Origin of the sequence: Actinocrinis sp. (assembly GCF_035605935.1) — a bacterium.
Classification (GTDB): domain Bacteria; phylum Actinomycetota; class Actinomycetes; order Streptomycetales; family Catenulisporaceae; genus Actinocrinis.
In genome coordinates this window covers 1-57671 of the sequence record NZ_DATNGK010000257.1, presented here as the reverse complement: position 1 = coordinate 57671, position 57671 = coordinate 1, and the positions used below count along the sequence as shown (strand labels likewise).

Below are 57671 nucleotides of genomic sequence, written 5' to 3'. Positions count from 1 at the left end.
TGTCGACTTGACCGGCGTCGCGATCTCGACCGTCCGGCTGACCGTGCACAACCGGTCATGCGAGAGCTTCACCGCACGCGGCAGGATCGCGCGGGCCGCGTCGCCTTCCGCGCCCTCCGGGAAGGAGACGCGGAAGGTGACTTCCAGGTCGGTCATCCGGCTGCCCAGATCGTCCTGGATCTTGTGGCCGGTCACGGTGACCGAGAACCCGGCCGGTTCGGCATGGCGGCTGGTCGCGACGTCGGCGTCGATGGCGGTGCAGCCGCCGATCGCCGCCAGCAGCAGTTCGACCGGAGAGAAGGCCTCGTCGCCCGAACCGAGGCTGATCGTCACGCCCTTCGGATTGGTCGCGGTGTATTGGCCGGCCGCGACGCGGTCGACGCGGACGCTGCGGAGGGTTTCGTCGTTTGCGCTCATGCGCCGACCATATGTGCAGGAAGCAGTCGGCGGCGGATCGGCCACCCGACCCTGCGGCCACTCAACCTTTCGGGCAGCCGCCGGCATTAAAGAGTCGGATATCCACTGAGCCGAGACTGGGAGGCGGCGTGGCTGTGAGCGATCGGGACGCCCACTTCACCGATTACGCGACTGCCAAGACACCGTGGCTGCGCAAGGTCGCCTTTCTGCTGTGCCAAGACTGGCACCGGGCGGACGACCTGGTTCAGACCACACTGACGCGCTTATACGTGCACTGGCACCGGGTCACCCGGGTGGAAAGTATCGACGGCTACGCGCGAACCATCCTGGTGAACGCATTTCTGGCGGAGCAGCGCACGGTCTGGTGGAAGCGGGTCTCGCTAAAAGGGGAGAGCGCGGACGCCGCCATGCCAGACCTGGATGTCGCCGCGTCGGTCGATCTGCGCGCGGCCCTCGCCGCGTTGCCACCGCGGCAGCGCGCATCGATCGTGCTGCGCTACTACTGCGATCTGTCTGTGGACGAGACCGCCGCGGCGCTGCATTGCGCCCCCGGAACCGTCAAGAGCCAGACTTCGCGCGGCTTGGAGACCATGCGCCGAGCGCTCGATCCGCACTCCGTCAACTCGTAGAAGGGACAAAGTCATGCAGTTCGATGCAGACTCGCTTTCGAGCGCGCTTGGCGCGATCGCGGAGCAGGACGCCCCGCCGAGCGGGGTCGACGCGGACCGCGCCCGGGTGGACGGACGAAGGACGTTGCGCCGCCGGCGGACCGCGGCCGGGCTGGGCGGGACCGGGGCCGTGGCGCTGGTCGCCGCGCTGGCCCTGAGTGCCGGGCACGTGTTCGGCGGCGCTCCAGGCACCGGAGCCGCCGCGACGCGGCAGGTGGTGCGCACCGCGGACTGGGATCCGCTCGTCGCTCCCGGCACGTTCGGGTGGTTGCCGGCGAACGCGCCGAATGTCAACTATCTGATCGCGCCCGGACCGGGACAGGGCTCACAGGCGCTGGGCAAGGGCAGCGAGGTCAGCGATGGCACAGTGGGTCACGATCCCGCGATGATCTGGCTTTCCGTACTCGACGCCGGACAGTCGCCGGCGCCGCAGTCGGGCGACACCCTCATCGCAGCCCCCAAGGTGAACAACCGTCCGGCCTTCTGGGAGGTCGATCCGGCGCAGCGCAACCCCGACCGCGGCAGGGCCGGCGTGCTGTACTTCCAGAGTCCGAGCGGCCGCTGGGCGGAGATCAACGCGTACTACCTCGGTACGGATCCGGTGGCGCAGACGTTGCTGCACGTGGCCAAGTCCGCGCACATCGGCGACACCGCGGTGCCGCTGCCCGTGCGTATCAGCGGGCTGCCGGCCGACGTGATCGCGCCGGTCGCCCAACTGACCCGGCCGACGACCATAAAAGGGGCGGCCTGGGAGGTGGACCTCAGCTTCAGCATGGGCGCCGAGAACGACTCGGTTCAGGTGCAAGTGCTGCCGGCCACCGCGACTCCCGGCGCCAACTCCGAAATCGACCAGCATTGCAAGATCAGCAACGGCCTGCTGATCTGCGTGTCCACGATGAACGGTCGCGCTCCGTGGTACGTGGCGGGCGGCTTCGATGGGCTGCTGCGCGACATCACATCGCTGGGCATGGACCCGGCGCACTGGACGACTGACGTGGTCACCGTGCGGTAGCGAGCGGCAAAGCAGAGCGCGGGCGGTCGTTTCAGACCGCCCGCGCCTGCGCTCACGTAGCGATTACCGCAGCATCAGGAGTGTTGAATCAATGCGGCATCAGTACGTGAACGAGTAGGCAGCCAGGGACGATACGCCGCACGAGGACACGTACAGCGAGTACGTACCGTGCGCCAGGCCCGAGGGCAGCGCGAAGTCAGTGGTCTGCGCTTCGCCGGGCTTGCTCGGCACTTCCGAACTCCAGTTGTAGGAGCGGGCGTAGTACACGTGTCCGGAGGAGTCCTTCAGGTACACGATCGGGTAGTTCTCCGGTGCCTGGAAGTCGTCCTCACCAGTGGCGACCATGCCGGACAGCTGCGTGCCGGCCAGGTGGTAGGAGCCGTCCGAGTTGGCGGTGACCGTACTGACGGTCGGACGCCAGGAGTTCTGCGGGCCGCCGACCGGGGTCCAGATCCAGTTGCGGTTGCCGGCCGCGGCCATCACCTGTCCGTTGGGCAGGTCGATGAAGTTGACCACCTGGCCGGAGGAGTCCGGCGGCTCGGGGACGGTGCTGATGGTGTTGGTGGCCGGGTCGAACTCGTCGACCATCGGGCCGGAGGCCGAGCCGCACTGGTTGGTCAGCCAGCTGCACTTGACCGAGTCGAACATGACCTTGCCGTTCGGCTCAGGGGTCGTGTACACGTCGTCGGTGTACGTGCCCTGAGGCGTCGGGGGGCCCACGACCCAGCTGCCCGCGCTGCTGGTGCTCGAGCCGGGGGTGTAGATCGCGGTGGTGTTGCTGCCCATCACGAAGATCCGGCCGTCGTACAGCTCGGTGACCATGGAGGAGTCCACGTTGCCGTTGGCGTACCCGGAGGGCGGGGAGGCCAGGGTGTGCCAGGTGTTGTTGGTCGGGTCGAATCGGTACGCGCCGTAGTTGCCCACCGAGACCACCGAACCGTCGGAGAGCGGCACCCAGCCGTCCTCGCCGGAGCTGGTCGGCCGGGAGCCGACGCCGCTCCAGGTGTTGCTGGACGGGTTGAAGATCTGCGTCTTCGGGTTCTGCTGGTCGCTGGAGACGATGGAGCCGTTGCGCAGGCTGGCGCTGCCGGTGTCCTGCAGGTTGCCGTAGAGGCCGGACTGTCCCAGGCTCCAGGTGTTGGTGACCGGGTTGTAGAGCTGTACGCCGTTGTGGTCGTTGGCGGAGCTGCCCGACGGCCAGAAGTACACGTACTCGCCGCCAGCCTGGTAGAAGCGGCCGTCCGGCAGGATGTGCTCCTGCGCCGCGCCGAGGCCGTAGGGGCTGGTGGCCAGGGAGACCCAGTGGCCGTTGGCATAGCTGCCGAACGCGTCGGGCACCAGCTTGACCCACTGGTGCAGGTCAGCGCCGTTGGACAGGATGCTGCCATCGGACATCAGCCACATGAACGTGGCCGGGCCGCCGCTGAACTGGTTGACCGGCGCCGCGACCCACGTGCCGGCGCCGGGGTTCGACGAGGGCGAGGAGGAGGGCGTCGGGCTGGCGCTGGCGCTTGGGGTCGGGCTCTTACTCGGGCTGGTGCTCGGTGACGGCGTCGGCGAGGCCGAGGTGGGACTCGGCGTCGCAGAGGACGAACTCACCGAGCCGTTGCACACGGTGCCGTTCAGGGTGAGCTGCGCGGGCGCCGCGTTCGTGCCCGAATACGAGCCGTTGAAGCCGAACGAGAGCGCCGCGTTCGTGCCCACCGAGCCGTTGTAGGAGGCGTTGGCGACGGAGACGTTCGCGCCGCTCTGGGTGTAGCTGCCGTTCCACAGCTGGGTGATCTGCTGGTTGCCTGGGAAGGTCCAGCCGACCGTCCACGAGCTGATCGGCGCGCCCAGGTTGGTGACCGAGACGCTGACGCCGAAGCCGGTGTTCCACTGGCTGGTGATCGAATACGTGGCCTGACAGCCGGACGCGGCGCTGGCTCCGCCCGCCGCCACCGCCACGACCGCGCTCGAACCGAGGGCGGCGACGCCGCAGGCGACGGCCGCGCGACGCAGGCCGGGGCGGGACCCGGGCGTTCGCCCGCGTCCTGTTAGCGCTAACAAGGTGGTTCGCTCCTCACTGATGGACAGACAGGTCCGTCGAAACTGGAGACGCCGGAATGGAGCTGCGGCGCGCTGGTGTTCCGGGGTGCCCGCGCGCCGGCCGATGCCGCGCGCCCAAACCATCAGCGTGTTGAGATTTTTGGTCTCGTCAACGTGCCCGGGACCGTAAGAGCCGCCGCCTGCGCGTGTCAACCGAGCGGTCCCGCGACGCGGCGGCGGCCGCTGCCGCCGAGGTCGGAACCGGTAACCAGTCGAGCCGCGGATGAGACTTTCAGTCTTGCCCGCTGGGCCGAGCGCGGATGCGGCGCCGGCCACGCTCATCCGCTTGACGAACCGAACCCTTGTTGAACGCCCGCTGGATCGAACCAAGCTCTTGTTGGACCGAGGCCGGACGAGTAGTGTGACCGCCATCCCTGAGACAACGTTGTCTCGGTCTTGCGGCTAGCTGAGACAACGTTGTCTCACCGGGAACTCAGCGGCTGCCGCAGGTCCGCCAGGGCTGACCGAGGAGGAACCGCGTGCGTTCGCATCCTTATCCGATTGAGGCGTCAAGGCCGATCCGCCGAAGGCGCCGCCGCCTTGCCGCCGCGGCGCTCGCGTTGTGCGCGCTGCTGCTGCCGGCGACCGCCTCGGCCGCCGGAGCTGACACTGCCGCGGCCGGCACCGCCGGCAGCGCCGCCTATCAGGAGCTCTACCGGCCGCAGTATCACTTCACTCCCGCGCAGAACTGGATGAATGATCCCAATGGCCTGATCTACTACCACGGCCAGTACAACCTGTTCTTCCAGTACAACCCCTCCGGCTCGACCTGGGGCAACATCGAGTGGGGTCACGCGGTCAGCACGGACCTGGTGCACTGGACCGAGAAGCCGGTGGCCATCCCGCAGGACTCCAGCGAGTACGTCTTCTCCGGCAGCGTCGTCTACGACAAGACCAACTCCAGCGGCCTGGGCACTGCGCAGAACCCGCCCCTGGTCGCCGTCTACACCAGCGCCCAGAAGGCGACCGGCGTTCAGCAGCAGGCGCTGGCCTACAGCCTCGACGGCGGCACGACCTGGACCAAGTACTCCGGCAATCCGGTCCTCGACCTCGGCTCGCAGAACTTCCGCGACCCGAAGGTGTTCTGGTACGCGCCTGGCAACGAGTGGCTGATGGTGGTCGCCCGCTCGGACTTGCACGAGGTCTACTTCTACTCCTCGACGAACCTCAAGCAGTGGACGTATTTGAGCGAGTTCGGCCCGGCGGGCGCCACCGGCGGCGTATGGGAATGCCCTGACCTGTATCCGCTCGCGGTCGACGGGAATCCGCAGAACATCAAGTGGGTCCTGGTCGTCAACATCAATCCGGGCTCATACGCGGGAGGCTCCGGCGCGCAGTACTTCGTCGGGACGTTCAACGGAACAACCTTCACCTCCGACGACCCGGCCGGCTACACCCCGCCCCCTGGAAACGTCTTCGCGGATTTCGAAGGATCCGGCTACGGCGACGGCTGGACGACTACCGGCGCCGCGTTCGGCAACGGGCCCGCGCAGGGAACACTGCCCGGCCAGCAGACGGTCACCGGCTACCTCGGCCACGGCCTGGTGAACAGCTTCATCAACGGCGACTCGACCACCGGCACCCTGACCTCCCCGAGCTTCACCATCAGCCAGCCCTATATCAACTTCCTGGTCGGCGGCGGCGATCACGCGTATGTGCCCGGCGGTGTGCTTTACGGCACCGCTCCTGCCGGGCCGGTGTTCGACGACTTCAGCTCCGGCTGGGGCGCCGGCTGGAGCGCGACCGGTGACTTCGCGAACGCGGGCCCGACCGCCGAGAGCCTGCCGGGGCAGATCGATCCCCGGGCGCTGGACACCTGCGTGGTGAGCTGCGACGGGGCTGAGGGCACGATCACCTCTCCCACCTTCACGGTCAACTCGAACTACATCGACTTCCTGATCGCGGGCGGCGACCACCCGATGGACCAGCCGAACCCGACCGCAATCAACCTACTGATCAACGGCAGCGTGGTGGCCACCGCGACCGGCAAGAACAGCGGCGACATGGACTGGACCTCGTGGAACGTCGCACAGTACAAGGGCCAACAGGCCACCATCCAGGTGGTCGACCAGAACAACGGCTCCACCGGCTGGGGCCACCTGATGGTCGACCACCTAGTCTTCTCCTCGGCCGCCGCCGCGCCATACAACCCCGAGACCGGCGTCAATCTGGTGGTTGACGGCAAGGTGGTGGACAGCGCCACCGGACAGAACGCCGAGGCGCTGGACTGGACCTCGTGGAACGTCAGCTCCCTGATCGGCAAGACGGCGCAGATCCAGGTCGTGGACGACAACGTCGGCAGTTGGGGTCACGTCAACGCCGACCAGCTCACCTTCGCCGACACGCCCGCGCTCAGCAGCGTCCAGCGCGCGCACTGGATCGACTACGGCGAGGATTTCTACGCCACCGCCAGCTATAACGACGCACCCGGCGGCAAGCGGATCGAGATCGCGTGGATGAACAACTGGGACTACGGCGGGAACATCCCCACCTCGCCGTGGCGCAGTGCGGACACGTTCCCGCGCGAGGTGTCGCTGCGCACGATCGACGGCGCGGTGCGGCTCGTGCAGCAGCCGGTCAACCAACTCAATACGCTGCGTCAGCCTGGCGCCTACAACGCTCCCGCTCTGTCGGTGACGAATGGCACGCGGCCGCTTGCCGTGAACGGACAGACACTTGAAATCAACGCCGATCTCAACGCGGGCAACGCAGCCCGATTCGGTCTCGACGTGCGCGTCGGATCGGGTCAGTACACGCAGATCGGCTACGACACCGCGACGCAGCAGCTTTACCTCGATCGATCGCACTCCGGGAACACGGGCTTCGATCCGACGTTCTACGGCGTGCAGAGTGCTCCCTTGCCGCTTGGCGGCGGCGATCTGAAGCTGCATGTCCTGGTGGACGCCTCATCGGTCGAGGTCTTCGGCGATCAGGGCGAGGTCGTTCTCACCGACCAGATCTTCCCGGACTCGACTGCGATTGGAGTCGATGCGTTCGCTGCTGGCGGCTCAGCCACCGTGCAGCACCTGACCGCCTGGCAGCTCTCGTCGATCTGGCCGTAGCGGATCCCGGTCCGCCGTCAGCGGGACGAGGGATCGAGCCGGTTGCCGCATAGCGCGGTGGCCGGCTCGATCCGCTTTTCCGGCAGCACTGTCAGGCCAGCGCGGCCGCGAACGGCGGATCGGCGCCCACCCGCTCGCAGGTGAGCGCGGAGACCAGCACTGCTTCGTCGACAGTCTCGGCCAGCAGTTCGGCAGGGCACTGACTGAGCAGCTGCGGCGTGTGCAGTCCGCGCCGCACCAGGCCGCCGAGCAGTCCGGAGGTGAACGCGTCACCCGCGCCGATCGTGTCTACCAGCTGGATCTTGCGGCCCGGCCGGTGTACCGGCGCCGCGTCGGGACGCAGCAGGTGCGCTCCGTTCGGGCCGTCCGTGATCACCACGGCCAGCGCGCCCAGCTTCAGCCAGCGGTCGCCGACCTCTGCGATAGCGGTCTGCGGATATAGCCATTCCACGTCCTCACGGCTGGCCTTCACCAGGTGCGCCACGGACACGAAGTCTTCGACCAGGGGTCGCGCCTGCTCGGGTTTCCCTAACAGTAAAGGCCGGATATTCGGGTCATAACTGATTAGGGTGCTGCCTTGCTCGCGCGATCGCGCCACCGCGGCCTGGATATGCCGATTGCCCGGCTGCGTCCATGACGCGAGCGAACCGACGTGCAGGATCGTGGTGTCCGGCGGAATGCGCGCCAGCTCCGTATCAGTCCACTGCCAGTCGGCCGTGCCGTCGAGATAGAAGTCGTACCCGGCCTGGCCCTGCGCGTCCAGGGATACGACCGCGAGCGTCGTCGGCTCGGTGGCGAGCGGCGCGCTGGTCAGATCGACATTCTCCGCGGCGGCGTGCTCGCGCAACAGCCTGCCGAAGGCGTTGTCCGCGAGCCTGGCCATCAGCACCGTGCGATGGTCCAGACGCGCCAGCCCGATCGCCACGTTGAACGGACTGCCGCCAGGCCTGGCCTGGTAGTCGCCGGGGCTGGAGCCGGGCACTAGATCAATGAGGGCTTCCCCGATCACCGTCAGCAGCGGCTCGGCGGCTGAGAAGGGCCGCGTCACGAGGCCGCCCGCCTGTCTCGACTGTTCAGGCCGCGCGCCGCCGGGGCCGCGATCTCGCCCGAGCCACGCGTGATCAGACGCGTCGGGATGATGCGCGTGCTCGTCGGCGAGGTGTCACCGTCCAGCCTGCGAAACAGCGTTTCCGCGGCGAGCCTGCCGAGCGCCTCGATGTCCTGCGCGACAACCGTGATCCCCGGCCGCAGCATGTCCGCGAGCGGGAAATCGTCGAACCCGACCATCGCGACCTCGTCCTGCAAGCCCAGCGCGCGCAGCGCCCGGCTCGCGCCTATCGTGATCAAGTTCTGTCCGGTGAACAGCGCGGTGGGCGGATCGGGCAGCCGCAGCATCCGCTCGGTCGCCTCGATCGCGGCCCGCTCCGAACTCGCCTCGTGCCAGATGAGCTGCTCGTCCGCCTTCAGCCGCGCGAGCTCCAGCGCGTGCCGGAAGCCGTCGAAGCGCTGCGCGGCCGTGGAGATGGAGAGCCGGTCACCGAGGTACGCGATGCGCCGGTGACCGCCCGCGAGCAGGTGGTCAACCGCGTTTATGGCGCCGGTCCGGTTGTCCGAGAGCACCGCGTCGGCATCGAGCAGCTTCGGCTCGCGGTCGACGAACACCAGGCAGGTCCCGGCGGCGCGTTCCTTGATCAGGTAGCTGTGGTCCTGGCCGGCCGGCACGATCAGCAGCCCGTCCACCCGCCGGTCGATGAACGCACCGGCCAGTTCGCGCTCCCGCGTCGCGTCCTCGTCCAGGCTGCCGAACAGCGCCAGCACGTCGCGCTCCCGCGCGGTGTCCTCGACCGCCCGCATCAGCGCCGCGGAGAAGGGGTTCGCCGCGTCCTCGACCAGCATCCCGATGGTGGCGGTCCGCCCGTCGCTGCGGCGCAGATTGCTCGCCGTCAGGTTCGGCCGGTAGCCCAGCTTGTCGGCTGCCTCCCGGACCCGGGCCGCGAGCACTGGATCAACCGTGCTGACCCCGTTGACCACGCGGGAGACGGTCTTGATCGCCACCCCGGCCAGCGCCGCGACGTCCCGCATGGTGGGCCGTCCGGCCGGCCGCACTGGACCGGGTTCCGCGTGAGGCATCGTTGTCTCCCCTGGGGGTTGCGTTACCGACTCGTTGCACACGGGTCTCTGCCTGTGGCTTGACGCATTCTCGCATAAGAGAGAGTATCGCGGCGAGACAACGTTGTCCCGAGGTTCTTCGAAAGTGCGGAACGAGCCTCAGCGGGACACGCTAGATCAGGACCTCCGGATCCACCCTCACCCAGCGAACGTCCCAGAGAGGCTTGAACCATGGACAGCTCGACGACGAGCACCCCGGCGCCGCGCCTGAGCCGACGCGCCCGCGCGGCCGCCGCTGGAACCGCGCTGTGCGCTGTCGCCGCACTCGCGGCCTGTAGCTCCTCCTCCAGCGGCACGGCCAGCGGTTCCGGCGGCTCCGGTTCCGGCGGCGGCTCAAAGGTCGGCGTCTCGCTGATCCTCAAGACTTTGACGAACCCGTACTTCGTGAGCATGGAGAACGACGCCAAGACGGCCGCGGCCAAGGACAACGTGAACCTGACCGTCGCGGCCGGCAACAAGGACGGCGACACGCAGAGCCAGATCAGCGCGATCGACAACGCGATCTCCCGCGGCGACAAGGGAATCCTGATCACCACGAACGGCGACGCGGTCAACGCGGCGCTCAACCAGGCCAAGCAGGCCGGCCTGTTCGTCATCGCGCTGGACACCGCGCCGAACCCGCCGAGCGTCGCGGACATCACCTACGCCACGGACAACACCCAGGCCGGAAAGCTCGACGGCCAGTACGCGGCCGCCGCGCTCGGCGGCAAGCCGGCCGTGATCGCCATGCTCGACCTCTTCAACAACCAGGTCGTCTCCGTCGACATCGACCGCGATCACGGCTTCCTCGAAGGCATGGGCATCAACCCGGGCAGCACCACGCAGAACGCGCAGGAAGCCAAGACCGGCACGTACACCGGCGGCGGCTCGTACACCATCGCCTGCCACCAGCCGACGCAGGGCGCCATCGACGGTGGCCGTACCGCGATGGAAAACTGCCTGTCCGCGAACCCGAACATCAACGTGGTCTACGCGATCAACGAGCCGGCCGCGGAAGGCGCGTACAACGCGCTGAAGGCCGCGGGCAAGCAGAGCCAGGTCGCGGTTTACGCGATCGACGGCAGCTGCTCCGGCCTCAAGCTGGTGGGCACCGGCGAATTCACCGCCGACGCGGTGCAGTACCCCGGCAAGATGGCCGCTCTCGGCGTGGACTCGATCGCGAAGCTGGCCCGCGGCGGCTCGAAGCCGAGCGTGACGCAGGGCAAGTCCTTCTTCGACACCGGCACCGCGCTCGTCGCGACCAAGAGCTACCCCGGCGTGACCATCCAGTCGCCGACGGACGCGGCGTCCGCCTGCTGGGGCAGCTGACCCGGGGCTGACTTGGCCTTGATGAACATGCCCTTAGTGAACACTGCGCCCAGGCCCTGTCTTCAAAGGGGCGCCGCGGCCCAGGCGAACCTTTGAAGACAGGGCCGAACGGGGCCAGAGCCGGGTGTGCCGACGCGTCCGCACTACGTGCCGGCGCACCCGTCCAACCCCCTCCGCTCGCCCGCCTTTTTCCGCAGATCACCCGTTCCGCTGGTCACCATCGAAGGGGATTGCCGTGACCATTTCGCTAGACGGCCCGGCCGCACCGGCCACGGCCGAGGAGTTCCTCAACCGGCCGCCGACCGTGGGCCAGCGCGTCCACTCGGTGTTGCACAAGCAGCCCGCGCTCAGCCCCGCCATCGTGCTGGTGCTGGCCGCGGTGGCCTTCGGACTGCTCAACAGCCGCTTCTACCACCTGCAGAACCTCTCCCTGGTGGCGCAGCAGGTCGCCGTGGTCGGCGCGCTGGCGGCCGGGCAGACCCTGGTCATCCTCACCGCGGGCATCGATCTGTCGATCGGCGCGGTGATGGTGCTCGCCTCGCTGGTCATGTCGAAGCTCGCCTTCGACCAGCACGTGCCCGGTGTCTTCGCGCTTCTCATCGGCGTGGTCATCGCGGTGGTCGCGCAGGCAGTCAACGGCTTGCTGGTCACCAGGATCAAGCTGCCACCGTTCATCGTCACCCTCGGCACCCTGAGCATCTTCACCGCGATCACGCTCATCTACGCCAAGGGCCAGACGATCGCACTGCAGCCCGGCGCTTTCCTCCTGTGGAGCGGCAACACAGTCTCGATCGGCTCGCTGCACTTGACCACCGGCGTACTGATGATGATCGGGCTGTACATCGTCATCGGGTTCGCACTGCGCTACACCGCGTGGGGCCGGCACCTGTACGCGGTCGGTGACGACGCGGAAGCCTCACGTCTGGCCGGTATTTCGGTCAACCGGGTGTTGTTGAGCGCTTACATGGTCGCCGGCGTCGCGATCGCGGTGGCGGCCTGGATCCTGGTCGGCCGGGTCGGCGGCGGTGACCCGAACAGCGGCCTGAACGCCAACCTCGAGTCGATCACCGCCGTGGTCATCGGCGGCACCAGCCTGTTCGGCGGCCGCGGCGTCGTGGTCGGCTCGCTGATCGGCGCGCTGATCGTGCAGGTTTTCGACAACGGACTGGCGCTGGCCGGGCTCGACCCCAACTACCAGGTGCTCGCGGTCGGCCTGCTGGTCATCGCCGCGGTTTCGGTCGACCAGTGGATCAGGAGCGTGAAGGCATGAACGCGGCAGGCAACCTTCCGGTCCTCGAAGCCAAGGGCCTGGTGAAGCTGTTCGGCCGCGTCGTCGGGCTCGACGACGTGGACCTGACGCTGTACCCCGGCGAAGTGCTGGCGGTCATCGGCGACAACGGCGCCGGCAAGTCCACGCTGATCAAGTGCCTCTCTGGAGCGCTGACGCCGGACCGCGGCACCATCCGCGTGAACGGCGCCGAGGTCAACTTCCGGCGACCGCAGGATGCCCGCGAGGCCGGGATCGAGACGGTGTATCAGACCCTTGCGGTCGCGCCGGCGCTCGACATCGCGAGCAATCTCTTTCTGGCGCGCGAGGTGCGCCGCAAGGGCCCGCTCGGTTCGGTGCTGCGGATGCTGGACACCGGCGAGATGAAGCGGCAGTCCGCCGAGCACATCAAGCACCTCGGTATCAGCACCCTGCAGAACATCGGCCAGGCGGTGGAGACGCTGTCCGGCGGCCAGCGCCAGGCGGTCGCGGTCGCCCGCGCCGGTGCGTTCGGCAGCAAGGTGGTCATCCTCGACGAGCCGACCGCCGCGCTCGGCGTGCGGGAGACCGGTCAGGTGCTCAAGCTGATCCGCGAGCTGCGCGACAACGGGCTCGCGATCATCCTGATCAGTCACAACATGCCGAACGTGTTCGAGGTCGCCGATCGGATCCACATCCAGCGGCTCGGCGCCTGCGCGGGTGTCATCTCGCCGAAGACACACTCGATGGAGGACGCGGTCGCGATCATGACCGGCGCGAAGAAGCTCACCGCGGCCGCCGACTGATCGCTGACATGACACACCTGACGACCGGCTCAGCTGACGGATATCCGCCGAAGAGCTACCTGATCGACCACGGCCACCTCGGCTCTGAGCCGGTCGTTATCGTGTCCGCGCCCGGCGGCGCCCGGGTGATCCTGGCGCGGCGCGGGGCGACCCTGCTGCGGTGGGAGGTGAATCGGCTCGGCGCGCCGTTCGACCTGACTGACGGCTACCGCGACGAGGCCGAACTGCTTGCGCAGAACGGCGTGCGCAACGGTGTGCTCGCGCCGTTCCCGAACCGCATCGCCGATGCCCGCTACACGTTCGCAGGCGTCGAACACGACCTGCTACCCGGCAAGACAGCACGGTTGATCTACCACGGCTTCGCGCGAGAGCACCCCTTCGATCTCGCCGAAGCCGTGGTTTCCGACCTCGCCGCCCGGCTGACCTTCACCGGCCGCATCGATGCCGCGGGGCACCCCGGCTATCCATTCGCGCTGGATCTCGCCGTCACCTACCTCATCACGGCGAAGGAAGTCACGGTCACGACCTATGCGACGAACACGGGCGCATCCGCCGCCCCGTACGCCGCAGGTTGGCACCCATACTTCCGCCTGCCGGGCACAGTCGACGACTGGACGCTAGAAATCCCCGCGCGCACCATCGTCCACACCGATGAAGCGTTGATCCCGCTCGACGGCGACGCCGCGTATCAGCCGCTCGACGAGAACCCCGCGATGGATTTCCGCCGCCCACGCAAGTTGAGCGGCCTCGTCATCGATGCCTGTTTCACTGACCTTGCCGCCGGCGATAAGCGCTGCGAGACGGTCCTGCGCCACAGTCGGACCTCTGATGAACTGCGCGTCTGGCAGTTCGGCGGATCAATGCACGTCTTCACCGGGGACACCCTGGCTCGCGATCGGCGCCGCAGTATCGCGCTCGAACCGGTCGAGGCCATCACCAATGCGTTCAACCGCGCGGAATGCGCAGGCGCGCTGCTCCTCGGCCCCGGCGAGACTCGCTCGTTCCGCTTCGGCGCCCGCTACCTGCGCAATCGCTGAGCCGCGCTACTTGATCTCAATCACTCCCAGGTGATCGTCTGAAGCCGCCTTATCCGGCGCGGCGCCGTCGAGCGCGGTGGCGTGCGCGGTGCCCGGTGCCATGCCGGCCAGCAGTTGCCGGGCCAGTCCGAGCCCGGTGCCGCCCATCGTGAGCGCCTTGGCCAGCAACTCGTTGACACCGTCGGCGCCGTTGAGCACGACCATGTGATCCACGCCCGCGAAGGCCTCGGCCCCGGCGTGCACGATCGCCGGCCAGTTCTCGGCCAGCTGCTGGGCGATGACAGCCTCCTGGTTCTCCGCCAGCGCCGCGGCGCGGGCCTTGATCCCCTCGGCTTCCGCCAGGCCCTTCGCCTTGACGGCTTCCGCCTCGGCGAGCCCCTTCGCCTTAGCGGCCTCAGCCTCCGCCAAGCCTCTGGCCTGAGCGGCGGCGGCCTCGGCGGCGCCGGTGGCGCGGGTGAACTCGGCGCTGGCCAGGCCGCGGGCGCGGGTGGCTGCGGCGTCCGCCTCGGCGGCGGCCCTGACGCGGGTGGCGTCGGCGCCGGCGCGCAGTTCGGTCTCCTTTGCCTCGGCCTCCGCCTCGTGCACCTTGGCCTCGCGCTGCGCCTGGGCGATGGTGACCGTCTCATACGCTCGAGCGTCGGCGGGCTTTCGCACGTCGGCCTGCAGTTGCTGTTCCCGCTTCTGCGCCTCGAGTTCGGCGACCCGGGTCTCCTGCACGACGACCTCCTGGCGGGCGGCGGCCTCGGAGAGCGGGCCGGCCATCTTCGCCGTCGCCTGGGCCTTGTCGACCTCGGCCTGGTAGCCGGCCTGCTGGATGTTCGAGTTGCGGATCGCCTCGGCCTTGCGCGCGTTCGCCTCGGCCTCCGCCTCGGTGGCGGTGCGTTCGGCGGCGGCCTGGGCGATGCGGGCGTCACGCTGCACGGCCGCGGTGTGCGGCGCGGCCAAAGCCTTGATATACCCGGTGGGGTCCTCGATCTCCTGGATCTGCAGCGAGTCGATGGTCAGCCCGAGCTTCTCCATCTCGTGGCCGGAGGTGGCGCGGGTCTGCTCGGTCAGCCGCTCGCGGTCGCGGATCATCTCCTCGATGGTCAGGCTGCCCACGATCGAGCGAAGATGACCGGCCAGGATGTTGTGCACCCGCACTGCCATGTTGCTCTGCTGGTCGAGGAACCGGCGGGCGGCGTTGGCGATGGACACCCGGTCGTCGCCGACCTTGAAGATCACCACGCCTTGGACGTGGACCGGGATGCCCTGGCTGGTAACGCAGTCCACGGACAGGTCCGCCTCGTTCAGGTCGAGCGCGAGCTTGCGAACCGCCTGCACCCCGGGCACCACGAGGGTGCCGCGGCCGGTGATGATCCGGAAGCCCATGCCCTCGTCGACGCCCTCGATGCGGTGGCGGGCGCCGGAGATCAGCAGAGCCTCGTTCGGCTCGGCCACCCGCCACATCAGCTTGAATATGAGCACTGCCACGACGACGCAGGCAGCGATGATCCCCGCGAGAATGAGTGCCGTCGGCACTGTGAAGTCACTTCCCCGAACGTAGTGAGGGGAACAGTTGGCACCGTCCCCTGTACGAATGGAGCCGCAGCCCCATGCCGCGGGTCTCCGTCTACTGGTGTACACCCGCCGAACCTTGGCCGCACACCCGGGTCACGTAAGAAGGCTGTCAGAGCGCCGAAACGTACACTGTGCGCGGCGGATGGTATTCGAGCACGACAACGATCGTGCCGACCGCGATCTGCTCGCCGGTATCCGCGGCGTAAGCCATGAACGCCTCGGCGCCGCCGCGTACCTGCACCATCACTTCGCCGACCAGGCCGGGAGCGATCCGCCCGGTCACCCGCCCCTGCAATCCGATCAACGCCGGCCTCCCTCGAAGCAGCGATCAAACAGCGATCAGCGCCATTACACACCTCGCACGTAGTCGGCGCTGGCACGGCGCCGCGGCCGCATCTGCCGCCCTCGCTGCGACCTTGCGAGCAGCATGCGGGATGAGACGCCGGGATCGCGCCGAGTGGAGCGTAGATGATCAAACTTCAGCGTCGTCCCAGGTTGAAGCGGACGCTCCGGGCAGCCTGTGAGAGGCTGAGTTTATGAACCGGCTCGGCACCGCGACCTCTCCTTACCTGCTCCAGCACGCGGATAACCCGGTCGATTGGTGGCCGTGGTGCGAGGAGGCGTTTGCCGAAGCGAGACGGCGTGACGTGCCGCTGCTGATCTCGATCGGATACGCGGCATGCCACTGGTGTCACGTCATGGCGCATGAGTCGTTCGAGGACCCGGAGACCGCGGCGGCGATGAACGCCGGGTTCGTGTGCGTGAAGGTCGACCGCGAGGAGCGGCCCGACGTCGACGCCGTGTACATGACCGCGACGCAGGCGATGACCGGGCAGGGCGGCTGGCCGATGACGGTGTTCGCCACGGCGGAGGGCAAGCCGTTCTACTGCGGCACCTACTTTCCGCGCGAGTCGCGCGGCGCGATGCCCTCGTTCCGGACGCTGCTCGACGCCGTGGGCACGACCTGGCGGGAGCGCCGGTCCGAGGTCGAGCGGGTGGGGGAGGACATCGCCGGCAAGCTCGCACAGACTGCCGCACCTGTGGACGGCGGCGCGCCGGGGGAGACGCAGCTAGCCGCGGCCGTGTCCGTGTTGGTGCACGAATTCGATGATGCGCATGCCGGATTCGGTGGCGCGCCGAAGTTCCCGCCGTCGATGACGCTGCTGCACCTGCTGCGGCATCACGCGCGTACCGGGTCGTTTCATGCGCTGGACATGGTGCGGCGCACGTGCGAGGCGATGGCGCGCGGCGGGATCTACGACCAGCTTGCCGGCGGATTCGCGCGATACGCCGTCGACGCCACGTGGACAGTGCCGCACTTCGAGAAGATGCTCTACGACAATGCATTGCTTCTGCGCGTGTATACCTTGATGCACAAGGCAGTTGCGTCCGACGATCCGGGTTCCGCTCCCGCTCCCGCTCCCGGCTCCAGTGCCGGAGCAGGCTTCTTCGCGCGCATCGCGGCGCAGACGGCTAAGTTCCTGCTCGCCTCGCTGCGTACTGCGGAAGGCGGTTTCGCCTCGGCGCTCGATGCAGACACCGAGGGCGTCGAAGGTCTGACCTACGTCTGGACGCCGGCACAGTTGCGCGAGGTCCTCGGCGAGGAGGACGGGGCGTGGGCTGCGGACTTCTTCCACGTCACCGACAAAGGCACGTTCGAGCACGGCACGTCAGTACTCGAAATGCTCGCCGACCCGGCCCTGGAGGACGAGCCGCGCTACCACCGCGCGCGGATCACCCTGCTCGAAGCGCGCGGGGAGCGCCCGCAGCCGCACCAGGATGACAAGATCGTCGCCGCCTGGAACGGCCTCGCCATCACCGCGCTGGTCGAGGCGTCGCTGGCCTTTGACATGCCGCACCTGCTCGACGCCGCGCTCGACGCGGCTCGGCTGCTGGCAGAGGTACACCTGCGTGACGGTCGGCTGGTGCGCACCTCCCGCAATGGAATCGCTTCGACGAATCCCGGTGTGTTGGAGGACTACGGCTGCGTAGCTGAGGGCTTCTGCGTGCTGTACTCGGCGACCGGTGACAAGCAGTGGCTCGACCGCGCCGCGCAGCTGCTGGAAACAGTGCGCGAGCAGTTCGTCTCGGACGCGGGTTTCCACGACACCGCGGGTGACGCGGACGCGCTGTACTTCCGGCCGAGTGATCCGACCGACAACGCGACTCCGTCCGGCACGTCCGCCGCGGCGGCCGGGTTCGTCGCGTACGCCGTGACCGCCGGTTCCCTCGACCACCTCGACGACGCACATCGCGCTCTCGCGGCCGCGTCCCGTCTGGCCGACCGCGCGCCACGCTTCGCCGGCTACGGGCTCGCGGTCGCTGAAGCGCTGCTCTCGGACGTCCCGGCGGCCTTCGTCTGCCCGGGGCCGTTCTGCGCTTGAGCCGGCCGCGGGCGGTCAGTGCTTGAGCTGGTTAGGGCCAAGTGCGATGCTGGCAATGTGATGTGCGTCACACTTCTGGCGCGCTGACAACCTAACTGCCCCCACCTGCGGTCTGGTCCGTCAACGCTCGTGGTTCAGGGGGGTTGATGTGGACGCGAGAGCCCGCACCGAGTTCGAGGAGTTCGTCACCGCGCGATCCGCGGCGCTGTTCCGCACCGCCGTCCTGTTGACCGGCAACCGTCAGGATGCTCAGGATCTGGTGCAGTCCGCGCTGGAGCGCGCCTGCCGCCACTGGGACAAGGTCGCCGCTGCCGAGCAGCCGGAGGCATACGTGCGCCGCATCCTCGTCAACTCCCTGAAAGACCGGTGGCGGATACGCAAGCGGATCGTCGAAGTACCGTTCGACGACGCGCGGCCGTCCGCGTCCATCGGCCAGTCCCCAAACCGGCAGGTCGAGCAGGTGGAGCTGCGGCGGTCGATGATCGCCGAACTGCTGCGGCTGCCGATCGGAATCCGCGCCGTGCTGGTCCTGCGCTACTTCGAGGACCTGTCCGAGGCCGACATCGCGCACACGCTGGGCTGCTCGACCGGGACAGTCAAGTCCCAGGCGGCTCGCGGCCTGGCGAAACTCAGGGCGGCCCTGGGCACGGAACCGGACTTCGCGACCTCCGGGTCGCCGCCTGCGAACCAGGATACGAATTCGGTGAATCGACTACTGCCGAACCGTCTCGCGGATCGGGGAGACTCATGAAGCGTCCATTGTCACCCTTCGAGCAGGAACTGGTGAACGCCATGGACGAGTACGCGCACCGCGCCGTGCCGCCTCCCTTCAACGCCACTCGCATCGTCGCCCGCGAGCGGCAGCGGGTGCGGGTGCGCCTTTCGATCGCCGCCGTCTGCGTCGCCACCGCGGCCGGCATCGCCTCGTGCGTGGCGACCAGCGTGCCCGGCAACGGGAACAAGGGCCTCCCAGTGGTCGGCAACACCAACACGCCGGTCTCGGTGACCGCAAGCCCGACGCCGGGATCAAGCACCGCGTCGGCGAGCCCGGCCTCCAGCGGCGGCGGCGCCGTCGGTGGCAAGGTTTCCGCTGGTCCGGCGGGTACGGTGCCGATTTGGCCGACGGGAGCCACCAGCAGTCCGTTCGCCGGCTCGGTCCCCCCGGTGCCCGAGGTCACCTCGATCCGCGTCGGTGCCCACCCCGAGGGGGGCTATGACCGGATCTCGCTCGAGTTCACCGGCCAGGCGCCCGGCTTCCGCGCCGGGTACGTCGCCCAGGTGATTCGCCAGGGTTCCGGCGCACCAGTTTCCCTGCCCGGAGCGGCTTTTCTGCAGCTGACCTTCAGTTCGGCGCAGGCTCACGACGACAACGGCAACCCGACGTTGAACCCCTCGCCGACGAACCCGGTCTCGGTCAGTTTCCCCGAGTTGCGTTCGTACGTGCTCAACGGCGACTTCGAGGGCACCGTCTCAGTCGCGCTCGGGCTGGCCGCTCAGGACGGCTTCCATGTTAGCGAGCTGACGAAGTCGCCGACGGATCACGTCATCTACGTAGACATCGCGCGGGCGCACTAAGCACACGGCCCGCCTATGTCCGCGCGTACACCACGATCGAGATCGCGATGTAGTGGCAGGCGAAGGCCGCGATCGTGAACACGTGGAAGATCTCATGGAAGCCGAACCACCTCGGCGAGGGGTTCGGCTTCTTGAGCGCGTACACCACCGCTCCGGCCGAATACATCAGCCCGCCCGCGACGATGAGCCCGAGCACGGCCCCGCCTCCGTGATGCAGGAACTGCGGCAGGTAGAAGACCGCGGCCCAGCCGAGGGCCAGGTAGCAGGGCACGTATACCCAGCGCGGCGCGCCGAGCCAGAAGACCCGCATCCCGATGCCGATCAGCGCGCCCGCCCACACCAGGGTGAGCAGCACCTCGGCCGAGCGGTGCGACAGCAGGACGAGCGCGAGCGGCGTGTAGGTCCCCGCGATGATCAGGAAGATGTTGGTGTGGTCGAGCCGGCGCAGCACCGCCTGCGTCTTCGGCCCCCAGGTGCCGCGGTGGTAGACGCCGCTCACGCCGAACAGCAGCCAGGAGCTGACCGCGAAGATCGCGCACGCCGCCGCGGTCCCGGCCGTCGGCGCCAGCGCGATCAGCACGATCCCGGCGGCCAGCGCGAGCGGAAAGGTCCCGGCGTGGAACCAGCCGCGTAGCTTCGGCTTTGCGTGTTGCAGCGCCTGCGCGGCCGCTTCTGTGGCGGACGCCACAGCCTGCGCCGGGGAGACTTGCCTCACAGCGGACGTGCGAGGATCCACCGCCTCACCGCCCGGACCCATGAGATTGGTCACACCGCGCTCACTTCCTGGCCGCCGTTACGGCCTGCTGTTTCATTCCTTTTCCGGACATTGCACCACGCCGCGCCGGTGCGGCTGTTGCCCTCTCAAGGGTAACCTACGCATCCGTAAGTTACTGATAAGTAGGATTTAGGTATCCACGATGCGGACACTCGTGGCTATAGTCCAAAACACCCCTCATCACGCCCGGGAGGTGCGGACCCCCGGCGTCCTCTAGGAGTGCGTGCGATGTCGTTCGCCCTTGCAGAATCCGTTTTGTCCGAGAATCCTCCTACCCGTCATCCGGGCTTGCTCTCCTGGGTGCAGGAGATCGCCGAACTGACCAAGCCGGAGCAGGTCGTCTGGTGCGACGGCTCCGATGAAGAGTGGACCCGGCTGACCGGCGAGCTGGTCCAGAAGGGCACCCTGCGGCGGCTGAACCCCGCAAAGCGGCCCAACTCCTTCTACGCGGCCTCAGACCCCTCAGACGTGGCCCGGGTCGAGGATCGCACTTTCATCTGCTCGCGGCGGGAGCAGGATGCCGGGCCGACCAACCACTGGGTCGCCCCTGCCGAAATGCGCGAAAAGCTGCACGGCCTGTTCGACGGTTCGATGCGCGGACGCACGCTCTATGTCGTGCCGTTCTCCATGGGGCCGCTGGGCTCTGAGCTCTCCGCGCTCGGCGTCGAGATCACTGATTCCGCGTATGTCGCGCTGTCCATGCGGATCATGACGCGCATGGGCGCGGCGGTCCTGCGCGAACTCGGTGAGGACGGCGAATTCGTCAAGGCCGTGCACTCGGTCGGCGCCCCGCTGGAGCCCGGCCAGGCCGATGTTCCGTGGCCGTGCAATCCGACCAAGTACATCACCCACTTCCCTGAGGACCGCGAGATCTGGTCGTACGGGTCCGGATACGGCGGCAACGCGCTGCTCGGCAAGAAGTGCTACGCGCTGCGTATCGCCTCGGTGATGGCTCGCGACGAGGGCTGGCTCGCCGAGCACATGCTCATCCTGAAGCTGACCCCGCCCACCGGCCAGACGCGGTACATCGCCGCCGGCTTCCCGTCCGCGTGCGGTAAGACGAACCTGGCCATGCTCTCGCCGACCCTGCCTGGCTGGAAGGTCGAGACGGTGGGGGACGACATCGCGTGGATGCGTTTCGGCAAGGATGGACGCCTTTACGCGATCAACCCGGAGGCCGGATTCTTCGGCGTCGCGCCCGGGACCAGCGACACCACCAACGCCAACGCGATCGCCACTTTGACTGAAAACACCATCTTCACCAACGTGGCGCTCACCGACGACGGCGACGTGTGGTGGGAGGGCCTGACCGAGCAACCCCCGGCGCACCTGACCGACTGGAAGGGCCGGGACTGGACCCCGGACTCGACCGAGCCGGCCGCGCACCCGAACTCCCGCTTCTGCGTCCCGGCGGCGCAGTGCCCGACCATCGCCTCGGAGTGGGAGGACCCGAAGGGCGTGCCGATCTCGGCGATCCTGTTCGGCGGCCGCCGCGCCACCTCCGTGCCGCTGGTCACCGAGTCGCTGTCCTGGCAGCACGGCGTCTTCCTGGGCGCGAATGTCGCCTCGGAGAAGACCGCGGCCGCCGAGGGCACCGTCGGCGAACTGCGCTACGACCCCTTCGCGATGCTCCCGTTCTGCGGCTACAACATGGGCGACTATTTCGCACACTGGCTCGAGGTCGGCGCCAACGCGGACCCGGCGAAGCTGCCGCGGATCTACTACGTGAACTGGTTCCGCAAGGCCACCGACGGCCACTTCCTGTGGCCGGGCTTTGGCGAGAACAGCCGCGTGCTCAAGTGGATTATGGACCGCTTGGACGGCCGCGCAGACGGCGTCGAGACGCCGATCGGCGTCGTCCCGACGCACGATGCGCTGGACCTAGAGGGCCTTGAGATCGACGACAAGGACCTCGATCAGCTGCTGTCCGTGGACACCGAGGCCTGGCGGCACGAGGCCGAACTGATCCCGCCGCACTTCGAACGGTTCGGCGACCACTTGCCCGAAGCGCTGTGGGACGAGCACCGCGCACTAAGGGCCCGGCTCGGCTGAGCGGTGTTCGATCGCCTCCGACGGATATCCGTCATCTGAGCGGATCTTCACCAGATCCTCACAGCCGCCTCGCTTCTTCGGGGGTTGGGGCGGCTGTGATGGTTATAGGGTTCCGCAGGAGAACCGCAGGCCGAGGAGAGGCGTCGGAGATGAGTGTGCGAGACCTCGTCTACGGCGTGTACGAAAAACGGCTGACCGCGAAGCTGGACCGGCGCCGCATGCCGCGGCATGTCGGCGTGGTCATGGACGGCAACCGGCGGTGGGCGAAGTCGGTCGGCGAACAGATCGCCACCGGACACCAGCGCGGCGCCGACAAGATCCACGATCTGCTCGGCTGGTGTGAAGAGGCCGGGGTCGAGGTGGTGACCCTGTGGCTGTTCTCGACCGACAACTTCAACCGGCCCGCCGACGAACTCGCCGATCTCCTACGCATCATCGAAGGTTCCGTACGCAGCCTCGCTGACACTGGTCGCTGGCGCGTACGTCCCCTCGGCGCCCTTGACATGCTGCCCGGCGATTTCGCCCGCACCCTCAAGGAAATCGGCGCACGAACCGCAGACAACCCCGGTCTGGTCGTTAACGCAGCCATCGGATACGGCGGCCGTCAGGAAATTGCCGACGCGGTACGTTCTCTGCTTCAGGAACACGCGGAACGCGGTTCTTCGATCGAGGACCTGGCACAGGTCATTGACGTCGAACACATCGCGCAGCACCTTTACACTCGTGGCCTGCCTGATCCGGATCTGCTGATCCGTACCTCCGGGGAGCAGCGACTTTCCGGGTTCATGCTCTGGCAATCCGCGCATTCCGAGTTCTATTTCTGCGAAGCGTTCTGGCCCGCGTTCCGCAAGATCGACTTTCTTCGGGCGCTGCGTGACTACAGTCTGCGCCAGCGCCGCTATGGAGCGTAACGCGCTCACACGTCCGAGGACTGCGCTGCAGGCCAGGCCGGAGACCGTTTTCACATAGGCCGCAAGGGGTAATGCCCTGGTATGACGTGTGACACCGGCCCCGCTGGCAGACCTCGTGAGGCTGCCGCGCACGGTCCGGTGATCAGCCGAAAACTCCTCGCCTGGAGCCGCCCCCCTTCCTTACCGTTGTGACCGGTGTGCAATTCCCACCCTCGTTCAGGGCGCGCCGGGCACGGCGCGCCACAGGGAGTCGTGCTAAGTGGCCGTTACACCCAAGCGCCGTTCCGCCCGTCCCGAACGGCGCACTTTCGTGCTGGACACCAGCGTCCTCCTCGCGGACCCGGCCGCGCTCACCCGCTTTGACGAACACGAAGTGGTCATCCCGCTCGTGGTCGTCAGCGAACTCGAAGGCAAGCGCCACCACCCCGAACTCGGATACTTCGCGCGCTCCGCGCTGCGGATGCTCGACGAGTTGCGCGTGAAGCACGGGCGCCTCGACGCGCCCATTCCGATCGGGACCGCGGACGGCACCTTGCGTGTCGAGCTCAACCACACCGACCCGACCGTGCTGCCGCCGGGATTCCGTCCCGCGGCCGCATCCCCGGACAACGACACCCGCATCCTCTCGGTGGCCAAGAACTTGGAGGCCGAGGGCAAGCAGGTGACCTTGGTCTCCAAGGACCTGCCGCTGCGGGTGAAGGCCGCCGCGGTAGGTCTGCCGGCCGAGGAGTACCAGGCGGAACTGGCGATCACCTCGGGCTACACCGGCATGGCCGAGCTCGAGATCGGCGGCAATGTGGTGGACCGGCTCTTCGAGGACGGGCGGGCGGAGATCGCCGAAGCCGCCGACCTGCCGTGCCACACCGGCCTGGTGCTGGTCTCCGAGCGGGGCAAGGCGCTGGGGCGGGTGACCGCGGACAAGCAGGTGCGGCTGGTGCGCGGCGATCGTGAGGCCTTCGGGCTGCACGGCCGCTCCGCGGAGCAGCGGATCGCGCTCGACCTGCTGCTCGACCCGGAGGTCGGCATCGTCTCGCTCGGCGGCCGGGCCGGCACCGGCAAGTCGGCGCTGGCGCTGTGCGCGGGCCTTGAGGCGGTCATGGAGCGCCGCCAGCACCGCAAGGTCGTCGTCTTCCGGCCGTTGTACGCGGTCGGCGGTCAGGACCTCGGCTACCTGCCCGGCACCGAGGGGGAGAAGATGAACCCCTGGGGCCAGGCGGTCTTCGACACCCTCGGCGCGTTGACCACGAGCGACGTGATCGACGAGGTGGTGGATCGCGGCATGCTCGAAGTCCTGCCGCTCACCCACATCCGCGGCCGATCGCTGCACGACTCCTTCGTGATCGTGGACGAGGCGCAGTCCCTGGAACGCAACGTGCTGCTCACCGTGCTCTCCCGGATTGGCTCCGGCTCGCGGATCGTGCTGACCCACGATGTGGCGCAGCGCGACAACCTGCGCGTCGGCCGCTACGACGGTGTGGTGGCGGTCGTGGAGAAGCTGAAGGGTCACCCGCTGTTCGCGCACGTGACCCTGACGCGCTCTGAGCGCTCGCCTATCGCCGCTCTGGTGACCGAAATGTTGGAGGATTTGTCGGTCTGATCGTGGTTTGATCGCGTCCGCGCGCGGGCTCGCAGATCCGAGGGACACCTCGTTATGTGACCCACGCCACAAAATCACGGCCCCGGGAAGCGATTCCCGGGGCTTTTTGCGCAGTTTTTGATCATCCAGCTGACCTGGTCCGGCTCGACGAAGCGTTAACGGACGTCCACAGACGGTGTAATTGGTGTGATTTAACCCACATCTGAAAGATTTGGGGTTTGCGCCAACAATCAGGCAGTGTCTTGGTTCGTCAGGCCCCCCGCACCGGGTTCTCCCAGCAATGAAGCGAACCGACCCGGCGCGCCACCCGAAGGTGTGTACTTCCGCCGCGGGCACGAGTCAAAAGGGGCGAGGCGCCGAGCGCGCATGGCAGAGCAGAGTCACAGCGCGGCCTGAGCGGCCGCGGCTTCGCCATGCCCGCCGGCAGACGGAAGGCTTTTTGTGCCCAGGCTCCGCCTGTCCATACCCGAGTCCATATCAGCGCACAAGCACAAAATCGCGGTAACCGCCGCGTCGTGCACCGCAGTGACCGGCGCCATCATCGGCGGCATCGCTGCCACTGCGTCGAATGCGAATGCGTCTACTGCGCCGGTGGCACATGTTGCCCGTATCGCAGTGCAGGCGCCCACGCTCCCGGCATCACCAAGTGCCAGCGCCAGCGTGACGCCGTCCGCGTCGCCCTCGAGCGCGAAGCCGACGCCGCCCGCGACCACCAAGGCCGCGGCCCCGGCTCCGGCGACCACCAAGCCGGCCCCGGTGGTCACGCATGTCGACCCCTACGCGGGTCTGAGCGCGTACCAGATCGCCGAGCGCATCGTGCCGTCCGGCCAGTTCGGCTGCTTCGACTGGATCGTCACCCGCGAGTCGGGTTGGGACGTCCACGCGACGAACCCGTCCAGCGGTGCGTACGGCCTCGGCCAGGCGCTACCCGGCTACAAGATGGCATCCGCGGGCTCCGACTGGCGCGACAACCCGGTCACCCAGATCAAGTGGACGCTGAACTACATGGACGAGCGTTATGGCTCGCCGTGTTCGGCGCAGTCCTTCTGGGAAGCGCACAACTGGTACTAAGCCGATCAGGCTTTGGCCGTGCGGTAACGTTTAACGCAGCAGCTTGACACAGGTCGGGCCGGTACGCTTCGTGCGTCCCGGCCCGGCCTGCTTCCACTACGGCTGTTGGCCGATCGCGCTTTCCAGAGCCTGTGCGTAAGGTCCCGCTGATTGTCGACCGATGCGCAGGCGCAGGCAGGCCGCGATAACGACAATCAGCGTGCCGCCGAGCGCCAACCAGAATCCTGCCAGCAGGGTGGTCGTGACCACATAGTTCGAATACAGCTGCGCCACATTCCAGCCGAGTAGGGACTGGCTGGGGAAGATCGCGCGGATGCCGATGTCGGGGAGTTCCGCCGCCTTAAACAAGAACGGGCCGAGCAGCCACGCCGCGGACAGGGCGCGCGACCGGACAAACCCGGCCGCGACCGCGAACCCGGCGGCCACGACGAAACTAGCGAGTACGCCCGCCTTGCCGAAGTTGGTGTGGGCGGTCCAGTCGCAGCAGTAGTAAGTGTGCAGCTGGCCGAGTTCTGCCAGGCCGTAGTGGTCCACGCGCCAGCTCATAAGGCCGGAAATCAGCCACAGCCCACCGCCGAGAACAGCTCCCCAGCCGAGGCACAGGACCCTGATCGCGCGCTTTTGCGCGCGCTCGGTGATTGCGGCGGGCGGCTCGCGCCGCAGCAGGTCGCGCAGCGCGAACCCGGCAAAGCCAGCGGCTGCCATCGTGGCCAATTCGAACGAGATGAAGACGATCATGGCCGTGCGCTCGTCTGCCGATCTCGTGAAGAGGGACGGCCGGAAATTGCTCGGATCGGTTGCCAACCAGGTCAGCGGCAGCGCGATGGCGAGTCCAAGCCCGAACACTCGGCTGCGTCGTATCAGAACGAGCGTGCCGACCGCCGCGAAGAGCAGTAGCACGTAACCCTTGTTCGCGTCCTCATTCGGAAAGGCGAACATGTACCGGTCGATGAGACTGTTGGTTGGAGCGATGGCCAGCCAGACCGGATGCATTGCCGCCGCCACGAAAAAGAGCACCGCGACCACGACGTACAACTGGTTCGGCCTGCTGTGCGGCGCCGCAGGCTGCGCCCAGCTGGACGGCGCCTCCTCGGACGGGCTCTGCGGCCCGGCGACCGCCCACGGATCACTTTGCGCCACGACGCGCCCCCCGCCTGATTCGGTATTGAATTCACCAGCCGCTCGGCTGCTGTTTTATCAGGGTCGCTGCCCGATCCGCAGCAACGGCTTGTCGTCGCCCGGGTTGGTGAAGAAGTCGTTGCCCTTGTCATCGACCACGATGAAGGCCGGGAAGTCCTCGACCTCGATCCGCCAGACCGCCTCCATGCCGAGCTCCGCGTAGTCGAGCACTTCGACGTGCTTGATGCAGTCCTGGGCCAGCCGAGCCGCCGGGCCGCCGATCGAACCGAGGTAGAAACCGCCGTGCTCCTTGCACGCCTCGGTGACCTGCTTGCTGCGGTTGCCCTTGGCCAGCATCACGTATGAGCCGCCCGCGGCCTGGAACTGATCAACGTACGAATCCATCCGTCCGGCCGTCGTCGGACCGAAGGAGCCCGAGGCGTAGCCCTCCGGAGTCTTAGCCGGTCCGGCGTAATAAACCGGATGATCCTTGATGTATTGCGGCAGCGGCTTGCCCGCGTCCAGCAACTCCTTGAGCTTCGCGTGCGCGATGTCTCGCGCAACTACGAGCGTCCCCGACAGTGACAGGCGCGTCTTGACCGGGTACTTCGCCAACTCCGCGCGTACCTCGCTCATCGGTCGGTTCAGGTCGACGCGTACTACGTCATCGTCTAGGTGTTCATCGGTCGTCTCGGGCAGATAGCGCGCCGGGTCGGTCTCCAGCTGCTCCAGGAACACGCCTTCAGCGGTGATCTTTCCCAGCGCCTGTCGGTCCGCGGAGCAGGAGACCGCAATCGCCACCGGGCAGGACGCGCCGTGCCGCGGCAGCCGGATCACCCGCACGTCGTGGCAGAAGTACTTTCCGCCGAACTGCGCGCCGATCCCGATGTGCCGGGTCAGTTCCAGCACCTCGGCCTCCAGTTCCAGGTCCCGGAAGCCGTGCGCCAGCATCGAGCCCTCGGTTGGCAGGCCGTCCAGGTACTTCGCTGAGGCGTATTTGGCCGTCTTGAGCGCGTACTCCGCGGACGTGCCGCCGACCACGATCGCCAGGTGGTAGGGCGGGCAGGCCGAGGTCCCGAGCGAGCGGATCTTCTCCTCGAGGAACCGCAGCATCGCCTTCGGGTTCAGCACCGCCTTCGTCTCCTGATAGAGGAAGGACTTGTTCGCCGAGCCCCCGCCCTTCGCCATGAACAGGAACTTGTACGCGGATCCGGACGCGGCGTACAGCTCGATCTGCGCCGGAAGGTTGGAGCCGGTGTTCTTCTCTTCCCACATGGTCAGCGGGGCCATCTGCGAGTACCGCAGGTTCAGCCGGGTGTAGGCGTCATACACGCCCTGCGCGATATGCGCCTCATCGCCGCCGTCGGTCAGCACGTTCTGCCCGCGCTTACCCATCACGATCGCGGTTCCAGTGTCCTGGCACATCGGCAGCACGCCGCCGGCCGCGATATTCGCGTTCTTCAACAAGTCGAGCGCGACGAACCGGTCGTTCGGCGAGGCCTCGGCGTCGTTCATGATCGAGGCGAGCTGCGTGAGGTGCGCCGGCCGCAGGTAGTGCGCGATGTCGTGCATCGCCGTTTCGGTCAGCAGTCGCAGCGCCGACGGCTCGACCTGCAGGAAGGTTCGGCCGGCCGCGGATACCGTCGAGACGCCCTCGCTCGTCAGCAGCCGATACTCGGTCTCGTCCGGCCCGAGCGGCAGCAGATCTGAATAAGCGAACTCGGGCATGAACAAGCCTCCTGTGACCGTACGTCTTAACGAGCCCGCAGCCTCGCGGCGTTGCCGACTACAAAGGAAGCCTATGCCCGCGCGTTCCGCGCCTCGCGCCGGGTAGCGTAGCGACGTGACTTCTCCTGCGATGCGTGGCCCGGAAGACCGCAGCCTCGGCCTACGCGCCTCCGACGCCGACCGCGAACACGTCGCCGAACTGCTGGGCCGGGCCTTTGCGGAGGGCCGGCTGAGTTCCGAGGAGCACAGCGAGCGGCTCGAGGCCGTGTACGGAGCGAAGACGATGGGGGAACTGCGGCCGCTTGTGGCTGATCTGCCGGTCGTGTTCGCGCCGCCGACCGCCACCGCCACATCTCCTGGCGCCGGGCTCGCCGACCTGTCCGCCGCGGATGCCGCGACGCGCTACAGCGGCGGAGAACCGGTGGTCGCCCTCTTCAGCGAGACGAAGCGGACCGGCCGATGGATTGTGCGCTCCGGCCTCAACGCGCGCGCCATCTTCGGCTCGGTGGAACTGGACCTGACCGAGGCCATGCTGGAGCAGCGCGAGGTCACCATCATCGCGAACGCTGTGTTCGGCGAAGTCATCATCCGGGTGCCCGAGGGCGTCATTCTGCACGACGAAGGCAGTGCGATCTTCGGATCGCGCAAGCTTGCCGCCAGACCCGGCACACAATTCGGCCCGGAGACGCCGGTCGTGCACGTACAGGGCGTCGCGGTATTCGGCAGCGTCGAGAGCAAAGGTCCGAAGAAGAAATGGCTCAAGGGCCGATGAGCAGCGAGACCACGAGCGCCGATTCGCCGGACAAGCCGCTCTACGTGCTCCGGTCCACGGTCTGGTTCGACGAGCTCGACATGGTGGGCGTCCTGCACAACGCGCGCTACGCGATCCATGTGGAGCGCGCCATGACCGCGCTCTACCACTCGCTGACCGGGCTTGATCCCTCGGACAGCTATGTCGTGGTCAAGCACTACGAGATCGAGTTCCTGCGGCCGTTCACCCGCGAGCGCGGCGAACTCGTCATCGAGGTCGGACTCGGTCGGCTCGGCCGGACCAGCGCGGTGTATACGTTCCGTTGCCTGTCTGAGGGCGACGATGGTGAGCAGGTCGAGCATGCGCGCGGTACCCGCACCATCGTGAAGGTCACGCGCGGAGATTTGCGTCCCACGCCATGGTCTGACGGATTGCGCGCTGCGGTAACTCAGCTCTGACGTGACATCACGTCCCGGTTCGGCGCGTCCAGCGAGTTGTCGGCGAGGTGGCGCAGCATCGCCAACAGGTCCGCGTGCTGCTCAGGCGACCAGCCGGCCAGCTGCTCCTGCAGGATCTCCGAGCGCGCGCTGGAGAGCTGGTCGATGATTTGCACGCCGGCCGGCGTCAGCGTGACCAGACCGGTCGCGTCGCGCTGCGCGAAACCGCTCGCGATGATCCCGTCGATCTTCGCGCGGACCTGTTCGACCGGCACGCCGAGCCGCCGAGCCGCCGCCTCGTCGGTGATCGGACCGACGTGGTAGAGCCGGAACATGCCGTACGCCTGCGGGATGGTGATGGCCACCCCGGCGCGCTCGATGACGGCTTCGTACCGGTCCCACAGGTTCTGCCGGCTGGTCAGCCTGGTCAGCGCGCGCTCGATCTCGTCCAGCGAGCTGCGGAAGGTCGGCAGGCCGGTGGCCTCGCCGAGCTCCGGCGACGCGGTAGCGCCACGCAGCGGCACTTCGCGCAGGAAGAGCGTGAGCACGAAGGCGACGAGCGTGATCGGCACCGCGATCAGGAACACCGTTTGCATCGACAGCGCGAAGATGTGCAGGAACGGTGCGGACTGCGCGTGCGGCAGCTGGTGGACCGAGGTCGGCGATTCGAGCGCGCGCTGCACCGGGAAGTCGCGCGGGAGCGTGCCGGTGGTCAGCCCGCCGGTCACCTTCGAGCGCAGCTGGTTGTTCAGGATCGTGCCGAAGATCGACGCGCCGAACGAACCGCCGATCGACCGGAAGTAGGTGGCGCCGGAGGTCGCCGTGCCGAGGTCGGCGTAGTCCACCGTGTTCTGCACCGCGATGATCAGTACTTGCATGGTCAGGCCCAGGCCGAAGCCGAACACCGCCATGTCGATGCCCATGAGTGTCGCGCTTGAGTGATCGTCGATTCGAGAGAGTAGATAGAGCCCGACCGCCATCAGAGCCGCGCCGACGATCGGATAGATCTTATATTTGCCGGTCCTACTGATCAGCTGTCCGCTGCCGATCGACGCGATCAGCAATCCGCCCATCAGCGGCAGCAGCCGCAGTCCGGACACGGTCGGCGAGTTGCCGTTGACCACCTGCATGAACAGCGGGATGAACGAGAGCGCGCCGAACATACACAGGCCGACCACAAACCCGATCGCCGAGCTCATCGAGAACACCGGGTTGCGGAACAGGCGCAGCGGCAGCACCGGCTCCACGACGCGCTGCTCCACGAGTACGAACCCGGACAGCAGCACCACCGCGCCGATCCCGCAGCCCCACACCTCCACCGAGTTCCAGGCCCAAGTGCTGCCGCCGAGGCTGGTGATCAGCACCAGGCAGGTCGATGCGGCGGCGAGCAGCGAGGTGCCGGCGTAGTCGATCCGCGGCCGCTCCTTCGGCGCCTTGGTCCGCAACGCGGCCGCGATGACGCCCAGAGCCACCACGCCGACCGGCAGGTTGACGTAGAACACCCAGCGCCAGGACAGGTTGTCCACCAGGAAGCCGCCGAGCAGCGGCCCGAGCACAGACGAAACGCCGAAGACGGCCCCGATGACGCCCTGGTACCGGCCGCGGTCCCGGGGCGGCACAACGTCCGCGATCACCGCCATGGCGAGCACCATCAGCCCGCCACCGCCGATGCCCTGGAACGCCCGGAAGGCGATCAGTTCCGTCATGTTGTGCGCGATCCCGCACAGCACCGAGCCGGCCAGGAAGATGACGATGCAGACCTGGAAGACGGTCTTGCGGCCGAACAGGTCGCCGAGCTTCCCCCACAGCGGCGTGGTCGCGGTCGAGGCCAGCATGTACGCGGTGACCACCCAGGACAGGTGGTTCGCCCCGCCCAGGTCGCTGACGATGGTCGGCAGCGCGGTGGACACGATCGTCTGGTCCAGGGCAGCCAGGAACATGCCGAGCATCACGCCGGCGAACACCAGCCGCACCCGGCCGGCGTTCTCCTCGAGCGGCGCGAGATCCGCGGCGGTCTCTGCCATCTGACCCGACATCAGCGCCTCCGCGGCGATCGCGAACCAATGAAGATAGTTGTTCCCTCAAACAGAGGTAACACCCGTATCTGCCCGGTGCCCGTTGGAAACGCTGAACGGATGAGTTGAAATGCCTCATGACGCGCTATGACGCGCTGGCCGGCGCGTACCGGCCAGCGCGTCGAGATCTAACGGCTAGCCGAAGTCGATGGCGCTGAACTTGCGCAGCTTGTCCAGCCGATGCTCCGAGTCGATGCGGCGCACGGTGCCGCTCTTCGACCGCATCACAAGCGAGGACGTTATCGCCCCGCCGGCGCGGTACCGCACTCCGCGCACCAACTCGCCATCGGTGATGCCGGTGATGGCGACAAACGCGTTCTCCCCGGTGACCAGATCATCCGTGGTCAGTACCCGGTGGAGATAGTGGCCCGCGTCCAGTGCCTTGCGCCGCTCCGCATCGTCGCGCGGCCACAACCGGCCCTGGATCACGCCGCCGAGGCACTTCATCGCGCAGGCGGCAATGATCCCCTCTGGGGTGCCGCCAACGCCAAGCAGCAGGTCGACTCCCGTGTCCGGGCGCACCGCCATGATCGCGCCGGCCACGTCGCCGTCCGAGATGAACTTGATCCGCGCCCCGGTTTCCCGGACCTCGCGCACCAGGTTCTCGTGCCTAGGCCGGTCCAGGATGACCACGGTCACCTCGGAAGGCTTGCTGCCCTTCGCCCGCGCGACCGCTCGCACGTTGTGCTCGACCGAGGCGGTGATGTCGACGGCCTCAGCCGCCTCCGCGCCGGTGACCAGCTTCTCCATGTAGAAGACCGCGGACGGGTCGTACATCGCGCCGCGCTCGGCCAGCGCGATGACCGCGATCGCGTTCGGCATGCCCTTGGCGTTGAGAGTGGTGCCGTCGATCGGATCGACGGCGACATCGCACTCGGGCCCGTCGCCGTTGCCGACGCGCTCGCCGTTGTACAGCATCGGGGCGTTGTCCTTCTCGCCTTCGCCGATCACCACGACCCCGTCCATCGAGACGGTGTTGATCAGGTGCCGCATGGCGCCGACCGCCGCGCCGTCCGCGCCGATCTTGTCGCCGCGGCCCACCCAGCGGCCGGCCGCCATCGCGGCGGCCTCGGTAACGCGTACCAGTTCCAGGGCCAGGTTCCGGTCCGGAAGCTGGGGGTTTTCGGTCTCGGACGTGCTGCTCATGGTGGTGTCCTTCCGCACGGGACATCAGAGAGGCGGCGGCGGCCGTTGAGGGGACGGCCGATTACTAGTCCGCTGATCTACTGCTCTACTGCTGATCTATTGATCGTAGCGACGCGGACAACCCGCCCCCGGTGGCCGGGCGCCGCCGCCGATCAGAGACGATGGAGACATGGCGAATCCGGTGGACATGGCGCGCCCGCGCCCGCGCAACTCGCGGCTTCGAACCACTGTCCGGGACATGATGCTTTCCCTGGCGGTGATCGCGGTGCCGATCATCCTGGTGCTCGTGCTCAAGCCCTCGAAGGCCGGGAACCCGGTGCACCCGGTGGACGCCACGACGTACCAGACCACGCTCGGCGCCGCCCGCGCGGCCGAACCGTTCGCCGTGCTCGCGCCGACCGGCCTCCCGGCGACCTGGACGCTCACCTCGGCCTACTACAACCCGGCCGGATCGGGCCCGGCCGAGTGGCACCTCGGCTATCTCACCCCGAGCGGTGGCTACGCCTCCCTGGAGCAGACCAGCGAATCCTTCGCCGGCTACCTGAGCGACCAGCATTCGAACGCGAGCCAGGAAGGCGCGGTACAGATCGCTGGCGCGACGCCGAGCGAATGGCAGCGCTACACCGGTACGTCGCCGGCCGGACTGCGCACGCTGCTCTACGCCCAGGACGGAAAGTCAACTGTGATCGTGGCTGGCAGTGCGCCGCTCGCGGACCTAGAGACGCTCGCCGCCGCCTTGCGCTGATCGGCGCCCATTGATGGGCACCACTCAACGCCCGGCGCTGACCGGGCTGGATTTGAGCAAAGCTGTCTTGACCAGTGCCGCTCTGACCAGGAGCGTCAGCCCTCTTCGCGGGCGGCGACCGCGGCGTCGAGCCGGGCCCGCGCGCCGTCGAGCTTGGCCTGACAATGCGCGGCCAGCGCTTCGCCGCGTTCCCACAGCGCCAGCGAATCCTCCAGCGAAAGCCCGCCGGCTTCGAGCCGCTGCACCGTCGCGACCAGTTCCTCGCGCGCCTGCTCGTAGCCGAGCCCGTTCAGGTCCCCGCCGTTGGAACCCGCGCCCGCGGAATTCGCTTCTTCAGCCATGAGGACAACGATAGGTTGCCGGGGCGACAGCTACGCGCAAGGAGGCCAACTGTGGGAATCGCGGCACGTCAAGCGGTGGTCGCCGACGCCGAGGAGCTGACCAGGCTGCGCGAGGTGATGATGTCCATCTTCGGCCCGATCCTCGACCACTCCTGGCGCGAACCGTGCATCGAGGCGTTCCGCTCCGCGCTCAGCGACCCGGACGGCCCCCTGCAGGCGTTCGTGACCGACGCGCCGGATCAGCCCGGCATGCTGGCGGCCTGCTCTGTCGGCGTGATTCAGCAGCGGCTGCCGGGCCCGGCCAACGCGACCGGCCAGATCGGCTACCTCCTCAGCGTGGCCACCGACCCGCGGTTCCGGCGCCAAGGCCACGCGCGCGCCGTCGTCTCGGCGACGCTCGACTGGCTGCGAGCCCGCGGCGTCTCGCGCGTCGACCTGCACGCCTCGGACCAGGGCGAATCGCTCTACCGCGACCTCGGCTTCCACGAACCGCGCGGCCTCGCGCTCACGGCCTGGCTCCCGTCGCTGCCCTAAGACGGGATCTCGACCCAGCGCCGGGCCGCGGCTCCTGTCTCGCGCTTGCGGTGTTGGCGCGGCACTCACAGAATCCCGCGCTGCGGCGCTAACTCACCGTCGCATTCAATGAACCGCCGGCCAGCCGCACTGCCAGTGCGTCGCCCGCTTCCACCTCCTCCGGCTTGCGCACCACCGCCCCGCCCTCGCGTTGCACCACCGCATAGCCGCGCTCCAGCGTCGCCAGTGGGGAGAGCGCGCGCACTCTGGCCAGCGTCTGCGCCAGGACCTCGTCGTCTCGGGTGACCTTGTGGCGCGCGCACCGATAGGCCCGGTCCCGCAGCGCTGCGACCTCTTGCGTGCGCTGGTCGAGCATCGCGTACGGCGCGGCTAATACCGGCCGGGACCGGAAGCCCTCCAGCGCCCGGTACTCCCGGTCCAGCAGTTGATTGATCGTGCCCCACAGCCTGCGCCGCGCCTGCGCGACCCGTTCCATCTCCTCGTGCACATCCGGCACGATCCGCTTCGCCGCGTCCGTTGGCGTCGAGGCGCGCAGGTCGGCGACCAGGTCCAGCAGCGGCGAGTCGGGCTCGTGGCCGATCGCGGAGACCACCGGCGTCTGGCAGGCGGCCACCGCACGGATCAGCTGTTCATCGGAAAAAGGCAGCAGGTCCTCGACCGAGCCACCGCCTCGCGCGATCACGATCACGTCCACCTCGGGATGCGCGTCAAGCTCGGCCAACGCAGCGGTCACTCCCGCCACCGCGCCCGCGCCCTGCACTGCCGTCTCACGCACCTCGAACCGGACGCCCGGCCAGCGCCGCTGCGCGTTTTCCAGCACGTCCTTCTCGGCCGCCGAGGCCCGGCCGCAGATCAGCCCGATCAGATGCGGCAGGAACGGCAGCGGCCTCTTCAGCCCGAGATCGAACAGCCCTTCCGCCGCCAGCCTGCGCTTGAGCTCCTCAAGCCGGGCCAGCAACTCGCCGATGCCGACCGGCCGCAACTCCTGTGCTTGCAGCGAGAACTGGCCGCGCGGCCGGTAGAAGGTCGGCTTCGCCCAGACCACGACACGCGCGCCCTCGGACGGCGCCGGCACGACCTTCTCAAACACGCTGCGGTAGCACGTCACGCTGACCGACACGTCATGCGACGGATCACGCAGCGTCAGAAATACCATCCCCGCGCCGGGCCGCCGACTGATCTGCGTGATCTGACCCTCGACCCAGATCGCGCCCAGCCGGTCGATCCAGTCGCCGACCATCTTGGTGAGGGCCGAGACCGGCACCGGTTGCTCGAACGAGGTTTGCAGGGCCATGTCACAACGGTATCGGCCGGCGCCGACACGCAGATCAGAACCGCGCGGCGAGAAAAGTGTGCGGGAGATGTAAAGATCGGCTCTCCCGCTCTGGGGCGCCCACGGCGTCCGCGAATACCATAGAGACATGGTCACCGCCTCCGGTTCCACCCCGGCCACCTCAGTGTCCGACTCCGCCTCGAGCGCAGCCCCTGCCGACGCCCCGCAGCGCAAGCGGGTCCTGCTCGCCGCGCCGCGCGGCTACTGCGCGGGCGTGGACCGCGCGGTCCAGACCGTCGAACGGGCGCTCGAGCAATACGGCGCGCCGGTTTACGTGCGCAAGCAGATCGTGCACAACAAGCACGTCGTGCAGACGCTTGAGGAGCGCGGCGCGGTCTTCGTCGAGGAGAACGAGGAGGTGCCCGAGGGCGCGATCGTGATCTTCTCGGCGCATGGCGTCGCCCCAGAGGTGCACGACCAGGCGTCGCGGCGCAGCCTCAAGACCATCGACGCGACCTGCCCGCTGGTGACCAAGGTGCACAAGGAGGCAGTGCGCTTCGCCGACGAGGGCTACGACATCCTGCTCATCGGCCACGAGGGCCACGAGGAGGTCATCGGCACCACCGGCGAGGCCCCCGAGCACATCAAGCTGGTGGACGGCCCCGAGGGCGTCGCGGACGTCGAGGTGCGCGACCCGTCCCGGGTGGCCTGGCTCTCCCAGACCACGCTGTCGGTGGACGAGACCGAGCAGACCGTCGCCAAGCTGCGCGAGCGCTTCCCGCTGCTGATCGACCCGCCGTCGGACGACATCTGCTATGCGACGCAGAACCGGCAGGTCGCGGTCAAGCGCATCGCCGCGCAGTCCGACCTGCTGATCGTGGTCGGCTCGACCAACTCCTCCAACTCGGTGCGGCTGGTCGAGGTGGCGCTGGAAGCCGGAGCGCGGTCGGCTTATCTGATCGATCGCGCCGAGGAAATCGACCCGGCCTGGTTCGAGGGCGTGACTACCGTCGGCCTCACCTCGGGCGCGTCGGTCCCGGAGGAGCTAGTGCAGGGCGTGCTGGCGCTGCTCGCCGAGCGCGGATACACCGACGTGGAAGAGGTCCGCTCCGCGCAGGAGAAGCTGCTGTTCGCGCTTCCGCATGAATTGCGGCGCAACCTCAACGACGGCTGACGCAGCTTCGCGTCGGTGAATCTGGACTCGGCCGCCGTCTGACGCAGCGTCAGCGCCGGAACGGCAGCCTGCGCGCGAGCACGATGCACAGCGCCAGTGCGGTACCGGAGAAGACCGCGCGCGCCTTGTACGCGAGCAGCTCCAGCATCGTCGCGACGGTTCCCATCAGCCCGGAGCCCATGTCGTGCGGCGAGAAGGTCGCGACGAGCATCAGTCCCACCGCGAACGCGAGCGGCGGGCCGACCACGGCCGAGTACCAGTCGGATCGTCGTACCTTCATTGCCGAGTAGGCGCTGCCGACCAGGAACAATCCGATAATGCACCAAGCGGCCGTACTGACCAGAAGTAGGTCTAGCGCCGCGCCGATGAGGCAGGCGCCGACGAGGACGATCGATACGCCGAACGCAGTAAGCGGCGCGCTCCCGGCCAGTGGGCGGGCGAGCGCTGGCGGCGGCTGCTGACGGGCAGCTGCTCCGTGGACCGGCTGCGAGCGCGAGCCAGAACCGGTGCGCTGGCCCACGCCGCTCGGCCAGGACGGCATCGAGCTCGGCGGCCGCCGCACCAGTCCCCGAGAGCCGTCACCGGGCCGCTGAGCGTTCGGGTCGGCGGCGTGCCGGGCGACCGGCTCCGGACGCCACACGCGTCCCTCAGAGGATCCATGGTCGGCCGCCGGGTGCTGGCTCATACGCGTCACGGTACGAACCGCCGTTGACCGCGCGCTGCTGCCACGCCCGCCGGTCACTCGTCTGGATGATGCGCCGCCTCGGGCGCATCAGAACCCGTCTACCTGCACGAATGCGGCCTCTCGCGCGGGCCGTGCGTTACGGCGTCATCCGATCGGACGAGGCACGCGGCGTCAAGCCGCCGGGAGCGCTCGGCAGCGGCAGTAGCGAGTCCAGCGAGCTGGGGGAGCGGGGCGCGGTGTCCAGGTGCCGCGGCGTCTCCGGCGCGGTCTCGCCGACGCCGAGGTCGTGCAGCCGCCGTGCCGCGACGAGTACTCGCGAGTCGAGCGACCCGACCGCCCGGTTGTACGCCGCGACCGCGCTGCCGAGCGACCCGCCGAGCCGGTCGACGTGCCCGGCCAGCACCCCGATCCGATCGTACAAATCCCGGCCGAGGTCGATGACCGTACGAGCCTCCGCGGCAAGCGTGTCCTGAGACCACGCGTACGCAACGGTACGTAGCAACGTGATGAGTGTGGTCGGCGAGGCGAGCATCACGCGCCGCTCCGCCGCGTACTCCAGCAGGTTCGAATCAGCTTCGAGTGCGTAGGACAGGAACGCCTCGCCAGGCACGAAGAGCACCACGAACTCGGGCGTCGAAGCACCGATCGAGTTGAGCCGCTTCCAGTAAGCCCGCGAACCCAACTGTTCGACGTGCGCCCTCAGCTGCCGCGCGTGTGCCCTTAGCCGATCCGCGCGGATCTCTTCGTCCCGCGCCTCCGCGGCCTCCAGGAACGCACCGAGCGGCACCTTGGCGTCCACCACGACGTGCTTCCCGCCGGCCAGGCGGACGACCAGGTCCGGCCGTGCCGCGCCCTCGTCCCCGTCGACCGCGGCGCCAACCACCAGCTGCTCGGTGAAGTCGCACCGATCCACCATCCCGGCCAATTCCACCGCGCGCCGCAGATGAAGCTCGCCCCAGCGGCCCCGCACCTGTGGTGCTCGCAACGCGGTGACCAGCGCGGCGGTCTGCCCGCGCAGCTCCTCGCCAGTCGTGCGCACGTCCTCGATCTGCCGGGCCAGCGCGGCCTGCGCCGAGCTGCGCTCCCGCTCGATCTCGCGCAGCCGGTCGTCCAGGTGCCGCAGCGACTCCTGAATGGGCCGGCCGACCTGCGCGAACTGCTGATCGGCCAAGCCCAGCAGCCGGTCGGTCGACCGGTCCAGCGCCTCGGCGGAGGGGCCGCGGCCCCGCCCGCGTTCCCAGAGCACGCCCAGCGCGAGGCCAAGGGCGAGCCCGATCAACAGCAGCACCAGCTCTCCAGGGTTCACGAACAACATCGTGGGAGTTAGCACTGACAGGGACAACTAGACTTGCCGTCCATGGCCCTGCAGATCGGAATCGTCGGCCTGCCGAACGTCGGCAAGTCGACCCTCTTCAACGCGCTGACCAAGAACGACGTGCTCGCCGCGAACTACCCGTTCGCCACGATCGAGCCGAACGTCGGGGTGGTGGGCGTGCCCGATCCCCGGCTCGCCGTGCTCGGCGCGCTGTTCAAGTCGGAGCGGATCGTCCCCGCCACGGTGTCCTTCGTGGACATCGCCGGGATCGTGCGCGGCGCCTCCGAGGGTGAGGGCCTGGGCAACAAGTTCCTCGCCAACATCCGCGAGGCCGATGCGATCTGCCAGGTCATCAGGGTGTTCACCGACCCGGACGTGCACCATGTGGACGGCAAGGTGAACCCGCGCGGCGACCTGGAGACGATCAACACCGAGCTGATTCTGGCCGACCTGCAGACCATCGAGAAGGCCCTTCCGCGTCTGCAGAAGGAGGCGCGGATGGCGAAGGAGAAGCAGCCCGTCGTCGCCGCGATCGAGCAGGCCAAGAAGGTGCTCGACGAGGGCACCACGGTCTACGCCGCCGGCCTCGACCCCGCACCGCTGCGCGAACTGCACTTGCTCACCGCCAAGCCGTTCATCTACGTGTTCAACGTTGACGAGGACGAGCTGACGAACGATCAGCTCAAAGCGGAGATGCGCGCACTCGTCGCCCCCGCCGAGGCGGTGTTCCTCGACGCGAAGATCGAGTCCGAGCTGATCGAGCTGCCCGACGATGAGGCGCTCGAACTGCTGCAGAGCATGGGCCAGGAGGAATCCGGGATCACCCAGCTGGCGCGGGTCGGCTTCGACACTCTGGGCCTGCAGACGTACCTGACGGCCGGTCCGAAGGAATCGCGCGCCTGGACGATCCGCAAGGGCGCCACCGCGCCCGAGGCGGCCGGCGTCATCCACACCGACTTCCAGCGCGGCTTCATCAAGGCCGAGGTGGTCTCGTTCCAGGACTTGGTGGACGCGGGCTCCGTAGCCGAGGCACGCTCTCGCGGCAAGGCGCGCATCGAGGGCAAGGACTATGTGATGGCGGACGGCGACGTCGTCGAGTTCCGCTTCAACGTCTGAGCCGGGCTGCTGCGTCTGCCCGATCCGGATCTGCGTGTTCTGCATCGGCGCGCGGCCGCTATCGGTTAGACGCCACCAAAAAGGAAATGAAGACCGCCCAGCCGCACAGCAGCACGCCCGACACGATCGTCGCCGCCAGCGACTGCCCGTGCCCCACACCGGTTTTGCGTGCCTTGGATAAGCCGACTCCGCCCAAGGGCAGCGCGACGACGAGTAGGCAAGGCGCGACGAATCCCACCAGCGAGAGCACGAGAGCGGCGACAGCAATGCCGTTGCTCGGCGGGGGAGCCTGATACGGATAGCCGTAGGGGGCCGCAGGCGCCGAATGCGGAGGGTAAGACGGCGGCGCGTAGGGCTGCGAGGGTCCGGTTCGGACACCGTATGGCGGCGATGGATAGGACGGCGGCTGCGGCAGGCGGTGCGGTAACGAATCCGGCCCGGATCGCGGGGGAGCGCTGCTGAACGGCGGGCCCGAGTAGGAGCCGTTCGAGTTCTGACCCGAACGTGAACCCGGATGAGGACCGCTCGGTTGCCGCTGCGGCTGCCGTGGTGGCTGAGCGTGCTGCGGTGGCATGTTCTGGCGCGGCGGAGCGCTGGGGCGTGGCGGAGCGCTTGGCTGTGGCGATGCGCTCGAGTACGACGGCCCACTCGGCTGCGGCGGGGCAAGCGGCGCGAATGACGATGAAGGCTGCGGCGACGAGGCGGGCGCCTGATGCGGTGTGAGGCCTGCCGCGGAATCCTTGTTCAGCGCGTCCGTCGCCTGCGCCAAGATGTCCGCGACGACGGCCGTAGGCAGCCAGCCCGGAAGCGGTCGCTCGCCTGGGTGCGCCTCCAGGACGTACACGACGTCAGCTGTGGTCGGCCGCAGATGCGGATCATCGGCGAAGCAACGGCGCACCAGATCGGTCAGTCCGTCCGGCAGCGCCGGGTCCATTACCGGCCCGATTCCCATGGCCCGCGCGTACTGCTCCTGCGCGCCGCCGCGCCCATACGGGCCCGTGGTGGTTGCCGCGTAGTGCAAGACAGCGCCGAGCGAGAATATGTCCGAGGCTGTGCTGAAGTCGCCGTAGCCCAGCTGCTCCGGCGCCATGTAGGGCGGCGATCCGCTCACCATCCCGGTCTTGGTCAAGGCAGCTTCGCTCACGCCGCGCGCGATGCCGAAGTCGATCACCTTCGGTCCGGCTGCGGTAAGCAGCACGTTGGCCGGCTTCAGATCCCGGTGTACCAGACCGACAGCGTGTATCGCCGCGACTGCCTTAGCGACGCAGACCCCGAGGATACGCACCGAATCTGCGGGTAGCGGCCCGAAGCGGCGTACCGCGTCCTCGACGGATATGCCCGGGACGTACGCGGTAGCGAGCCAGGGCGTCGCGCCGTCCGGATCCGCGTCCACGACCTCGGCGATGTACTCGTCGCGCACCTTGAGCGCCGCGGCCACCTCATGCGAGAACCGCGTGCGGAACTCAGCGTCGGCGAGAAGTTCGCCGTGGACGGTCTTCACCGCGACGGTTCGACCAGTCCGCTCGGAACGGCCCAGGTACACCCGGCCCATTCCACCCCGCCCCAGCCTGGCGACCAGCCGGAACGGTCCAATTCGGGCGGGATCGCCCGACGCGAGCGGCTCCATGACCCTCCCCCAGCGTGTGGAGGGTATTGAATCGCGCTGCATCGGGGCGTCGCAACAACGCCTGTAACAGACTTCGGCGCACTACCGTGCCAAACGACGCCCTATCAGACCGTATCGAGGATTTCTTCGACCATTGCGGTGGTCGTACCGGGATGCAAGAAAGCGAATCTTGCTACTGTCTCGCCCTCCCAACTGGTCGGCGTGACGAAGGCGACCTGCCCCGCTAGAAGCCGCCGTGACCACGCGTAGTACTCCTCCGGGCCCCAGCCCTTGCGGCGGAAGAGGACCGCGGACAGCTCAGGCTCGCGGATCAGTTCCAGATCGGGGTGACGGCGGATCAGATCGGCGGTCTCCCGAGCGGTGGAAAGCGCCGCCTCTACGGCGTCTCGGTACGCATTGGTCCCGTGCACGGCAAGCGAGAACCACAGCGGGAGCCCTCGCGCGCGTCGGGTCAGGTGGTACGCATAGTCGGTTGGGTTCCACTCCTCCGGCGCATCCGTATGGATCACGTCGAGGTACGAGGCGTCCTGTGTGTGTACCGACTTCGCCAGCTGCGGTTGCCGATAAAGCACCGCAGCGCAGTCGAAGGGCGCGAACAGCCACTTGTGCGGATCGACGACGAACGAGTCCGCGTGCTCGATCCCGTCGTACTTCGCCCGCACGCTGGGCGCGAAGAGCCCCGCTCCGCCATACGCGCCGTCTACGTGAAACCAGAGATCGAAGTCGCTCGCCGCCGCCGCGAGCCCGGCCAGGTCGTCCACGATGCCCGCGTTCGTCGTACCGGCCGTCGCTACTACTCCGATCACCGGAGCGCCGTCGGTGTCACGCGCCAACGCCGCCCGCAGATCGGCACCCGTGAACCGGTGGTCCGTCGTCGGAACGACGAGCGCTTCGACGCCGATGATGCGCAGGGTGTTGGTGACCGAGGAGTGCGCCTGGTCACTCACTGCGAACCGGACTCGGTCGTACGGCCCGAGACCTCGCTTGCGCCGCGCCGTGTCCCGCGCGACGACGAGCGCGGACAGATTCCCCGCCGAGCCACCGGTGACGAAGCATCCCCCGGCGCTCGACGGCATACCGGCCAGATCCGCGATCAGCCGCAGCACCTGGTTCTCGGCCGCGATCGCGCCCGCTGCCTCAAGCCAGGAGATGCCTTGCAGAGAGGCGCACGAAACCACCATGTCGAAGAGCAGCGCGGCCTTGGTCGGCGCGGCGGGGATGAAGGAGAGGAAGCGCGGGCTGTCGCAGGAGATGACGGCCGGAGCGAGTTGTTCCGCGTAGATGGAGAGGACTTGCGCGGGATCGTGCCCGTGCGCCGTCAGTAGGCCGGAGAGCGCGTTCTCGAGCTTCGTGCGTTCGCCGGGGTGGTCCAGCGGCACCGGATCGAGCTGCAAGCGCTCGCGCATGTAGTCGAAAACCAGGTCGGCTAGGCGTGCGTCGTATGTGTGCATTCGCTGCTGTGCGGCCTCGTGCATGGTCCTGAGTATGCGGCGGGTTGTTCGGGCCGTCGAGTAGGGCGTTCGCAAAGATAAGGCTGTTCAGCGGCACTATTCTTGCAATAAAGCGCGCATGAGGCGCCGAATTAGCGGCGTTCTATTGCGTGCGCTCGCAAGAGATCACGCCGCCCGTCACGGTGTGCGCTGACCGTGTCGCGTGGCGTGGCGAATGTGGTGTGCATCACTCCAAGCCGAGTGGCTGCCGACTCCCGGCGAGCGCCCGGCGGCTACGTGGGACGATGGCCGGCATGCAGCAGGAAAGTGTGCGCGTCGTCGTCGCGGCGGTGATCGAGCGGGATGGGCTGATCCTGGCGGCCAGGCGCACCGGGCCGCCGGACTTGGCCGGCCAGTGGGAGTTCCCTGGCGGCAAGGTCGAACCGGGCGAGGGTGATATCGCGGCCCTGATTCGCGAGTGCGTCGAGGAGATCGGCGTGCGGATCGCGGTAGGGGAGCGGATTGGTCCCGAATACGCGATCGCGGGCGGCGCGATGGTCGTCCGGACCTTCCTGGCCGCGATCGAAGCGGGAGAGCCGGAGCCGCAGCTGCGCGGGAGCCACGACGCCCTGGCGTGGGTGCGGCCGGGAACGGCCGAAGCGCGCGCGCTGCCGTGGCTGGAAGGCGATCTGCTGATTTTGGCTGCCTTGGACGAGCGGACCGCCGCTGGCGGCGTCATCCGAGTGGCCTAACTCGGTCGCCGATCAATATAAAGATCATACTTTCCGGGAAGGAGTCGGGGCAGCCAGCTCTCGATTCCCAGGACCGTACATGCCCGCAGCCTTCGACCGTTCGAAGAGCGCCAGCACCGACCCCGAGGCCGACGCCGCGTTGCGCACAGTCATCGGGGCCGAATACGGCCGAAGCCTCACTCAGCTCGCCGCCGCGGCCCTGGATCCACGGCACATCGAAGTCGAGCGGGCGCTGTTCGAGACACTCTTCGACCAAGTCCCGGTCGGCATCGCGATCTACGACACAGAGCGCCGCTATCTGCTGGTCAATCAGGCCTTCGCCGACTACAACGGCATCGCGGCCCGCGAGCACGTCGGCCTGCGCCCCGAGGACGTGAATCCGGGCCTGCGCCACACCGTCCCGCTGCTGCAACAGCGCGTCCTCGACACCGGCGAACCGGTCGTGGACATGCTGATCAAGGCGGCGACCCGAGCCACCGAGCCGGGCGGCTGGCAGTACTGGTCCATCTCGTACGCCAGGCTCCAGACCGAGGAAGGCCGGGTCCTCGGGCTGACCGCCGTCGCGACGGACGTGACTGAACGTCAGAAAGCCTCCGAGCGCGAGAGGCTGGCGCACGAACGCACCGCGCTGTTGAACGCGGCGAACTCCCGCGTCGGCGCGTCGCTGGATATCGACCGGATCGCCGCGACTCTCGCCGACGTCGCCGTTCCCGACTTCTGTGACGCGGCCACGGTGTACCTCCTGCACGCCGGGCAAAAGTCAGGCCGCGCCAGCACCGGGGCGAAGCCGGTGACAGCCATCGCGTACTCGACGCTGTCGCTCAGCGATTCCGCGAAAGAGGCGCTGCGCATGCACGCCGTCGCGACGCGCGGCCGCACTGATGCCCCCGCCACCAGCCCCGGCACGAGGTCACAGACGAGGCGCTCACGGCTGCGCGGAAGCAGCCGCAGCCTTCCGCCGATAGAACCCGGTACCGCGCTCTACGAGTGCATCGCGAGCGGCCGTTCGCAGTTCCTCGCTCTGGATGAGTCCGGCGACCATGCCTCGCACGCGCCTGAAGCCAACAGGCAGGGCGAGGACGCACAGGACGATCCTGATTCGGAGCGCAGCATCGTCGCTCCGCTGAAAGCACGCGGATCACTTCTCGGCGCGGTCCGCTTTGCACGCGCGAAACAACGGGACGCATTCACGCTGGTCGATCTCGAAACCGCTGAAGAGCTCGCCTCGCACGCCGCGGTCGCTATGGACAACGCGCGGCTGTACATGCGCGAGCGCGATACCGCACTGATGCTGCAACGGTCCTTGATGCCGCAGCAGTTCGACGCGGTAGACGGCGCACAGGTCGCGTTCCGGTACCGGCCCGGCGCGGCCGGCGCGCAGGTCGGTGGCGACTGGTGTGACGTGATCCCGCTGCCCTGCCGCCGCGTCGCGTTCGTCGTCGGGGACGTGATGGGCAGCGGACTGTCGGCCGCCGGAATAATGACCCAATTCCGCACCGCGGCGCGCACCCTCGCGCAGTTGGACTTGAGCCCGGCGCTGGTGCTGCGGGAACTGGACGAACTAGGCCGCTCGATGAGCGAGTCACACCTCGCGACCTGCATCTACGCGGTCTATGACCCGGTCGTCGGGGAGTGCGTGATGGCCTCGGCCGGCCATCCACCGCCGGTGCTGGCCACCTCAGGCGGCGGAGCGGAGCTGATCGAACTGTCCCCCGGCGCTCCGCTCGGCGTCGGCGGTCAGCGTTTCGAGGAACGCGTGCTGACCATCGATCCCGGCTGCGCGCTCGCGCTCTACACCGATGGACTGGTCGAAGGCCGGGACCGGGACATCGAGAGCGGAATCGACGAACTGCTCGGCGCGATATCGAAGTCCGCGCCGGTCGGGCTGGGCTCGACGGCCGACGCGAGCGGCGGCGATGCCGGGAGCAGAAGCGCGAGCGCCGTGGCCGACGGCCGCCTTGAAGCCGCCTGCGACGCGGCCTTCGAGGCGCTGATCGGACCGCATCGCAGCGACGATGCGACGCTGCTGATCGCCTCGCTCGGCCGGTTCCCCGAGGACCAGGTCGCCTCCTGGGTGCTGACCAGCCAGCCGACCGTCGCCGCCCGCGCCCGGGAACTGGTGCGCCGCTGTCTGCACGAGTGGTCCGCCGAGGACGCGGCGGCCAAGGCGGACGACAGCGGCCTTTCACCGCTCGACGCAGACGTGGCCGACGTCGTCGAACTACTCGTCAGCGAACTGGTCACCAATGCGCTGCGATACGGCCGGGGCCCCATCGGACTGCGGCTGCTGCGCGGCGCCGCCACGGTGGTGTGCGAAGTCTCCGACGAACTCGAGGCGGCACCGCGCCTGCGTACCGTGCAGCACGGAGAGGAAGGCGGCCGCGGCCTTTACCTGGTCGATCAGCTCTCGCTGACCTGGGGCACCCGGACGACCGCACACGGGAAAATCGTCTGGTTCGAGGTCTGACCGCCGGGTGCCCCAGCGTACTTAAATCCCTGGAGCCACCACGGCGATCGGCTTGCGCAGCGGGGTACCCGAGCCGTCGCGACGCTGGTCGAGCGGCGGCAGATCCACCGGATTACCCGCCTCGTCAGCCGCCCGTGCCGGGGTCGCGCCCGCCCACGCGAAGACCAGCGTGTCCTCGCCGTGCAGGAACCGCTGGCAGCGCACGCCGCCCGTGGCCCGGCCCTTCGACGGGTAAAGCTGATAGGGCGTCGCCTTGGCGTTGCCAGCACTCGTACCTGGCAGCGCGCCGCTGGATCCAGCCACGGTCACCACGAGCGCGTCCTGCTCCGGATCCACCGCGGCGAACGCGAGCACCGAAGCGCCCTCCGACAGCTTGATCCCGGCCATGCCGCTGGCCGGACGACCCTGCGGACGCACCTGATCCGCGGCGAACTTCAACAGCTGCGCGTCCGTGGTCAGGAACACCAGGTCCTCCTGGCCGGTGCGCAGCTCGGCCGCGCCGACCACCCGGTCGCCCTCCTTGAGGGTGATCATCTCGAACTCGTCCTTGTTCGCGGGGAAGTCCGGCACAACCCGCTTGACCACGCCCTGCAGCGTGCCCAGCGCGACGCCGGGGGATTGCGCGTCAAGCGTCGAGAGGCACAGCGCCTTCTCGTCCGCCGCCAGATCAACGAACTCGGACACCGGCACGCCGCCGGCCAGGTTCGGCTGTCCCGCGGTCACCGGCAGTGCGGGCAGATCGATGACCGAAACCCGCACCAGCCGGCCCGCCGAGGTCAGCACCCCGAAGTCGCCGCGCAGCGTCCCGGACATCGCCGAGACGATCGCGTCGTGCTTCGCTCGCGGCCCGGCCGCCTCCACACCGCTGCCAGCAGAGTCGCTATCGTCCGCAGTGCCCGCGCCCTGCGGCAGCGCGATCCGGGCGAGCAGCCCGGTGGAGGAAAGCATCACCCGGCACGGCGCGTCCTCGACCTCAAGCGGCACCGAGGCGGCCACCGGCGCGTCAGCGGCCTCGAGCAGCGTGGTGCGCCGCGGCGTGCTGAAGTCTTTCGCCACCTTCGCCAGCTCCTCCGAGACCGTCCGGCGCAGCAGCGCGTCCGACTCCAGGATCGCGGTCAGCTCGGCGATCTCCCTGGCCAGCTTCTCCTTCTCGCTCTCCAGCTCCAGCCGGTCGAACCGGGTCAGCCGGCGCAGCGGGGTGTCCAGGATGTAGTTCGCCTGAATCTCCGTCAGCTCGAACTGCGACATCAGCCGCTCGCGCGCGTTCGCCGCGTTCTCCGAGGTGCGGATCGTCTGGATCACCGCGTCGATGTTCAGCAGCGCGATCAGCAGGCCGTCGACCAGGTGCATTCGGTCCAAGCGCTTGCGCCTGCGGAACTCGCTGCGCCGCCGCACCACCTCGAAGCGGTGGTCCAGGTAGACCTCGAGCAGTTCCTTCAGGCCCAGGGTGAGCGGCTGCCCGTCCACCAGCGCCACGTTGTTGATGCCGAAGGACTCCTCGAGCGGGGTCAGCTTGTACAGCTGCTCCAGGATCGCCTCGGGGTTGAACCCGTTCTTGACCTCGATGACCAGACGCAGCCCGTTGGTCCGGTCGGTCAGGTCCTTCAAGTCCGAGATGCCGAGGATCTTCTTGCTCTGCACCAGCTCCTTGACCTTGGCGATCACGCGCTCCGGGCCGACGTTGTACGGCAGCTCGGTGACCACGATGCCCTTGCGCCGGTTAGGCAGCGTCTCCACGTGCGCGGTCGCCCGCATCCGGAACACGCCGCGACCGGACTCGTAGGCATCCCGCACGCCGTCGAGCCCGACGATCCGGCCGCCGGTCGGCAGGTCCGGGCCGGGCACGATCCGCATCAGCTCCTCGAGCGAGGCCTCCGGCTTCTTGATCAGGTGCCTGGCCGCCGCGATCACCTCGCCGAGGTTGTGCGGCGGCATGTTCGTCGCCATCCCGACCGCGATCCCGGCCGCGCCGTTGACCAGCAGGTTCGGGTACGCGGCCGGCAGCACCTCCGGCTCGGTCTCCTGGCCGTCGTAGTTCGGGCCGAAGTCGACCGTGTCCTCGTCGATGTCCGCGGTCATCAGCAGCGAGGCCGGGGTCAGCCGCGCCTCGGTGTACCGCATCGCGGCCGGCGGGTCGTCATTGCCGAGCGAGCCGAAGTTTCCATGCCCGTCGACCAGCGGCACCCGCATCGAGAACGGTTGCGCCATCCGCACCAGCGTGTCGTAGATCGGCCCATCGCCGTGCGGGTGCAGCCGGCCCATCACCTCGCCGACCACGCGCGCCGACTTCACGAAGCCGCGGTCGGGCCGCAGCCCCATCTCGTTCATCTGGTACAGCACCCGGCGGTGCACCGGCTTCAGCCCGTCGCGGGCGTCCGGCAGCGCGCGCGAGTAGATGACCGAGTAGGAGTACTCCAGGTAGGAGTTGGACATCTCCTCGGTCACGTCGATCTCGACGATCCGTTCCTCGAACGGCTCGTCAGTCTCCGGGGGTGCGCTGCGGCGGGCCATGGCTGCGCTGCTCCTGTACCTGTCGGCTGTGCTGTGTTTGGTCGGGCTGTCTCGGGCCGTGCTGTCTCGGACTGGGCTGCTTCGGGGCGTTCTGTCCTGACCGGCTGCGTGTAACTGTCAACCGTCGTCAGCGGATCGTGCCGCCGCCGACTCTGCGGCCGCGGCGCGAATCCTCTCATTGTGCGGCACCCATTCTCCCGCCGGGCACCGACAGAACCGCGCGGATCCGGCCACGACGCCCGGAAACCGGCCGCGACCCGATGTGCGCGCCCGAGCCTCGGCAGTGCGAGGATTGGCCTATGCCCCAGAGAACCGACTCCGGCGCCCTCGACCCAGGTCTGCGCGCCTCCATCGAGCGCAGCGGCTATTACCCGGCGCTGGTCGCCGAGGCGGTCGAGACCGCGCTCGGCGGCGAACCGGTCATCAGCCATCTGGTCCACCAGGAGACGACCTTCGACGCCGAGGAGGTGCGCCGCCACGTCACCGTGCTCGCGCTGACCCAACGGCGCCTCGTGGTCGGCCACACCGACGAGCACGGCACCGAGCCGGAACTCGACGGAGTGGACTCGCAGGTGGGCTCGTACGCTTCCACCTCGACCGAGACCGTGCGGCTCGACCGGGTATCAACGGTCGTCGTCACCAGGGTCGTGGATGATCCGGCGAAGCATGTGAAGGGCACGCTCCCGCGCGAGGTCGTGCTTACCGTCGGCTGGGGTGCGGTGGGCAGAGTGGACCTCGAACCGGCCAACTGTGGTGACCCGCACTGCGAGGCAGACCACGGGTATACCGGCACTGTCACGGGCGACGACCTGTCGCTGAGGGTGTCCACCGGTGCGGACGGCCCGGATGCGGTACGCATGACGCTTGAGTTCGCTCAGGCGCTCGCGGCTGCCACCGTCGAACTCGGCTCAGCTGGACGCGGGTAGCGGCGTGGACGCGGGGGCGGCCGACGGGGAGGCCGGGTTCGACTACCCGGCTTACGGCTCGGGCGCACTATGTGACGTGCTGCCCGCGATCGGCGCCGCGCTCGGCGTGTCCGCGTCCGCGTCGATGACCACGACCGCTGATCTGTGGGAACTGCATCCGGTCCGGCGCGCATGCCTGTTCCTGGTCGACGGAATGGGCAGCGAGCTGATCCTCAAGAACGCCGACGCGGCTCCTTACCTCGCGGCGCTGTTGCAGAACGGACCGCAGGGCATCGGACCGCAGGGCATCGGCCGCACGCTCACCGCCGGCTTCCCCTCCACGACCTCCACCTCGCTCTCCTCGATCGGCACCGGCCTGCCGCCCGGCGCGCACGGGATGCTCGGCTACAAGCTCATGGTGCCGGGCACCGGGAAGTTGATGAACTTCCTGAAATGGGATCAGGACGTGGATCCGCTGCAGTGGCAGCCGCAGGAGACGATGTTCGAACGGCTGCGCCGGGCCGGGGTCGCGGTCACGCACGTCTCCTCTCCGCGCTTCGCCGAGTCCGGCCTGACCCGCTCGGTGTTCCGGGGGGCCCGCTTCTGCGGGGCGGAGCCGCCAGACGTGCGGGCTGAGCGGGCCCTGCAGGCGCTTGAGGAGCCCGACCCGGCCCTCGTTTACCTCTATTATTCGGATCTTGATTTCGTAGGACATGCGACGGGCGTCGGCTCACAGGCCTGGCGCGACCAGCTCGGCTACGTCGATGCGTTGGTGCAGTGGCTCGCCGAGCGGCTGCCGCAGGACTCGTCGCTCTATGTGATCGCGGATCACGGCATGCTTGATGTGCCCGTGGAGCATCGCATCGACGCGGACACCGACTGGGAGTTGCGGGCCGGTGTCGCCTTGCTCGGCGGCGAGGCGCGGGCTCGACACGTATACGCACACTCCGGCGCGGAGCGCGACGTGCTGGCGATCTGGTCCGAGCGCCTCGACGGTGTCGCGGCCGTGCGCTCCCGCGAGGATGCCATCGCCGAGGGCTGGTTCGGTTCCGGCGTGGATCCAAGCATGCGCGACCGGATCGGCGACGTGGTGGTCGCGATGCGCGGGGACTGGGCGGTGGTCGCGTCCGAGCGCGAGGTGGTCGAGACCCGGCTGATCGGCATGCACGGTTCGATGACCGCGGCCGAACGGCTGGTTCCCCTGCTGGAAGTGCGAGGATGAGGTGATATGGCCCCTGAATCCGTAGACCGCGCGCCGCTGATCTCCATCGAACGGCTCGCCGAACAGCTCGGCGTGGGCAAGGCTGCGGCGCCGAGTGGGACCGTGACGCTGCTTGACGTGCGCTGGTCACTGGCCGGTCCGCCGGGACGCGACCTCTACGCCGCCGGTCACATCCCGGGCGCGCGCTTCGTCGACCTCGATCACCAGCTCGCCGGACCGCACGGGCCAAGCGGCGCAGGAGGCCGTCATCCGCTGCCCAGCACAGAGGACTTTCAGGCCGCGATGCGATCGCTGGGCGTATCGGATGACCGGCCAGTCGTCGTGTACGACGCGGCTGACGCGACGGCAGCGGCGCGTGCGTGGTGGTTGTTGCGGTACTTCAGCCACTCCGACGTAAAGGTGCTCGACGGCGGATACGCCGCATGGTCGGCGGCCGGCCTGCCAACGGTCTCCGGCGAGGCGCCGGGCACCTCCGAACTCGGCGCCGCGACCGGCACAGGGAACTTCATCGCGGTACCGGGCGCAATGCCGGTCATCGACGCCGACGCAGCCGCCAAGCTCGCGATCGAGGGAGTGCTGCTCGACGCGCGCGCCGCGGCCAGGTTCCGCGGCGACGTGGAGCCGATCGACCCGGTCGCTGGGCACATCCCTGGCGCGGTCAGCGCGCCGACCCGCGACAACGTCGGACCGGACGACCGGTTCCTGCCGTCGGAGATCCTGCGTACCCGCTTCGCTTCGCTGGGCGCCAACGGGATGAACGGCCGCGAGGTCGGCGTGTACTGCGGATCAGGGGTCACCGCCGCGCACGAGGTGCTCGCGCTTGAGCTGTCCGGAATCAGAGCCGCGCTTTACCCGGGCTCATGGTCGGATTGGATTACCAATCCGAACCGGCCCGTCAGCACGGGGGAATGAACGCCGCGGAATGAGCACCGGGGTCACTCCCCGCCCTTCTCCTCCTCGCCCGACTTCTTCTCGTTCTCGTCCTCGTTGAACATGTCGGCCAGCCCTGACATGTCGATCTCGTCGCGGTGCACAAAACCGTCCGGGTCGTCCAGGTCCTCCGCGGTCGGCAGCAGATCCGGATGCGCCCAGAGGTCGTCACGCCCGTCGATGCCGCGCGCGTCCCCGAGCGAAGCCCACAGCCGGGACGCATCGCGCAACCGCCGCGGCCGCATCTCCAGACCGACCAGTGCCGAGAAGGTCTGCTCCGCGGGCCCGCCGGAAGCCCGGCGGCGCCGCAGCGTCTCACGCAGCGCGGCCGCATGTGGCAGGTTCGGTGCGGCCGCCGCGTTGACCACTGCGTCCACCCAACCCTCGGTCAGCGCCAGGATCGTCTCCAGCCTCGCCAGCGCGGCCCGCTGCTGCGGATTGTCAGGTGCGGTGAAGGTGATGCCTTCCTCGAACACGCTCTGTAGGTCGGCCAGACCTTCGGGGGACTGCGCGTTGCGCATCAGCTCCTCGATGCGGCTCTGATCCACGGTGATCCCGCGCGCGTACGCCTCAACCGCGCCCAGGACGTGCGCCTTGAGCCACGGCACGTGCGCGAACAGGCGGTGATAGGCGACCTCACGCATCGCCAGGTACAGCCGCACCTCGGTCGCCGGGATCTCCAGCCCCGCGCTGAACGCCGTGACGTTCGCCGGCAACAGCACCGCCTTGCCGTCCGGGCCGAGCGGAAGGCCGATGTCCGAGGAGCCGAGCACCTCGGTGGCCAGCTGCGCCAGCGCCGTGCCGACCTGATGCCCGAACAGCGAGCCGCCCATCTGCCGCACGATCCCGGTGATCGGTGCGGCGGCTCCGGCCGCGGCTTCCGGAAGCAGTCCGCTCATCGCACCGGTCATCCGCTCCGCCACCGGCTCGACCAGCTGCTTCCAGACCGGCAGCGTCTTCTCGATCCACTCGGCGCGGCTCCAGGCCAGCGCCCCGGTAGTGCCGGCCGGCAGCGCGGTCGCCTCGTCGAGCCAATGTTCGGCGAGCCGCACCGCGTCCTCGATCGGGCCCAGCTCGCCGGAGGTCGGCGTCGGATCCGGCTGTGAAGCGGACACCGTGCGCGCGACGTCCCGGGCCAGCGCCCAGTTCACCGGGCCCTCGCCGCTGTTCATCAGCGACTGGATGCGGCCCATCATCATCATGAGCATCTGCGGGTCGAAGCCGGGCATCTGCTGGCCGAGCCCCGCGGCGAACTTGGACAGCGACTCGCCCATGTCCCCGCCCGCCGCGCCGCCGAGACCGAGCGCGCCGAGCAGGCCGGCCAGCGGGTTCGCCCCGGCCTCCGCGCCACCCGCGCCCTGCTGTGCGCTCGCCTCCGGCTGTTCTTGACCGCCACGTTCGGCCTGCTCACCAGCTGACCGTTGCTGCGCCTCGGTCTCCTCGCGCTCGACGTCGGCACCGAGGCCCTCCAGCCCCTTGACGATGTCCTCGAACGGCACCGGCTCCGGCTCGTCCCCGCCCGGTGGGAAACTTTCTGGGTGGTCGTTCACGTCGAACCTCTAGACAATCGTCCACACTGGAGAGGAACCCCCGGGGCGGCCGCGCCTGACGCGGCGCGCACGAGAAGCGTGTTCACGGGAAGCACGGCCACTCAATCACTCGGGGATCACGCACTCTACGGATAGAACAGACTTTACGGTGAACGGAGTGTCCCGTCCCCTCACCTAGTAACCATCGGAGTGTGCCTGTGAGTTCCCCGGCAGAAGGCGGACGGCGCCGTTCGGCGCGACTCACCGTAGCGGTCACCGGCGCGGCCGACGTGATCGGCGCGGCGGTGGCGGTGCGCCTGGCCGGTCACGAGGGCGTACGCAAAGCCGTGGCGCTCGATACCCGCAGGCTGGACGTGCCGGGCGTGGTGTTCCGGCAGGCGGATGTACGTGATCCGGGCCTGACCGAACGGCTCGGGGACGTAGACGTCGTCATCCACGCGGACATCGACACGTCACCTGACACCGACACCAAGGCGCGTACCGCTTGGAACGTGCGCGGTACGCAGACCGTGCTCACTGCCGCAGCGGCCGCTGGCGTAAGCCGGGTCGTGCTCTTCACGAGTGCCGTTGTCTACGGCGCCTACCCGGATAACCCCGTACCGCTCGCCGAAGACGCACCGTTGCGCGCGGTACCCGACGGCTCGCTCGTCGGCGATTATCTGGAAATCGAACGATTGGCGGAACGCGCCCCGAAGGCACATCCCGGCCTTTCGGTCACCGTCCTGCGTCCCGCGGTGCTGACCGGCCCCGGCGTGGACACCGTGTTCACCCGCCACTTCGAGGCCCCCCGGCTGCTCGTGGTCAAGGATTCCGAGCCGTGCTGGCAGTTCTGCCACATCGAGGACCTGGCCTCCGGCCTCGTGCACGCCGCGCTGAGCGAGATTGACGGCCCGCTCGCGGTCGGCAGCGAGGGCTGGCTCGGGCAGCAGGAGGTCGAGGAGATCTCTGGCATGCGCCGCATGGAACTGCCCGAGACGCTGGCCATCGGCGCCGCCGAACGCCTGCACCGCCTACACCTGACCCCGGCCCCCGCGACCGATCTGCAGTACGTCATGCACCCGTGGGCGGTCTCCACCGAGAAGCTCAAGGCCACCGGCTGGCTGCCGCAGTTCAGCAACGCCGAGGCGTTCCAGGCGCTGCTGGTCGAGATCGAGGGCCACCATGCCGCGTTGTCTCGCCGCCTCGGCAAGAAGGACGCGGCGGCAGGCCTCGGTGCGGCCGGAGCCACTGTCGCGCTGGTCGGCACCGCCGCCCTGGTGCGCCGTGCCCGCAAGAAGCGCCGCGCCACCTGACCCGCCGCCTGTAAGCGCCCCAATTCGAGATGATGATCTTATGAGCCCCGACCCAATCACCCTCGACGACGAGGTGACCGTGACTGACCCCGTCCGCCTCATCGACGTACGCGACACGCCGCTGTCCGTGGACGAGGTGCTGCGCGCCGTCACTGACCGCCACGCCGGCGGCATCGACCTGTTCATCGGCGCCGTGCGCGACCACACCCCGGAACGCCCGGGGGAGCAGGTCACCGAGCTCGAATACTCCGCTCATCCCACCGCGCGCGAACAACTTCTCGAGGTTGCGCGCAAGGTCGCCGCAGACCATCCAGGCACGGCCCTGGCCGCAGTACATCGCATCGGAACCCTTCGCGTCGGTGACCTTGCGGTCGTCGTCGCGGCATCCGCCGCGCACCGAGCCGAGGCGTTCGCTGCGTGTAGGGCACTGATCGACACCCTCAAGGCACAGGTACCGATCTGGAAGCGGGAGGAGTTCCGGGACGGCTCCCACACCTGGGTCGGAATTTGATCTAGGCTGCCGATCCGTGCTCTCGATCCTGGTCTGGTGGGCCATCCCGGCGGTCGCGGTCGTCGTGGCGGCTATTGTGGCGGCCACCGCGCGACGGGTCCGGCGTGCCCGTGAGGACGTCGGCACCCTGCACCGCTACCAGCGGGCGCGCGAAGTCCTCGCCCGCACGCAGCGGCCCGCGCCGCCCCAGCGCTCGACCGTCTCCACGATCGATTAATCGCGCCGATCCCGCTGCCGCACCGCCTCCCCTCCACCGCGCCTGCCGTTCCCCCCTCCCGCACGCACGCCCGCAGAATCGTGCATTAGGGTCGTTCACATGCCGCGCCGACGCACTGTCACGCTCGCTGTCTCAGGAGCCCTTCTCGCCGCTTTCGGGATCGGCGTGTACTTCCAGCCGGTGCCCTACGCGGAGATGACCCCCGGGCCGACCTTCGACACGCTCGGCTCATATCAGGGCACGCCGCTGATCACGGTAACCGGCCGCCAGACGTACAAGACCGATGGCGAACTGCGCATGGTGACGGTCGGCGTGTCGAGCCAGGACTACCAGATGCCGCTCGGCACAGCCCTGGTCGGATGGCTCAGCTCGGATCAGGCGATTGTGCCCAAGGAGACGATCTACCCGCCAGGCACGACGCAGCAGCAGAGCGACCAAGAGAACGCGGTGGCGTTCACTGACTCGCAGGATGCGGCAATCACGGCTGCCCTTAGCGCCCTAGACATCAAGCCCACGGGCAGCGAAGCCGTCATCGCTTCGGTGACTTCGGGCACGCCCGCGGACGGCAAGCTTCAGGCCGGCGACATCATCAAGTCGATCAACGGCACAGCGATCAAGAGCGGTGGCGACAGCGGGCTGGCCCTCGTGCAGAACGTGATCCAGAGGGTGACGCCCGGTCAGCAAGTCACCTTCGTCGTCTCGCGCGGCACCAAGGAACAGACGATTGTCACGAGCACGACCAAGAACAGCAAGGGCAAGGCAGTCGTCGGCTTCTCGGTGGAGAGCGAGAACTCCTTCCCGTTCGACGTGAGCATCCAGCTCAACGGGGTCGGCGGCCCGAGCGCCGGCATGATGTTCGCGCTCGGCATCATCGACAAGCTCACCCCTGGCGGCGACCTGTCCGGCGGCAAGATCGTCGCGGGCACGGGCACGATCGACGCGTCCGGGAACGTCGGCGCGATCGGCGGCATCCAGATGAAGACGATCGGGGCGCGCCGCGACGGAGCCACCGTGTTCCTCGCCCCGGCGGACAACTGCGCCGACGCGAAGGCGAACCTGCCGTCCGGCCTCGAGCTGGCGAAGGTCTCGACCCTCCAGGACGCGCTCACCGCGCTGGCAGACGTCCGCGCGGGCAAGACCCCGCCGAGCTGCTGATCCGCCGTCAGCTCGCCTGGTTTCCGCCCGCAACCTCACAACCAGTCAGTTAGTCAGTCAGTCCGTCCGGCGCCCTGCACGGCCCGCCCGCCTCAATCCAGCAACGTCTCCGCCAACGCCTCTTCAAGATTCGGCACGAGCCCAGGCCCCGACAGCACTTCGTCATCGGCATCGCGCGACCGAAGCCTGAGCGCGCAGTCCCGTGAGCCGTCCCGCAGCACGCCCACGGCGATCCGCACCTCTTGCCGCTGCGGATGGGCAGCCACCCACGCGTCCAGGTCTACCCCGGAGCCGTCGGCAGGCATCCCGCCCTCGGCGTCCGGAGGCAGCATCACGCGCTCGACCACCAAAGCGGCCCCGTCCACGGTCTCCGGCCACGCGATGCCGGCCAGCGCCTCGTCGAGAGCCTTCTGGCCCGGAAAGTCCTCCTGCTCGATCGACGTGTAAGCCCGCAGCGGTGACAGTCCCTCGACCTCCAGGGTCTCCGGCGCCAGCGCGGCGGCCAACCGCGGCTCGGCCCTGATGAGAGCCGCGGTATCCGCCAGCGCGAACAGCCGAGGCCCCTGGTCCCAGCCGTCGCGGGAGACGTGCTGCTCCAGTTCGATCAGCGACTGCGTCAGCGCGGCGTTCATGGCGGCCGAGGCCTTCCCGTTCTCCATGCGCCCATTCTCCCCGACGCGGGACCCCGCAGACCACCACGCCGGGCACGCCACCGAGCCGAGCCCCGACCAGCGCAAACGCCCCGCGTATGGCAGCGTTCTTCCGCTCGTTGGCCGCTTCGAGCTATCCGATTTGCTTCTGCGGTGACCTTCGACCTACAGTAGAGACACACCGACGCGGGGTGGAGCAGCTCGGTAGCTCGCTGGGCTCATAACCCAGAGGTCGCAGGTTCAAATCCTGTCCCCGCTACACAGGTCAGAGGCCC

Annotated in this window: 49 protein-coding genes and 1 tRNA gene (1 of these 50 running past the window's edge); 30 read left to right on the top strand and 20 right to left on the bottom strand. The window is 68.4% G+C overall.

The annotated features are described in order from the left end of the window. A protein-coding gene (locus VN779_RS20480) for an OsmC family protein (RefSeq protein WP_325725782.1) crosses the window boundary here: on the bottom strand, nt 1-417 show its 5' portion. It extends 18 nt beyond the left edge of the window; only the first 417 of its 435 coding nucleotides appear in the window; it begins with the start codon at nt 415-417; its stop codon lies beyond the left edge, outside the window. 128 nt (nt 418-545) lie between these two features. Between VN779_RS20480 and VN779_RS20475 the strand changes: the two genes are divergently transcribed. Next, complete coding sequence (locus VN779_RS20475) at nt 546-1046, top strand: SigE family RNA polymerase sigma factor (RefSeq protein WP_325725780.1); 501 nt, start codon at nt 546-548, stop codon at nt 1044-1046. A gap of 13 nt (nt 1047-1059) precedes the next feature. Further along, the gene (locus VN779_RS20470; RefSeq protein ID WP_325725778.1) at nt 1060-2097 is read left to right on the top strand and encodes a hypothetical protein; all 1038 of its coding nucleotides are present in this window, start codon (nt 1060-1062) and stop codon (nt 2095-2097) included. A gap of 99 nt (nt 2098-2196) precedes the next feature. On the opposite strand, the gene VN779_RS20465 is transcribed toward VN779_RS20470, so the two are convergent. After that, nucleotides 2197-4146, bottom strand: coding sequence for a cellulose binding domain-containing protein (locus VN779_RS20465; protein ID WP_325725776.1), 1950 nt, complete (start codon nt 4144-4146; stop codon nt 2197-2199). Between the two features lie 518 nt (nt 4147-4664). Here VN779_RS20465 and VN779_RS20460 point away from each other — a divergent pair. Continuing rightward, nucleotides 4665-7247 carry a GH32 C-terminal domain-containing protein gene (locus VN779_RS20460; RefSeq protein ID WP_325725774.1) on the top strand — a complete coding sequence of 861 codons (2583 nt, stop codon included), beginning with the start codon at nt 4665-4667 and terminating at the stop codon, nt 7245-7247. Between the two features lie 91 nt (nt 7248-7338). Here VN779_RS20460 and VN779_RS20455 read toward each other — a convergent pair whose 3' ends face one another. Then, nucleotides 7339-8295 (bottom strand): carbohydrate kinase, encoded by a 957-nt coding sequence (locus VN779_RS20455; RefSeq protein WP_325725772.1) that lies wholly within the window; start codon nt 8293-8295, stop codon nt 7339-7341. Continuing rightward, complete coding sequence (locus tag VN779_RS20450) at nt 8292-9377, bottom strand: LacI family DNA-binding transcriptional regulator (protein WP_325725769.1); 1086 nt, start codon at nt 9375-9377, stop codon at nt 8292-8294. The genes VN779_RS20455 and VN779_RS20450 overlap by 4 nt, the downstream gene beginning before the upstream one ends. A 210-nt stretch (nt 9378-9587) precedes the next feature. Here VN779_RS20450 and VN779_RS20445 point away from each other — a divergent pair, with 210 nt between their 5' ends. From VN779_RS20445 to VN779_RS20430, 4 genes are all read left to right on the top strand, one after another. Next, nucleotides 9588-10724 carry a substrate-binding domain-containing protein gene (locus tag VN779_RS20445; protein WP_325725767.1) on the top strand — a complete coding sequence of 379 codons (1137 nt, stop codon included), beginning with the start codon at nt 9588-9590 and terminating at the stop codon, nt 10722-10724. 235 nt (nt 10725-10959) lie between these two features. After that, on the top strand, nt 10960-11994 hold the full coding sequence (locus VN779_RS20440) for an ABC transporter permease (protein WP_325725765.1): 1035 nt from the start codon (nt 10960-10962) through the stop codon (nt 11992-11994). Next, nucleotides 11991-12776, top strand: coding sequence for an ATP-binding cassette domain-containing protein (locus VN779_RS20435; protein ID WP_325725763.1), 786 nt, complete (start codon nt 11991-11993; stop codon nt 12774-12776). Before VN779_RS20440 ends, VN779_RS20435 begins: the two co-directional genes overlap by 4 nt. Before the next feature lie 8 nt (nt 12777-12784). Then, on the top strand, nt 12785-13813 hold the full coding sequence (locus VN779_RS20430; protein ID WP_325725761.1) for an aldose 1-epimerase: 1029 nt from the start codon (nt 12785-12787) through the stop codon (nt 13811-13813). 6 nt (nt 13814-13819) lie between these two features. Here the strand turns inward: VN779_RS20430 and VN779_RS20425 are convergent, their stop codons facing one another. Both VN779_RS20425 and VN779_RS20420 read right to left on the bottom strand, forming a co-directional pair. Continuing rightward, nucleotides 13820-15262 (bottom strand): SPFH domain-containing protein, encoded by a 1443-nt coding sequence (locus tag VN779_RS20425; protein WP_349260867.1) that lies wholly within the window; start codon nt 15260-15262, stop codon nt 13820-13822. Nucleotides 15263-15482: 220 nt separating this feature from the next. Then, on the bottom strand, nt 15483-15677 hold the full coding sequence (locus tag VN779_RS20420; RefSeq protein WP_325725757.1) for a hypothetical protein: 195 nt from the start codon (nt 15675-15677) through the stop codon (nt 15483-15485). A gap of 232 nt (nt 15678-15909) precedes the next feature. Between VN779_RS20420 and VN779_RS20415 the strand changes: the two genes are divergently transcribed. The 3 genes from VN779_RS20415 (at nt 15910) to VN779_RS20405 (ending at nt 19332) form a co-directional block, all read left to right on the top strand. Beyond that, nucleotides 15910-17757 carry a thioredoxin domain-containing protein gene (locus tag VN779_RS20415; RefSeq protein WP_325725755.1) on the top strand — a complete coding sequence of 616 codons (1848 nt, stop codon included), beginning with the start codon at nt 15910-15912 and terminating at the stop codon, nt 17755-17757. Between the two features lie 148 nt (nt 17758-17905). After that, entirely contained in the window at nt 17906-18508 is a 603-nt protein-coding gene (locus VN779_RS20410) for a SigE family RNA polymerase sigma factor (RefSeq protein ID WP_325725752.1), read from the top strand. Further along, on the top strand, nt 18505-19332 hold the full coding sequence (locus VN779_RS20405) for an AMIN-like domain-containing (lipo)protein (protein ID WP_325725750.1): 828 nt from the start codon (nt 18505-18507) through the stop codon (nt 19330-19332). The genes VN779_RS20410 and VN779_RS20405 overlap by 4 nt, the downstream gene beginning before the upstream one ends. Nucleotides 19333-19345: 13 nt before the next feature. On the opposite strand, the gene trhA is transcribed toward VN779_RS20405, so the two are convergent. Beyond that, nucleotides 19346-20089 carry a PAQR family membrane homeostasis protein TrhA gene (gene trhA, locus VN779_RS20400; protein WP_414639730.1) on the bottom strand — a complete coding sequence of 248 codons (744 nt, stop codon included), beginning with the start codon at nt 20087-20089 and terminating at the stop codon, nt 19346-19348. A gap of 246 nt (nt 20090-20335) precedes the next feature. Here trhA and VN779_RS20395 point away from each other — a divergent pair, with 246 nt between their 5' ends. From VN779_RS20395 to VN779_RS20380, 4 genes are all read left to right on the top strand, one after another. Continuing rightward, nucleotides 20336-22159, top strand: a complete 1824-nt coding sequence (locus tag VN779_RS20395) for a phosphoenolpyruvate carboxykinase (GTP) (protein WP_325725746.1) — start codon at nt 20336-20338, stop codon at nt 22157-22159. Between the two features lie 149 nt (nt 22160-22308). Continuing rightward, the gene (locus VN779_RS20390; RefSeq protein ID WP_349260865.1) at nt 22309-23070 is read left to right on the top strand and encodes an isoprenyl transferase; all 762 of its coding nucleotides are present in this window, start codon (nt 22309-22311) and stop codon (nt 23068-23070) included. Between the two features lie 259 nt (nt 23071-23329). Then, complete coding sequence (locus VN779_RS20385) at nt 23330-24667, top strand: PhoH family protein (protein ID WP_325725744.1); 1338 nt, start codon at nt 23330-23332, stop codon at nt 24665-24667. Between the two features lie 441 nt (nt 24668-25108). Next, nucleotides 25109-25738, top strand: coding sequence for a hypothetical protein (locus tag VN779_RS20380; RefSeq protein ID WP_325725742.1), 630 nt, complete (start codon nt 25109-25111; stop codon nt 25736-25738). A 96-nt stretch (nt 25739-25834) separates the two neighbouring features. Here VN779_RS20380 and VN779_RS20375 read toward each other — a convergent pair whose 3' ends face one another. After that, a complete protein-coding gene (locus tag VN779_RS20375; RefSeq protein WP_325725740.1) occupies nt 25835-26764 on the bottom strand; it encodes a hypothetical protein in 930 nt (309 codons plus the stop codon). 171 nt (nt 26765-26935) lie between these two features. Next, complete coding sequence (locus VN779_RS20370) at nt 26936-28585, bottom strand: fumarate hydratase (RefSeq protein ID WP_325725738.1); 1650 nt, start codon at nt 28583-28585, stop codon at nt 26936-26938. A gap of 115 nt (nt 28586-28700) precedes the next feature. Here VN779_RS20370 and VN779_RS20365 point away from each other — a divergent pair, with 115 nt between their 5' ends. Further along, the gene (locus VN779_RS20365; RefSeq protein ID WP_325725736.1) at nt 28701-29357 is read left to right on the top strand and encodes a DUF1707 SHOCT-like domain-containing protein; all 657 of its coding nucleotides are present in this window, start codon (nt 28701-28703) and stop codon (nt 29355-29357) included. After that, entirely contained in the window at nt 29354-29794 is a 441-nt protein-coding gene (locus tag VN779_RS20360) for an acyl-CoA thioesterase (protein ID WP_325725734.1), read from the top strand. Before VN779_RS20365 ends, VN779_RS20360 begins: the two co-directional genes overlap by 4 nt. Here the strand turns inward: VN779_RS20360 and VN779_RS20355 are convergent. Both VN779_RS20355 and glpX read right to left on the bottom strand, forming a co-directional pair. Further along, nucleotides 29785-31809: an MFS transporter gene (locus tag VN779_RS20355; protein ID WP_325725732.1), complete on the bottom strand. Its 2025-nt coding sequence runs from the start codon at nt 31807-31809 to the stop codon at nt 29785-29787. The genes VN779_RS20360 and VN779_RS20355 overlap by 10 nt on opposite strands. A gap of 174 nt (nt 31810-31983) precedes the next feature. Further along, entirely contained in the window at nt 31984-32994 is a 1011-nt protein-coding gene (gene glpX, locus VN779_RS20350; RefSeq protein ID WP_325725730.1) for a class II fructose-bisphosphatase, read from the bottom strand. A 169-nt stretch (nt 32995-33163) separates the two neighbouring features. Here glpX and VN779_RS20345 point away from each other — a divergent pair, with 169 nt between their 5' ends. Continuing rightward, a complete protein-coding gene (locus tag VN779_RS20345; RefSeq protein ID WP_325725728.1) occupies nt 33164-33739 on the top strand; it encodes a DUF4245 domain-containing protein in 576 nt (191 codons plus the stop codon). Nucleotides 33740-33834: 95 nt separating this feature from the next. On the opposite strand, the gene VN779_RS20340 is transcribed toward VN779_RS20345, so the two are convergent. Beyond that, nucleotides 33835-34080 (bottom strand): exodeoxyribonuclease VII small subunit, encoded by a 246-nt coding sequence (locus VN779_RS20340; RefSeq protein WP_325725726.1) that lies wholly within the window; start codon nt 34078-34080, stop codon nt 33835-33837. 51 nt (nt 34081-34131) lie between these two features. Between VN779_RS20340 and VN779_RS20335 the strand changes: the two genes are divergently transcribed. Then, a complete protein-coding gene (locus VN779_RS20335; protein ID WP_325725724.1) occupies nt 34132-34614 on the top strand; it encodes a GNAT family N-acetyltransferase in 483 nt (160 codons plus the stop codon). 88 nt (nt 34615-34702) lie between these two features. Here the strand turns inward: VN779_RS20335 and xseA are convergent, their stop codons facing one another. Next, the gene (gene xseA, locus VN779_RS20330; protein ID WP_325725722.1) at nt 34703-35908 is read right to left on the bottom strand and encodes an exodeoxyribonuclease VII large subunit; all 1206 of its coding nucleotides are present in this window, start codon (nt 35906-35908) and stop codon (nt 34703-34705) included. 127 nt (nt 35909-36035) lie between these two features. Between xseA and VN779_RS20325 the strand changes: the two genes are divergently transcribed. After that, nucleotides 36036-37061, top strand: a complete 1026-nt coding sequence (locus VN779_RS20325; RefSeq protein ID WP_325725720.1) for a 4-hydroxy-3-methylbut-2-enyl diphosphate reductase — start codon at nt 36036-36038, stop codon at nt 37059-37061. A gap of 49 nt (nt 37062-37110) precedes the next feature. Here the strand turns inward: VN779_RS20325 and VN779_RS20320 are convergent, their stop codons facing one another. Together VN779_RS20320 and VN779_RS20315 are read right to left on the bottom strand one after the other, a co-directional pair. Beyond that, nucleotides 37111-37746, bottom strand: coding sequence for a DUF6542 domain-containing protein (locus VN779_RS20320; RefSeq protein ID WP_325725718.1), 636 nt, complete (start codon nt 37744-37746; stop codon nt 37111-37113). A gap of 136 nt (nt 37747-37882) precedes the next feature. After that, on the bottom strand, nt 37883-39052 hold the full coding sequence (locus VN779_RS20315) for a DNA recombination protein RmuC (protein WP_325725716.1): 1170 nt from the start codon (nt 39050-39052) through the stop codon (nt 37883-37885). A gap of 51 nt (nt 39053-39103) precedes the next feature. Here VN779_RS20315 and ychF point away from each other — a divergent pair, with 51 nt between their 5' ends. Further along, nucleotides 39104-40177, top strand: coding sequence for a redox-regulated ATPase YchF (gene ychF / locus VN779_RS20310; RefSeq protein ID WP_325725714.1), 1074 nt, complete (start codon nt 39104-39106; stop codon nt 40175-40177). A gap of 58 nt (nt 40178-40235) precedes the next feature. On the opposite strand, the gene VN779_RS20305 is transcribed toward ychF, so the two are convergent. Together VN779_RS20305 and VN779_RS20300 are read right to left on the bottom strand one after the other, a co-directional pair. Beyond that, nucleotides 40236-41804, bottom strand: a complete 1569-nt coding sequence (locus VN779_RS20305) for a protein kinase domain-containing protein (RefSeq protein WP_325725712.1) — start codon at nt 41802-41804, stop codon at nt 40236-40238. A 104-nt stretch (nt 41805-41908) separates the two neighbouring features. After that, a complete protein-coding gene (locus VN779_RS20300) occupies nt 41909-43255 on the bottom strand; it encodes a pyridoxal phosphate-dependent decarboxylase family protein (RefSeq protein ID WP_414639729.1) in 1347 nt (448 codons plus the stop codon). A 293-nt stretch (nt 43256-43548) separates the two neighbouring features. On the opposite strand from VN779_RS20300, the gene VN779_RS20295 reads away from it, so the two are divergent. Both VN779_RS20295 and VN779_RS20290 read left to right on the top strand, forming a co-directional pair. After that, on the top strand, nt 43549-43986 hold the full coding sequence (locus VN779_RS20295) for a (deoxy)nucleoside triphosphate pyrophosphohydrolase (protein WP_325725708.1): 438 nt from the start codon (nt 43549-43551) through the stop codon (nt 43984-43986). 79 nt (nt 43987-44065) lie between these two features. After that, nucleotides 44066-46453 (top strand): SpoIIE family protein phosphatase, encoded by a 2388-nt coding sequence (locus tag VN779_RS20290; RefSeq protein WP_325725706.1) that lies wholly within the window; start codon nt 44066-44068, stop codon nt 46451-46453. Between the two features lie 21 nt (nt 46454-46474). Here the strand turns inward: VN779_RS20290 and VN779_RS20285 are convergent, their stop codons facing one another. Continuing rightward, a complete protein-coding gene (locus VN779_RS20285; RefSeq protein ID WP_325725704.1) occupies nt 46475-48964 on the bottom strand; it encodes a DNA topoisomerase IV subunit A in 2490 nt (829 codons plus the stop codon). A gap of 299 nt (nt 48965-49263) precedes the next feature. On the opposite strand from VN779_RS20285, the gene VN779_RS20280 reads away from it, so the two are divergent. From VN779_RS20280 to VN779_RS20270, 3 genes are read left to right on the top strand one after another with little or no spacing between them, the layout of a single operon-like run. Continuing rightward, nucleotides 49264-49890, top strand: coding sequence for a DUF5998 family protein (locus tag VN779_RS20280; RefSeq protein ID WP_325725703.1), 627 nt, complete (start codon nt 49264-49266; stop codon nt 49888-49890). Further along, nucleotides 49829-51091, top strand: coding sequence for an alkaline phosphatase family protein (locus tag VN779_RS20275; RefSeq protein ID WP_325725702.1), 1263 nt, complete (start codon nt 49829-49831; stop codon nt 51089-51091). Before VN779_RS20280 ends, VN779_RS20275 begins: the two co-directional genes overlap by 62 nt. 6 nt (nt 51092-51097) lie before the next feature. Further along, nucleotides 51098-52003: a sulfurtransferase gene (locus tag VN779_RS20270; protein ID WP_325725701.1), complete on the top strand. Its 906-nt coding sequence runs from the start codon at nt 51098-51100 to the stop codon at nt 52001-52003. 23 nt (nt 52004-52026) lie between these two features. On the opposite strand, the gene VN779_RS20265 is transcribed toward VN779_RS20270, so the two are convergent. Then, nucleotides 52027-53571 (bottom strand): zinc-dependent metalloprotease, encoded by a 1545-nt coding sequence (locus tag VN779_RS20265; protein WP_325725699.1) that lies wholly within the window; start codon nt 53569-53571, stop codon nt 52027-52029. A gap of 197 nt (nt 53572-53768) precedes the next feature. Here VN779_RS20265 and VN779_RS20260 point away from each other — a divergent pair, with 197 nt between their 5' ends. The 4 genes from VN779_RS20260 to VN779_RS20245 all read left to right on the top strand — a co-directional run bounded on the left by VN779_RS20260 (nt 53769) and on the right by VN779_RS20245 (nt 56746). Further along, nucleotides 53769-54863: an NAD-dependent epimerase/dehydratase family protein gene (locus VN779_RS20260; protein ID WP_325725697.1), complete on the top strand. Its 1095-nt coding sequence runs from the start codon at nt 53769-53771 to the stop codon at nt 54861-54863. A gap of 40 nt (nt 54864-54903) precedes the next feature. Continuing rightward, the gene (locus tag VN779_RS20255; RefSeq protein ID WP_325725695.1) at nt 54904-55374 is read left to right on the top strand and encodes a molybdenum cofactor biosynthesis protein MoaE; all 471 of its coding nucleotides are present in this window, start codon (nt 54904-54906) and stop codon (nt 55372-55374) included. A gap of 16 nt (nt 55375-55390) precedes the next feature. Further along, nucleotides 55391-55591, top strand: a complete 201-nt coding sequence (locus tag VN779_RS20250) for a hypothetical protein (protein WP_325725693.1) — start codon at nt 55391-55393, stop codon at nt 55589-55591. Between the two features lie 99 nt (nt 55592-55690). Continuing rightward, on the top strand, nt 55691-56746 hold the full coding sequence (locus VN779_RS20245; RefSeq protein ID WP_325725691.1) for a YlbL family protein: 1056 nt from the start codon (nt 55691-55693) through the stop codon (nt 56744-56746). 92 nt (nt 56747-56838) lie between these two features. Here VN779_RS20245 and VN779_RS20240 read toward each other — a convergent pair whose 3' ends face one another. Next, nucleotides 56839-57405 (bottom strand): PPA1309 family protein, encoded by a 567-nt coding sequence (locus tag VN779_RS20240; protein ID WP_325725689.1) that lies wholly within the window; start codon nt 57403-57405, stop codon nt 56839-56841. A gap of 176 nt (nt 57406-57581) precedes the next feature. Between VN779_RS20240 and VN779_RS20235 the strand changes: the two genes are divergently transcribed. After that, nucleotides 57582-57655, top strand: a tRNA-Met gene (locus tag VN779_RS20235). Nucleotides 57656-57671: the final 16 nt, after the last annotated feature.

Excerpts from the sequence above, each read along its gene's own strand:
- VN779_RS20255 (WP_325725695.1), top strand. The coding sequence starts at position 54,904 with ATGAGCCCCGACCCAATCACCCTCGACGACGAGGTGACCGTGACTGAC.
- VN779_RS20395 (WP_325725746.1), top strand. The coding sequence starts at position 20,336 with ATGTCGTTCGCCCTTGCAGAATCCGTTTTGTCCGAGAATCCTCCTACC.
- VN779_RS20270 (WP_325725701.1), top strand. The coding sequence starts at position 51,098 with ATGGCCCCTGAATCCGTAGACCGCGCGCCGCTGATCTCCATCGAACGG.
- VN779_RS20245 (WP_325725691.1), top strand. The coding sequence starts at position 55,691 with ATGCCGCGCCGACGCACTGTCACGCTCGCTGTCTCAGGAGCCCTTCTC.
- VN779_RS20360 (WP_325725734.1), top strand. The coding sequence starts at position 29,354 with ATGAGCAGCGAGACCACGAGCGCCGATTCGCCGGACAAGCCGCTCTAC.
- VN779_RS20430 (WP_325725761.1), top strand. The coding sequence starts at position 12,785 with ATGACACACCTGACGACCGGCTCAGCTGACGGATATCCGCCGAAGAGC.
- VN779_RS20240 (WP_325725689.1), bottom strand. The coding sequence starts at position 57,405 with ATGGAGAACGGGAAGGCCTCGGCCGCCATGAACGCCGCGCTGACGCAG.
- VN779_RS20450 (WP_325725769.1), bottom strand. The coding sequence starts at position 9,377 with ATGCCTCACGCGGAACCCGGTCCAGTGCGGCCGGCCGGACGGCCCACC.
- VN779_RS20345 (WP_325725728.1), top strand. The coding sequence starts at position 33,164 with ATGGCGAATCCGGTGGACATGGCGCGCCCGCGCCCGCGCAACTCGCGG.
- VN779_RS20340 (WP_325725726.1), bottom strand. The coding sequence starts at position 34,080 with ATGGCTGAAGAAGCGAATTCCGCGGGCGCGGGTTCCAACGGCGGGGAC.
- VN779_RS20300 (WP_414639729.1), bottom strand. The coding sequence starts at position 43,255 with ATGCACACATACGACGCACGCCTAGCCGACCTGGTTTTCGACTACATG.
- VN779_RS20445 (WP_325725767.1), top strand. The coding sequence starts at position 9,588 with ATGGACAGCTCGACGACGAGCACCCCGGCGCCGCGCCTGAGCCGACGC.
- VN779_RS20305 (WP_325725712.1), bottom strand. The coding sequence starts at position 41,804 with ATGGAGCCGCTCGCGTCGGGCGATCCCGCCCGAATTGGACCGTTCCGG.
- trhA (WP_414639730.1), bottom strand. The coding sequence starts at position 20,089 with ATGGGTCCGGGCGGTGAGGCGGTGGATCCTCGCACGTCCGCTGTGAGG.
- VN779_RS20280 (WP_325725703.1), top strand. The coding sequence starts at position 49,264 with ATGCCCCAGAGAACCGACTCCGGCGCCCTCGACCCAGGTCTGCGCGCC.
- glpX (WP_325725730.1), bottom strand. The coding sequence starts at position 32,994 with ATGAGCAGCACGTCCGAGACCGAAAACCCCCAGCTTCCGGACCGGAAC.
- VN779_RS20425 (WP_349260867.1), bottom strand. The coding sequence starts at position 15,262 with ATGTGGCGGGTGGCCGAGCCGAACGAGGCTCTGCTGATCTCCGGCGCC.
- VN779_RS20295 (WP_325725708.1), top strand. The coding sequence starts at position 43,549 with ATGCAGCAGGAAAGTGTGCGCGTCGTCGTCGCGGCGGTGATCGAGCGG.
- VN779_RS20435 (WP_325725763.1), top strand. The coding sequence starts at position 11,991 with ATGAACGCGGCAGGCAACCTTCCGGTCCTCGAAGCCAAGGGCCTGGTG.
- ychF (WP_325725714.1), top strand. The coding sequence starts at position 39,104 with ATGGCCCTGCAGATCGGAATCGTCGGCCTGCCGAACGTCGGCAAGTCG.
- xseA (WP_325725722.1), bottom strand. The coding sequence starts at position 35,908 with ATGGCCCTGCAAACCTCGTTCGAGCAACCGGTGCCGGTCTCGGCCCTC.
- VN779_RS20415 (WP_325725755.1), top strand. The coding sequence starts at position 15,910 with ATGAACCGGCTCGGCACCGCGACCTCTCCTTACCTGCTCCAGCACGCG.
- VN779_RS20355 (WP_325725732.1), bottom strand. The coding sequence starts at position 31,809 with ATGTCGGGTCAGATGGCAGAGACCGCCGCGGATCTCGCGCCGCTCGAG.
- VN779_RS20320 (WP_325725718.1), bottom strand. The coding sequence starts at position 37,746 with ATGAGCCAGCACCCGGCGGCCGACCATGGATCCTCTGAGGGACGCGTG.
- VN779_RS20285 (WP_325725704.1), bottom strand. The coding sequence starts at position 48,964 with ATGGCCCGCCGCAGCGCACCCCCGGAGACTGACGAGCCGTTCGAGGAA.
- VN779_RS20325 (WP_325725720.1), top strand. The coding sequence starts at position 36,036 with ATGGTCACCGCCTCCGGTTCCACCCCGGCCACCTCAGTGTCCGACTCC.
- VN779_RS20470 (WP_325725778.1), top strand. The coding sequence starts at position 1,060 with ATGCAGTTCGATGCAGACTCGCTTTCGAGCGCGCTTGGCGCGATCGCG.
- VN779_RS20405 (WP_325725750.1), top strand. The coding sequence starts at position 18,505 with ATGAAGCGTCCATTGTCACCCTTCGAGCAGGAACTGGTGAACGCCATG.
- VN779_RS20390 (WP_349260865.1), top strand. The coding sequence starts at position 22,309 with ATGAGTGTGCGAGACCTCGTCTACGGCGTGTACGAAAAACGGCTGACC.
- VN779_RS20290 (WP_325725706.1), top strand. The coding sequence starts at position 44,066 with ATGCCCGCAGCCTTCGACCGTTCGAAGAGCGCCAGCACCGACCCCGAG.
- VN779_RS20370 (WP_325725738.1), bottom strand. The coding sequence starts at position 28,585 with ATGCCCGAGTTCGCTTATTCAGATCTGCTGCCGCTCGGGCCGGACGAG.